The sequence below is a fragment of the Salinivibrio sp. ML198 genome (assembly GCF_001996015.1).
Lineage (GTDB): Bacteria > Pseudomonadota > Gammaproteobacteria > Enterobacterales > Vibrionaceae > Salinivibrio > Salinivibrio siamensis.
This window is the reverse complement of record NZ_MUEZ01000014.1, coordinates 57672-110834: the sequence shown is the minus strand read 5'-3', so window position 1 is coordinate 110834 and position 53163 is coordinate 57672. Positions and strand designations below refer to the sequence as shown.

General features: G+C 50.5%; 51 protein-coding genes. 32 read left to right on the top strand and 19 right to left on the bottom strand.

Annotated features, from left to right (window positions below):
• Positions 1-1105 (bottom strand): adenosylmethionine--8-amino-7-oxononanoate transaminase (bioA, locus tag BZG25_RS11345; protein WP_108744026.1); only part of this gene is annotated, 1105 nt, incomplete at its 3' end.
• A 102-nt stretch (positions 1106-1207) separates the two neighbouring features.
• Here bioA and bioB point away from each other — a divergent pair.
• The 4 genes from bioB to bioD are packed head-to-tail and all read left to right on the top strand — an operon-like array spanning position 1208 to position 4939.
• The gene (gene bioB, locus BZG25_RS11340) at positions 1208-2260 is read left to right on the top strand and encodes a biotin synthase BioB (RefSeq protein WP_077639099.1); all 1053 of its coding nucleotides are present in this window, start codon (positions 1208-1210) and stop codon (positions 2258-2260) included.
• Positions 2261-2266: 6 nt separating this feature from the next.
• Positions 2267-3481 carry an 8-amino-7-oxononanoate synthase gene (locus BZG25_RS11335; RefSeq protein WP_077639098.1) on the top strand — a complete coding sequence of 405 codons (1215 nt, stop codon included), beginning with the start codon at positions 2267-2269 and terminating at the stop codon, positions 3479-3481.
• The gene (gene bioC, locus BZG25_RS11330) at positions 3478-4272 is read left to right on the top strand and encodes a malonyl-ACP O-methyltransferase BioC (protein WP_241828708.1); all 795 of its coding nucleotides are present in this window, start codon (positions 3478-3480) and stop codon (positions 4270-4272) included. Before BZG25_RS11335 ends, bioC begins: the two co-directional genes overlap by 4 nt.
• A complete protein-coding gene (gene bioD / locus BZG25_RS11325; protein ID WP_077579065.1) occupies positions 4265-4939 on the top strand; it encodes a dethiobiotin synthase in 675 nt (224 codons plus the stop codon). The genes bioC and bioD overlap by 8 nt, the downstream gene beginning before the upstream one ends.
• 83 nt (positions 4940-5022) lie before the next feature.
• Here bioD and BZG25_RS16070 read toward each other — a convergent pair whose 3' ends face one another.
• Positions 5023-5196: a hypothetical protein gene (locus BZG25_RS16070; RefSeq protein WP_046073094.1), complete on the bottom strand. Its 174-nt coding sequence runs from the start codon at positions 5194-5196 to the stop codon at positions 5023-5025.
• A 498-nt stretch (positions 5197-5694) separates the two neighbouring features.
• On the opposite strand from BZG25_RS16070, the gene htpX reads away from it, so the two are divergent.
• On the top strand, positions 5695-6573 hold the full coding sequence (gene htpX, locus BZG25_RS11320) for a protease HtpX (protein WP_046073095.1): 879 nt from the start codon (positions 5695-5697) through the stop codon (positions 6571-6573).
• 28 nt (positions 6574-6601) lie between these two features.
• Here the strand turns inward: htpX and BZG25_RS11315 are convergent, their stop codons facing one another.
• Positions 6602-7525, bottom strand: coding sequence for a DMT family transporter (locus BZG25_RS11315; RefSeq protein WP_077639096.1), 924 nt, complete (start codon positions 7523-7525; stop codon positions 6602-6604).
• Positions 7526-7672: 147 nt separating this feature from the next.
• Here BZG25_RS11315 and BZG25_RS11310 point away from each other — a divergent pair, with 147 nt between their 5' ends.
• The gene (locus tag BZG25_RS11310; protein ID WP_074212533.1) at positions 7673-8122 is read left to right on the top strand and encodes an Lrp/AsnC family transcriptional regulator; all 450 of its coding nucleotides are present in this window, start codon (positions 7673-7675) and stop codon (positions 8120-8122) included.
• A gap of 41 nt (positions 8123-8163) precedes the next feature.
• Here BZG25_RS11310 and trxC read toward each other — a convergent pair whose 3' ends face one another.
• Together trxC and BZG25_RS11300 are read right to left on the bottom strand one after the other, a co-directional pair.
• Positions 8164-8595 carry a thioredoxin TrxC gene (gene trxC / locus BZG25_RS11305; RefSeq protein WP_077607121.1) on the bottom strand — a complete coding sequence of 144 codons (432 nt, stop codon included), beginning with the start codon at positions 8593-8595 and terminating at the stop codon, positions 8164-8166.
• Positions 8596-8734: 139 nt separating this feature from the next.
• Positions 8735-9871 carry a M14-type cytosolic carboxypeptidase gene (locus BZG25_RS11300; protein ID WP_077639095.1) on the bottom strand — a complete coding sequence of 379 codons (1137 nt, stop codon included), beginning with the start codon at positions 9869-9871 and terminating at the stop codon, positions 8735-8737.
• A gap of 296 nt (positions 9872-10167) precedes the next feature.
• Here BZG25_RS11300 and BZG25_RS11295 point away from each other — a divergent pair, with 296 nt between their 5' ends.
• The 4 genes from BZG25_RS11295 to pgsA all read left to right on the top strand — a co-directional run bounded on the left by BZG25_RS11295 (position 10168) and on the right by pgsA (position 15018).
• On the top strand, positions 10168-11619 hold the full coding sequence (locus tag BZG25_RS11295; protein WP_077607120.1) for an NAD-dependent succinate-semialdehyde dehydrogenase: 1452 nt from the start codon (positions 10168-10170) through the stop codon (positions 11617-11619).
• A 282-nt stretch (positions 11620-11901) separates the two neighbouring features.
• Positions 11902-12546: a UvrY/SirA/GacA family response regulator transcription factor gene (gene uvrY / locus BZG25_RS11290; RefSeq protein ID WP_046073101.1), complete on the top strand. Its 645-nt coding sequence runs from the start codon at positions 11902-11904 to the stop codon at positions 12544-12546.
• A 29-nt stretch (positions 12547-12575) separates the two neighbouring features.
• A complete protein-coding gene (gene uvrC, locus BZG25_RS11285; RefSeq protein ID WP_077639094.1) occupies positions 12576-14408 on the top strand; it encodes an excinuclease ABC subunit UvrC in 1833 nt (610 codons plus the stop codon).
• 49 nt (positions 14409-14457) lie between these two features.
• Positions 14458-15018, top strand: a complete 561-nt coding sequence (gene pgsA / locus BZG25_RS11280; protein WP_046073102.1) for a CDP-diacylglycerol--glycerol-3-phosphate 3-phosphatidyltransferase — start codon at positions 14458-14460, stop codon at positions 15016-15018.
• A gap of 146 nt (positions 15019-15164) precedes the next feature.
• Here pgsA and BZG25_RS11275 read toward each other — a convergent pair whose 3' ends face one another.
• From BZG25_RS11275 to BZG25_RS11265, 3 genes are all read right to left on the bottom strand, one after another.
• A complete protein-coding gene (locus BZG25_RS11275) occupies positions 15165-16532 on the bottom strand; it encodes an ATP-binding protein (RefSeq protein WP_046073103.1) in 1368 nt (455 codons plus the stop codon).
• 3 nt (positions 16533-16535) lie between these two features.
• A complete protein-coding gene (locus BZG25_RS11270; protein ID WP_046073104.1) occupies positions 16536-17210 on the bottom strand; it encodes a response regulator in 675 nt (224 codons plus the stop codon).
• A 101-nt stretch (positions 17211-17311) separates the two neighbouring features.
• Positions 17312-18991, bottom strand: coding sequence for an aspartate:alanine antiporter (locus tag BZG25_RS11265; RefSeq protein ID WP_077639093.1), 1680 nt, complete (start codon positions 18989-18991; stop codon positions 17312-17314).
• A gap of 864 nt (positions 18992-19855) precedes the next feature.
• On the opposite strand from BZG25_RS11265, the gene BZG25_RS11260 reads away from it, so the two are divergent.
• Complete coding sequence (locus BZG25_RS11260) at positions 19856-22030, top strand: AAA family ATPase (protein WP_077639092.1); 2175 nt, start codon at positions 19856-19858, stop codon at positions 22028-22030.
• Positions 22031-22245: 215 nt separating this feature from the next.
• A complete protein-coding gene (locus BZG25_RS11255; protein WP_077639091.1) occupies positions 22246-22650 on the top strand; it encodes a hypothetical protein in 405 nt (134 codons plus the stop codon).
• 421 nt (positions 22651-23071) lie between these two features.
• On the opposite strand, the gene BZG25_RS11250 is transcribed toward BZG25_RS11255, so the two are convergent.
• Positions 23072-23662, bottom strand: coding sequence for a hypothetical protein (locus BZG25_RS11250; protein WP_077639090.1), 591 nt, complete (start codon positions 23660-23662; stop codon positions 23072-23074).
• Positions 23663-24038: 376 nt separating this feature from the next.
• On the opposite strand from BZG25_RS11250, the gene BZG25_RS11245 reads away from it, so the two are divergent.
• The 6 genes from BZG25_RS11245 (at position 24039) to BZG25_RS11220 (ending at position 27391) form a co-directional block, all read left to right on the top strand.
• Positions 24039-24503, top strand: coding sequence for a GNAT family N-acetyltransferase (locus BZG25_RS11245; protein WP_077639089.1), 465 nt, complete (start codon positions 24039-24041; stop codon positions 24501-24503).
• A 27-nt stretch (positions 24504-24530) separates the two neighbouring features.
• Complete coding sequence (locus BZG25_RS11240; protein WP_077639088.1) at positions 24531-25172, top strand: LysE family translocator; 642 nt, start codon at positions 24531-24533, stop codon at positions 25170-25172.
• Between the two features lie 60 nt (positions 25173-25232).
• Positions 25233-26048: an arylamine N-acetyltransferase gene (locus BZG25_RS11235; RefSeq protein WP_077639087.1), complete on the top strand. Its 816-nt coding sequence runs from the start codon at positions 25233-25235 to the stop codon at positions 26046-26048.
• 87 nt (positions 26049-26135) lie between these two features.
• Positions 26136-26378 carry a type II toxin-antitoxin system Phd/YefM family antitoxin gene (locus BZG25_RS11230; protein WP_021022842.1) on the top strand — a complete coding sequence of 81 codons (243 nt, stop codon included), beginning with the start codon at positions 26136-26138 and terminating at the stop codon, positions 26376-26378.
• The gene (locus BZG25_RS11225) at positions 26375-26638 is read left to right on the top strand and encodes a Txe/YoeB family addiction module toxin (RefSeq protein WP_077607072.1); all 264 of its coding nucleotides are present in this window, start codon (positions 26375-26377) and stop codon (positions 26636-26638) included. The genes BZG25_RS11230 and BZG25_RS11225 overlap by 4 nt, the downstream gene beginning before the upstream one ends.
• A 225-nt stretch (positions 26639-26863) precedes the next feature.
• Positions 26864-27391, top strand: coding sequence for a hypothetical protein (locus BZG25_RS11220; protein ID WP_077639086.1), 528 nt, complete (start codon positions 26864-26866; stop codon positions 27389-27391).
• A 141-nt stretch (positions 27392-27532) separates the two neighbouring features.
• On the opposite strand, the gene BZG25_RS11215 is transcribed toward BZG25_RS11220, so the two are convergent.
• The gene (locus BZG25_RS11215; protein ID WP_077639085.1) at positions 27533-28345 is read right to left on the bottom strand and encodes a sulfite exporter TauE/SafE family protein; all 813 of its coding nucleotides are present in this window, start codon (positions 28343-28345) and stop codon (positions 27533-27535) included.
• A 253-nt stretch (positions 28346-28598) separates the two neighbouring features.
• On the opposite strand from BZG25_RS11215, the gene BZG25_RS11210 reads away from it, so the two are divergent.
• Both BZG25_RS11210 and BZG25_RS11205 read left to right on the top strand, forming a co-directional pair.
• Complete coding sequence (locus BZG25_RS11210) at positions 28599-29261, top strand: AraC family transcriptional regulator (RefSeq protein WP_241828706.1); 663 nt, start codon at positions 28599-28601, stop codon at positions 29259-29261.
• Positions 29258-30280, top strand: a complete 1023-nt coding sequence (locus tag BZG25_RS11205) for a hypothetical protein (protein ID WP_077639083.1) — start codon at positions 29258-29260, stop codon at positions 30278-30280. The genes BZG25_RS11210 and BZG25_RS11205 overlap by 4 nt, the downstream gene beginning before the upstream one ends.
• An 88-nt stretch (positions 30281-30368) precedes the next feature.
• Here the strand turns inward: BZG25_RS11205 and BZG25_RS11200 are convergent, their stop codons facing one another.
• Entirely contained in the window at positions 30369-30635 is a 267-nt protein-coding gene (locus BZG25_RS11200; RefSeq protein WP_077458277.1) for a GrxA family glutaredoxin, read from the bottom strand.
• A gap of 247 nt (positions 30636-30882) precedes the next feature.
• Between BZG25_RS11200 and nfsA the strand changes: the two genes are divergently transcribed.
• Together nfsA and BZG25_RS11190 are read left to right on the top strand one after the other, a co-directional pair.
• Positions 30883-31605 carry an oxygen-insensitive NADPH nitroreductase gene (nfsA, locus tag BZG25_RS11195; protein WP_077639082.1) on the top strand — a complete coding sequence of 241 codons (723 nt, stop codon included), beginning with the start codon at positions 30883-30885 and terminating at the stop codon, positions 31603-31605.
• 253 nt (positions 31606-31858) lie between these two features.
• A complete protein-coding gene (locus tag BZG25_RS11190; RefSeq protein WP_046073118.1) occupies positions 31859-32446 on the top strand; it encodes an acetate uptake transporter in 588 nt (195 codons plus the stop codon).
• 94 nt (positions 32447-32540) lie between these two features.
• Here the strand turns inward: BZG25_RS11190 and BZG25_RS11185 are convergent, their stop codons facing one another.
• The 4 genes from BZG25_RS11185 to pabB all read right to left on the bottom strand — a co-directional run bounded on the left by BZG25_RS11185 (position 32541) and on the right by pabB (position 37811).
• Positions 32541-33902, bottom strand: coding sequence for an L-serine ammonia-lyase (locus BZG25_RS11185; RefSeq protein WP_046073119.1), 1362 nt, complete (start codon positions 33900-33902; stop codon positions 32541-32543).
• A gap of 244 nt (positions 33903-34146) precedes the next feature.
• Positions 34147-35415 carry a serine/threonine transporter gene (locus BZG25_RS11180; protein ID WP_046073120.1) on the bottom strand — a complete coding sequence of 423 codons (1269 nt, stop codon included), beginning with the start codon at positions 35413-35415 and terminating at the stop codon, positions 34147-34149.
• A gap of 237 nt (positions 35416-35652) precedes the next feature.
• The gene (locus tag BZG25_RS11175) at positions 35653-36417 is read right to left on the bottom strand and encodes a CoA pyrophosphatase (RefSeq protein ID WP_077639081.1); all 765 of its coding nucleotides are present in this window, start codon (positions 36415-36417) and stop codon (positions 35653-35655) included.
• Positions 36414-37811, bottom strand: a complete 1398-nt coding sequence (pabB, locus tag BZG25_RS11170; protein WP_077639102.1) for an aminodeoxychorismate synthase component I — start codon at positions 37809-37811, stop codon at positions 36414-36416. Before pabB ends, BZG25_RS11175 begins: the two co-directional genes overlap by 4 nt.
• 256 nt (positions 37812-38067) lie before the next feature.
• Between pabB and BZG25_RS11165 the strand changes: the two genes are divergently transcribed.
• Positions 38068-39585 carry a fumarate hydratase gene (locus BZG25_RS11165; protein ID WP_046073795.1) on the top strand — a complete coding sequence of 506 codons (1518 nt, stop codon included), beginning with the start codon at positions 38068-38070 and terminating at the stop codon, positions 39583-39585.
• Between the two features lie 156 nt (positions 39586-39741).
• Here the strand turns inward: BZG25_RS11165 and BZG25_RS11160 are convergent, their stop codons facing one another.
• Positions 39742-41373, bottom strand: a complete 1632-nt coding sequence (locus tag BZG25_RS11160) for an ABC transporter ATP-binding protein (RefSeq protein WP_077639080.1) — start codon at positions 41371-41373, stop codon at positions 39742-39744.
• Positions 41374-41913: 540 nt separating this feature from the next.
• Positions 41914-43269 (bottom strand): dihydroorotase, encoded by a 1356-nt coding sequence (locus BZG25_RS11155; protein WP_046073122.1) that lies wholly within the window; start codon positions 43267-43269, stop codon positions 41914-41916.
• Between the two features lie 203 nt (positions 43270-43472).
• Between BZG25_RS11155 and hinT the strand changes: the two genes are divergently transcribed.
• The 9 genes from hinT to BZG25_RS11110 all read left to right on the top strand — a co-directional run bounded on the left by hinT (position 43473) and on the right by BZG25_RS11110 (position 51715).
• A complete protein-coding gene (gene hinT, locus BZG25_RS11150) occupies positions 43473-43823 on the top strand; it encodes a purine nucleoside phosphoramidase (protein WP_046073123.1) in 351 nt (116 codons plus the stop codon).
• A 28-nt stretch (positions 43824-43851) separates the two neighbouring features.
• Positions 43852-44229 carry a YcfL family protein gene (locus BZG25_RS11145; RefSeq protein ID WP_077639079.1) on the top strand — a complete coding sequence of 126 codons (378 nt, stop codon included), beginning with the start codon at positions 43852-43854 and terminating at the stop codon, positions 44227-44229.
• Between the two features lie 59 nt (positions 44230-44288).
• Positions 44289-44924 carry a hypothetical protein gene (locus tag BZG25_RS11140; protein ID WP_077639078.1) on the top strand — a complete coding sequence of 212 codons (636 nt, stop codon included), beginning with the start codon at positions 44289-44291 and terminating at the stop codon, positions 44922-44924.
• Positions 44917-45780: a phosphotransferase gene (locus BZG25_RS11135; RefSeq protein WP_158010258.1), complete on the top strand. Its 864-nt coding sequence runs from the start codon at positions 44917-44919 to the stop codon at positions 45778-45780. Before BZG25_RS11140 ends, BZG25_RS11135 begins: the two co-directional genes overlap by 8 nt.
• Complete coding sequence (locus BZG25_RS11130) at positions 45781-46644, top strand: DUF6279 family lipoprotein (RefSeq protein ID WP_131826113.1); 864 nt, start codon at positions 45781-45783, stop codon at positions 46642-46644.
• Positions 46645-46825: 181 nt separating this feature from the next.
• The gene (gene ycfP / locus BZG25_RS11125) at positions 46826-47368 is read left to right on the top strand and encodes an alpha/beta hydrolase YcfP (RefSeq protein WP_046073128.1); all 543 of its coding nucleotides are present in this window, start codon (positions 46826-46828) and stop codon (positions 47366-47368) included.
• Positions 47369-47631: 263 nt separating this feature from the next.
• On the top strand, positions 47632-48921 hold the full coding sequence (locus BZG25_RS11120) for an NAD(P)/FAD-dependent oxidoreductase (protein ID WP_077639075.1): 1290 nt from the start codon (positions 47632-47634) through the stop codon (positions 48919-48921).
• Between the two features lie 179 nt (positions 48922-49100).
• Entirely contained in the window at positions 49101-50090 is a 990-nt protein-coding gene (locus tag BZG25_RS11115) for a cytochrome-c peroxidase (RefSeq protein WP_369795683.1), read from the top strand.
• Positions 50091-50326: 236 nt separating this feature from the next.
• Positions 50327-51715: a DEAD/DEAH box helicase gene (locus BZG25_RS11110; protein WP_077639074.1), complete on the top strand. Its 1389-nt coding sequence runs from the start codon at positions 50327-50329 to the stop codon at positions 51713-51715.
• 58 nt (positions 51716-51773) lie between these two features.
• Here the strand turns inward: BZG25_RS11110 and BZG25_RS11105 are convergent, their stop codons facing one another.
• Positions 51774-52103 carry a hypothetical protein gene (locus BZG25_RS11105; RefSeq protein WP_077577736.1) on the bottom strand — a complete coding sequence of 110 codons (330 nt, stop codon included), beginning with the start codon at positions 52101-52103 and terminating at the stop codon, positions 51774-51776.
• Between the two features lie 2 nt (positions 52104-52105).
• Complete coding sequence (locus BZG25_RS11100; RefSeq protein WP_131826112.1) at positions 52106-53047, bottom strand: hypothetical protein; 942 nt, start codon at positions 53045-53047, stop codon at positions 52106-52108.
• Between the last annotated feature and the right edge of the window lie 116 nt (positions 53048-53163).

Genomic DNA, 53163 nt, shown 5'->3' with positions numbered 1-53163 from the left:
GCTCTATCACGCCAATTGCGCCAAGCACACGCACGTCCGCCACACACTCGAGGGCGCGAGCAGGCGCTAAGCCGGTTTTTAGCTGCTTCTCGATGTGCGTGACGGTCTGCGGGCAGTCACTTTCCAGCAAGGTATCAATGCTGGCGCAGGCCACGGCGCAGGCGAGTGGATTGCCCATAAAAGTGGGGCCGTGCATAAAACAGCCTGCATCACCGCTACAGACCGTATCGGCCACATGGCGGGTGGTTAGCGTGGCAGCCAAGGTCATGTAGCCACCGGTCAGTGCTTTACCGACGCAGAGTATATCTGGGCTGATCCCCGCGTGGTCGCAGGCAAATAGTTTTCCTGTTCGGCCAAAGCCAGTCGCGATTTCATCCACAATCAGCAGCACATCAAATTCATCGCACAGAGCGCGCACTTGACGCAGGTATTCAGGGTGATAAAAACGCATACCGCCTGCGCCTTGCACGATGGGCTCTAAGATCACGGCGGCCAGTTGGCCGTGATGGGCGGTGAGTGCTTCGCGCATAGGCTGTATGTCGTCAGGGTTCCACTCACCGTCAAAGCGGCTTTGTGGGGAAGGCACAAAATGATGCTGAGGCAGAAACCCTTTGTAGAGTTTGTGCATCGAATTATCAGGGTCCGTCACCGACATGGCGGCGAACGTGTCGCCATGATAGCCATGACGCAAGGTCAAAAACTGTGCGCGTGACTCGCCGCGTCCCTGCCAATATTGCATCGCCATTTTAAGCGCCACTTCTACTGATACAGAGCCTGAATCGGCCAAAAACACTTGCGTGAGCGGGGCGGGAGAATGCGCGACCAAGCGCTCACAAAGCGATACCGCAGGCTGGTGGGTAAGACCGCCAAACATCACATGCGACATTTTATCGATTTGCTGATGTGCCGCGGCGTTCAAAGCAGGGTGGTTGTAGCCGTGAATCGCTGCCCACCACGATGACATACCATCAATCAGAACAGTGCCATCTTCAAGGTGTAGCTCGGCGCCGCTTGCGTGTGAGACGGGCAAGCAAGGCAAAGGGTCGAGCGTTGAGGTGTAGGGATGCCAGATATGCTCGCGGTCAAAATGGGTGTTTATGCTCATAAATAAATCAGATGTAAACCAGTATTATCTTGACGTGTTGACAGGTTAACGTCTGTGGGTAGACTAGCCAAGCATTAAAACGACAACAACGGGGAAAACCGCGTGGAAATAAGACACAACTGGACCGCACAGGAAGTGCAAGCATTGTTCGATAAACCCTTTATGGATTTGCTGTTTGAAGCGCAGCAAGTGCATCGTGAATATCATCCTGCTAACCAAGTGCAAGTCAGCACGCTGTTATCGATCAAAACCGGCGCGTGTCCAGAAGATTGCAAGTATTGTCCGCAAAGTGCGCGGTACCGCACCGATGTTGAGAAAGAGCGGTTAATGGAAGTGGAACGCGTGCTCGAAGCGGCAGAAAAAGCCAAAGCTTCAGGCGCGACGCGCTTTTGCATGGGGGCCGCCTGGAAAAACCCCAAGCAACGCGATATGCCGTATTTGCTCGATATGATCCAAGGCGTCAAAGGATTAGGGTTAGAAACCTGTATGACTCTGGGCATGTTGGATGCGGAGCAAGCCAAGACCTTATCCGAGGCGGGTTTGGACTACTACAACCACAATCTCGATACCTCACCTGAGTTTTACGGCAACATTATTACCACGCGGACGTATCAAGAACGCCTCGATACCTTATCCAACGTGCGAGACGCGGGAATGAAGGTGTGTTCCGGCGGCATTATTGGGCTGGGCGAAAGTGCTCGCGATCGCGCGGGTTTGCTGGTTGAACTCGCCAACATGCCGGCTCACCCAGAAAGCGTGCCGATCAACATGCTGGTCAAAGTAAAGGGCACACCGCTTGAGAACGTCGATGACGTCGACCCGTTCGATTTTGTCCGCATTATTGCGGTGGCGCGGATCATGATGCCCAAATCGGCAGTGCGGCTGTCTGCAGGCCGCGAAGACATGAACGAGCAAATGCAAACCTTGTGCTTTATGGCTGGCGCGAACTCGATCTTCTACGGCTGCAAGCTGTTGACTACACCAAACCCGGATGAAGACGCGGATATGCAGCTATTTAAAAAGCTGGGTATTAATCGCGAAGCGGTCAGCCAAAAACCCGATCAAGTCACTGAGCACGACTTACTTGAGCAAGTGGCCGAGCGAGTGGCAGCGCGCCCGCAAGAGGGCGATTTGTTCTACGACGCCAGTGTCTAAGTCCCCATGACTGATACAACATCAGCGCTGATCCGTCGTTACCAAGGCGAGCTGGCCGCACGCCAGCAACAAGGCTTATGGCGGCAAAGTGGTGACAATACCGTCGCCGAGTCATGGCGCAACTTTGCGGGGAATGATTACTTGGGCCTTGCGCAAGACCCGCGACTGGTGAAAAGGGCGCAGCAGCACCTTGAACGCTGGGGGGTGGGGGCAACGGCCTCGCCGGTGGTATCCGGTTTTACCGCGGCGCATCAATCCCTTTGTGACCAGCTGTGTGACTGGCTGGGTTACCCGCAAGCGATACTGTTTAACAGTGGTTTTGCCGCCAACCAAGCCTTGCTCTTTACGCTGTTAGGTAAAGACGATGTCTTGTTTCAAGACAAACTCAACCATGCCTCCTTGATTGAGGCTGGCGTATTGAGCCCTGCCACACAGCGCCGTTTTCGTCATAACGACATGGCACACCTTCGCCAACTACTCGCGAAACAAACCCAGCCGTCCGCATCGCTGATTGTCTCAGAAGGGGTATTCAGCATGGATGGCGATGTATCGCCAACCGAAAGCCTTGCCGCGATTGCCAACCAATCGGGGGCGCTCTGGGCACTGGATGATGCGCATGGGATTGGTGTGTTGGGGCTAGAAGGCGAGGGCAGTATCAGTCGTGGCGCACGGCCGGATATATTAGTCGTGACGTTTGGAAAAGCCTTGGGCGTCGCGGGGGCCGCAGTGCTGGCCTCTCCCACCATCATTGACTATTTGCGTCAGTTCGCGCGCCATTATGTGTACTCGACGGCCATGCCACCTGCGCAAGCGGCACTCATCGAGGATGCGATTAGGTTGGCACGAACAGAGCACTGGCGGCGAGAAACACTCAGCGCTCATGCCGAACAGTTAATGCAAGGGCTCCACGACTGGTTAGAGACGACGTCTGCTTTCGAACCGCACGCTTTAAATACGCAGCCCTTCCCGCAACTGCTCGCGACGCCTAGCCCGATCAAGCCGCTGATTATCGGCGATTTGGCATCGTTACAGCAGGTAAATCAGGCTTTGATGAAGGCTCATATTCGGGTGGGGGCGATTCGGCCACCGACTGTCCCCCCTAACACTGCACGTCTGCGGATCAGCTTGTCGGCACAGCATCAAAAGACAGATATCACCGCACTGATTGAGGCGCTGAAGCCGGTATTAGCGAGCGACAACACATGCGAGGTGACAGAATGACCGTCGCCGATAAACAAGCGATTGCCAGAGCGTTTGGCCGAGCCGCGCCCCATTATGATGACAGTGCCACGCTGCAACGCCGTGTCGGCCATCGGTTGATGGCATTGGCTGAGTCAGAGCAAAAGTCTGTTCGTCTCGGTACCGTCTTAGATGTCGGCTGTGGCACCGGCTATTTCACTCAGCAGTGGATGACTCACGCTAAGACAGTGATTGGACTGGATCTCAGCGCCCCCATGCTTGCGACGGCAAAAGCGCGCTGCGGCAATGCCATGCTAGGCGTCCAAGCTGATGCGGAGCATTTGCCACTGGCCGACAACAGTGTCGATCTGGCATTTAGCTCGTTAGCGCTGCAATGGTGTGACGATTTGCATGTGCCATTGGCGGAGCTGAGTCGGGTCGTCAAACCCGGCGGGAAAATTCTTGTCTCGACACTGCTCACCGGATCACTGTGTGAACTCGACAGCGCGTGGCAACAAGCATGCGGCACATCACGGGTGAACCGCTTTATCACGTTGTCTGGATTACAGCAGGCGACCCAACGCGCCGGGCTTAGGCACGCAACCGTGTTGCAAGAAAGCGAACAGCTCACCTTTGCCAATGCCCATGCGGTGATGAAAAGCTTAAAAGGCATTGGCGCCACTTATCGCCCCCAAGGGGCGGGGCAGCAAGGGCTGGCGACAAGAGCGCAGTTTAGCGCGGTAGAAAAGGCGTATCAGCGTTTTGCACTTGCCGCCAACAACTTACCGGCGACCTATCAAATTGGCTACATAGTGATTAACCACCATGCATGACAGTTATTTTATTACCGGCACCGACACCGAAGTGGGGAAAACCTATACCACGGCGGCGCTGTTGCACGCTTTTATCAAACAAGGTTATCAAGCGGTGGGCTATAAACCTGTCGCTGCTGGTGCCGATTTAGCGCCTGAACATCAACTAAATAGTGACGCTGTCACTTTGCAGCACGCCAGTGCGATCGCATTGCCGTATGCCGCTATCAACCCAGTGTTGTTAGAAACGCCGTGCTCGCCGCACTGGGCGGCGGTGTTAGCCAACAAGCCAATCGATACCCAGATGCTGAGCGATGGGCTCGCGCATTTAAAACAGCAGGCCAGTCCGGTATTGGTAGAGGGCGCCGGCGGTTGGCAAGTGCCACTCAGTGAGACTGAAACGCTGGCCGATTGGGTGGTTGCCCACCAACTGCCAGTGATCATGGTGGTGGGGATTAAACTTGGCTGTTTAAACCATGCTTTACTCACCGCAGAGGCCATTCGCGCACGCGGGCTTAGGTTAGCCGGATGGGTGGCAAACGCCGTTGATCCCAAGGCGCAGCACAGTGACGAAATGGTGCGTTATCTTGATGCGCATTTAGATGCGCCTTGTCTGGGGCGCTTGCCGTTTGCTGCCGATGCCTCGCCAGCACAATGCGCGAGCCACTTAGATATTAAGCCGTTGTAAACATATTGCGAGAATGTAGCGATCAAAAAAGCCAGCGCTGTGCTGGCTTTTTGTCTATTCAGGTAGTCAATGCGGGTAGACAATTACTTCTGGTCGTCTCGAACACCCATTAGGCTTTGCTGAACCTCGGCCATTTGGCGCGCCGCTGTCGCGTCATCCGACGCTAACCCAAGCTCTGAGCAGGCTTCATCGAAGCTCATGCCGAGATGACAGGTTAAGATGTCGATAGCGACTCGGTAGTTTTCTTGCTCTGCCATGGTCTCACTCCATTGATAACGCGTTGCGTTGTTAAGGTTAGGTTGTCCACACTGGGTGGTTATAAACTTAATGGTTGATATGACCGCCGACTGCCCATTACTTTGTTGTCTTACGCAGTGCATCAGCGTCATAGTTTTAAACAGCTGCGCATAAATTAGCCTGAGTAAACCGCGATGACAACTCGACCAAAGTCTATATTGGGTTGTTTTTGTCTTTTTTATTGGGCTTTTCTGCCTCGGTGCTTGTTAAATGTTTGAATGGATTGTTAAAAATTAAGAGTTGCGCGATATCACAATTTGTTTAGATCAGATCGAAATAACGTGCCACACTAACTGGTCGGTGCAGAGAGCTGGATGGTACGGGCGCCACAAGCGACGACTGGGATTTATTCGTAACAAATTGCATCAAAGGATTGTTTTTATCATTAATGCCCATACTATTTTTATCATTACAACAAATAAGCGCTAAACACTGGGTTTAAGCGACGGAGACACACCATGAAACGCTTAGGATTATTTCTCGCTACCAACCTTGCGGTACTGGTCGTATTTAGCATTGTGCTGAATATCATTTATGCCGTGACAGGCATGCAACCGGGGAGCTTATCTGGGTTGCTGGTACTGGCAGCGGTATTTGGTTTTGGCGGCTCGTTTATATCGTTGCTGATGTCAAAATCAATGGCATTGCGCTCGGTGGGGGCGCAAGTGATTGAGCATCCACGCAATGAAACCGAGCACTGGCTAATGAATACTGTCAGTCAACAGGCGCAGCGCGCTGGCATTGGTATGCCAACCGTGGCGGTATATAACTCGCCTGACATCAACGCCTTTGCGACGGGGGCGAAACGCAACGACTCTGTGGTGGCGGTATCAAGCGGCCTGCTGCAAAACATGACCCGTGATGAGGCCGAAGCCGTGCTGGCGCACGAAATCAGCCACATTGCCAATGGCGACATGGTCACCATGACCTTGATGCAAGGAGTGGTGAACACCTTCGTGATCTTTATTGCCCGCGTTATCGCCGGTGCAGTGAGCGGCATGAACAGTGATGAAGAAGGTGAAGGCGGCGGCAACTGGATGATGTATTTCCTCGTCTCGTCAGTGCTAGAAATCGTGTTTGGTATTCTGGCTAGCATTCTCACCATGTGGTTTAGCCGTCATCGCGAGTTCCGCGCGGATGCAGGCTCGGCGCAGCTGGTGGGCAAACAGAAAATGATTGCTGCGCTGGAGCGTTTGAAAGTCAGCCACGAGCCGAAACTAGAAGGCTCAATGATGGCATTTGGCATCAACGGTAAGAAAACGCTGAGTGAGCTATTTATGACCCACCCACCGCTAGAAAAACGTATCGATGCCTTGCGTCGTGGCGACTATCTATAATCGGATAGCGTTTACGCCGAGTCATCGATTAAGCGGCCTGCGGGCCGCTTTTTGTTTGTGTGCGACGCCACTTTATCCCCTCACTGGCGAGCACCGCACCCAATACAATCAACGCCATCGCTACCACGGTAAGCGCACTGACGGTTTCTGAGAAGACGGGGATCGCGATCAGCGCAGCCACCACAGGCGTGAATGCGCCTATTGCGGCACTCATTTCTGCGCCCAAACGGCGAATCGCAAACGCATAGCTGTAATTGGCAATGATCCCCACGCCCAAGCCTTGCGCCAGTACATGGTAGCCCAGCTCACCGAAAGGCGCTTGAAGCAGATTAAATGAGATAAGCCCGCTCATCGCGCCTACGGGCAGCAGCAAGACGGCTGACATCGCTAATACCGCTCCGGCTTCTGCGGCATTTAAGCCCGTGACACGCACGCCAATGGTAAACCACGCCCAACTGATGCTGGCTGCGAGCAAAATCAAATGGCCTTGGGTGACGCTCCACGGTGAGAAGAACAGCGAATGCCACAAAAATGCGCCAATGCCGATCACGATCAATCCAATCCCTAATCGTCGTCCCACCGAGAGCGACTCGCCATAAACGCTCCAAGCAATGGCGGAGACAAACAGTGGCAAGATCCCAGGAATTAACGAGGCGCCATCGGCGACAGGGGCAAACTGCATACCTGTGGCAGCGAGCAGATAAAACGGTAAACCCGCCCCGAAGGCAATCGCAAACAGATAACGTTTGGGCACGGAGACAATATGACGGACCCGATGACGGCTCAGCCAACCAAATAGCAGCGCCGCAGGCAAAAAGCGCAGTAGGGCAATATCGCCACTGGTTAACACCGACTGGCTGGCCTGACGCAAGGAGATAAACAGGCTCGCCCAAATGGTCACGGTGACAAGCATGGCGGCGAGGCCTAATAAACGTTGAGAGGTGGCAGGCATGGTTGATCACTTCCTTGATAATGGATGCAGTTAGTGTGGCAGCGTCAAGGGAGGGATTGGTGGCAAATTAATGGGTAGTTTCATCCTCTATTGGTGGTTATCATCGGCTATTAGTGAATAATTGATGAAAATTACCAAGGAGAGGGTTTGGACAGTAAAGACAAAGCCATTCTGGCGCTGTTACAAGACGATGCGCGCCGCACCACGGCGGAAATCGCTGATGCCGTTGGGTTGTCGTTTTCGCCTTGTGCAAGACGAATTAAAAAGCTGGAAGCCGATGGGGTGATAGCGTCCTATCAGGTTACGCTCGATCGCCAGCGAATTGGGCTTAACATGACCTTTTTTGTCAACGTGAGTTTGAGCAATCACCGAGAAGAGGCGATTGTTACCTTCGAGCACGCATTGGTGGAAATGGATGAAGTTATCAACGGTCACGTGATCTCAGGTACTTATGACTATTTACTGGAAGTAGTGACGCGAGATTTACCGCACTATGAAGCCTTTATGCGCCAGCTACAAACCTTGGCGATGGTCAAAGACATCAATACCAATGTGGCGATCCGCGCGGTAAAACAAGGCGCGGCGCTGAAGGTGTAGCGCCGCGCTATTATTGTGAAATAGTGGTTAGCGAATAGCGATTAGCTAAGGTGCTGGCTCAGCCAGTCGCTAAAGGCATTTTGTGGCAGGGCACCGTTGAGTACGTCAACGCGCTCGCCATTTTTAAATACCATTAGCGTCGGAATGCTACGAATACGATATTGCGCCGCCAATGCTTGCTGCGCTTCGGTATCGATTTTAACAAAACGTGCGCGGCCTTCTTCTTGCTCGGCCACTGCCGCAAAGGCAGGCGCGAAGCTTTGGCATGGGCCACACCATGGGGCCCAAAAATCGACCACAACAGGCACATCGCTATTTAGCAATGCGTTAAAGTTTTCGCTGGTGCCCTCAATCGGTTTACCGTCCAGCACATCAGACTGACACTTGCCGCATTTGGGCGCGTCATTCACCCGCTCGCTTGGAATACGGTTCATGGCTTGGCAGTGAGGGCAGCGTGAGGTCAAGGTTGTCATTGGGTTTCCTCGTTGAATTATTTGTGTCTAATATAAGCGGGTGACGTCGCTCGCCCAAGTTGAATTTATCAATCACTCAAATAGAAAAAGCCGATGACACGGCACCGGCTTTCATGAGGTGTTATTGATTCAGTGCGCGCTAGAGTGCATCCACCACATTGAGGATGGCACTGAGCATATCGCGACCGAAGGCTTGGCTGCGCGCAGGTGACCAACCAAAATCCGGGTCCGGTTGGTCGTTATGATCTTTAAATGGCATTTCAACTGTGTACGACAAGCATTTAAAGCGCTCACCAATCCAGTTTGAGCCCACGGTCAGATTGGCCTTGCCAGGTGCGTCTTTGTCATAGCCGTGCTCGTCTTGGAACTCTGGCGTCACGGTGAGCAGGGCACGCTTAAACCTGTCCTCTAAATCCGCCATACGCGCATCGTAAGAAGGGATCCCCTCGCAACCGGCAACAAAGTTATATGGGATGGCCTCATCACCGTGGATATCGAGGCACATTTTCACCCCTGTTTGCTCCATACGCGCACGAACATGATACACCTCGGGGCTGCGCTCAAGCGTAGGGGCTTGCCATTCTCGGTTCAAGTTGGCGCCCACCGCATTGGTACGCAAGTGGCCGCGCACGCTGCCGTCGGGGTTCATATTGGGCACCACGTAAACGTCGGCCTTTTCCAACAGCGCACGGGCAGTGGTGTCGGTGTCGTCAAGCAATCGGTCGAGCAGCCCCTCGATAAACCATTCCGCCATGGTTTCGCCGGGGTGTTGGCGAGCAATCAGCCAAATCGGTGTTTTCGGTTGGGCGGATTCCCCTAAATCAGCGCGAATTTTCAATAGGCTAATATCGCGCCCATCCAAGGTCTGGCCGAGGGTTTCTAGCTGACATTGTGGATAGGTCTGCGCTTGGTGAATTAAATCCAGGTGGCGCTCATAGCTATACGGCGCGAAGTAGGCGAAATACATCGAGCCATGTTGCGGCGTTACGTTAATGGTCAGTGTATCGCCGTCAAATTCGGTGGGGACGCGGAACCAGGTATCGCGATCGTAAGAGGCGACCGCCTGATAATCTTTCCAGCCTTCAGGGTAGGCTGAGCCTGCCAGTTGCTGAATATGCAGTGTGTGAGCCTGATTCACTTGCGCCTCTAAGCGAAAGTGGAACCACTGATAAAACTCAGACTGATTGTCGTGGTGAATGGCAAGTTGAATGTTGTTGATGTCGTCATCGTTAACAACGCGAATATTCCCGCTGTCGAACTGGCTAAAAATACGCATAGAGCATCCTTTATCGGTTTGAGAGGCCAGCTGTGTTTGCACCTGAAGGTAAGCCTTATGTTGTAAAACCGAGCGTGACTGTCTGATTAGCAACGAACCGAGTCACTCATTGTCTTCACTGACGAGCTCGCCACTGACTATCTAATCACGTAGGCAAGATGGCTTTACTGGCTTATTATTAACAGTATTGCGCCTTATCTTGTCGTACTGTGTCTTAGCTGGCAAGGTGCCCTTATCACGCTATGACCATCTTTTTCCTCAAAGATTATCTTTTCCTCAACCAATAAGGAGCCACTATGCATTTGCAGGATCCTGAGCTTTTAAAAACACAGGCACTGATCAATGGGAAGTGGGTCGATGCCGACAGCCAACAAACCCGCGCGGTGACCAATCCTGCGAACGGAGAGCACTTGGCGACGGTACCTAATATGGGGGCGGAGGAAACTAGCCGCGCTATTGATGCCGCGGATGCTGCGCTACCCGAATGGCGAGATTTAACCGCCAAAGCGCGGGCTGACGTGCTTTATCGCTGGTACGAGCTGATGCTCGAGCACAAAGATGATTTAGCCGCAATCATGACGGCTGAGCAAGGCAAGCCGCTAAAAGAAGCCGCGGGCGAGATCCAATACGCCGCGTCGTTTTTACAGTGGTTTGCAGAAGAAGCGAAGCGAGTGTATGGCGCGACCATTCCCGCGGAGCAAGCGGATAAGCGTATTTCAGTGATCAAGCAGCCGATTGGCGTGACCGCGGCGATTACCCCGTGGAACTTTCCAGCGGCGATGATTACCCGTAAAGCGGCCGCAGCATTGGCGGCGGGTTGTACCATGGTGGTGAAGCCTGCCAGTGACACGCCGCTATCGGCACTGGCCCTCGGTGAGCTCGCGTTGCGAGCCGGGCTGCCAGCTGGAGTGATCAGTGTGGTGACCGGGGCGTCGGGCCCCATCGGTGATACCTTATGTGCTGACAGACGTGTCCGTAAGCTCTCGTTTACCGGCTCGACCGAAATCGGCGCACAGTTGATGGAGAAATGCGCCCCAACCATTAAAAAGCTCTCGCTGGAGCTGGGCGGCAATGCGCCTTTCATTGTGTTTAATGACGCCGATATTGACGCCGCGGTTGAAGGGGCCATTGCGGCGAAGTTTCGTAACGCAGGGCAAACCTGTGTCTGTGTGAACCGCATCTACGTGCAATCGGGCGTGTATGAAGCCTTTGCAGAAAAGTTTATCCAGGCGGTGAGTCAATTGCAGGTGGGTAAAGGCACCGACGACGGCGTGGACATCGGCCCACTCATCAATAAGGGAGCAATGGACAAAGTGAATGCCCACCTGGACGATGCCAAGCAAAAAGGCGCGGCGATTGAGCTGGGTGGCGCGTGCCCTGAGCTGGGAGAAAACTACACCCAACCGGCGGTGATTAAATACGCGACCCCAGCGATGCGGATAGCCAAAGAAGAGACCTTCGGCCCCGTGGCACCGCTGTTTTCTTTTGAAGAAGAAGCGGACGCCATCGCCATGGCCAATGACACCGAATTTGGGTTAGCGTCTTACTTTTATGCCAAAGACATTAGCCGGGTGCACCGTGTGGCCGAAGCACTGGAATACGGCATGGTAGGGATCAACACTGGCTTGATTTCGACCGCGGTCGCGCCCTTTGGTGGGGTGAAGCAATCGGGCCTTGGCCGTGAGGGCTCACACTGGGGACTCGATGAATACCTAGAAATGAAGTACTTGTGTTTGGGTCTGTCGTAATCTAAACGGTTTAAGCCGCTAAGTGTTAAAAATTACTGACACGTAAAGCGGGTTTTACGCTGTTTATTGCAGTCAACTTGCCTCGAACGTCACCAAATTGGTGATAATTCAGTCAGGTTGACTGTTTTTTGGCGGCTTAGTGTATGAATATTTGCATTTGCCCACATCCGCTCTGTTGTTGGCTTTTCATCCGTGGTAAAACTCAAGTACTATGCGTAAGAGAAGTCCAACCGTTGCCTTGTGGCAGCATGTTGGCGAACCAAACCAAGTGGAGATACAAGATTGATCAATGTGTTCCTTGTAGATGATCACGAGCTGGTTCGCACAGGGATTCGACGTCTTTTAGAAGACGTTCGTGGCATAAAAGTGGTAGGGGAAGCCGACAGCGGTGAAGCTGCACTCAAGTGGTGCCGGCAAAATCACGCCGATATTGTCCTAATGGACATGAATATGCCAGGCATCGGTGGGTTGGAAGCGACACGCAAGTTGCTTCGTTACTCGCCGGACGCCAAGATTATCGTGCTCACGATCCATACAGAAAACCCGTTCCCCACCAAGGTCATGCAAGCGGGAGCCGCGGGGTACCTGACCAAAGGCGCCGGTGCCGATGAAGTGGTGAACGCGATCCGCATGGTCAACAGTGGCCAACGTTATATCTCACCGGACATTGCCCAGCAAATGGCGCTTAGTCAGTTCTCTGCCTCTTCAGATAATCCTTTCAAAGAGCTGTCAGAGCGTGAATTGCAGATCATGCTAATGATCACCAAAGGGCAAAAAGTCACCGACATATCCGAGCAGCTTAGCCTGAGCCCGAAAACGGTGAACAGCTACCGTTATCGCTTATTCAGCAAGTTGGGCATTAATGGTGATGTGGAATTGACCCACCTTGCCATCAGGCACGGCATGTTAGATACCGAAACCTTGTAACGCGAAGTAATGTAGTACGAGACCGCGCAGTGCCGAACACCTTCGATGCCAAAAGTTTTCTGAAAACCGTTCCTCACCAGCCCGGCGTTTATCGCATGATGAACGCCGCGGGTGACATTATCTATGTGGGTAAGGCCAAAGATCTCAGCAAACGCCTAGCCAGTTACTTTCGGGTCCAGGTTTCCAGTGAGAAAACCAAAGCCTTGGTGCGTAACATCGCCGATGTAGAGGTGACGGTGACCCACACCGAAACCGAAGCACTGATCCTTGAGCACAACCTGATCAAGCAGCATCGCCCCAAATACAATGTATTGCTGAGAGACGATAAATCTTATCCCTATATCTACCTCAGTGCTCACGAGCATCCGCGGCTCGCGATCCACCGCGGCGCGAAAAAGAAAAAGGGCGAATACTTTGGTCCCTTTCCTGATGCCAATGCAGTGCGCAAAAGCCTGCACCTATTGCAGAAAATATTCCCGGTTCGCCAGTGTGAAGACTCGGTGTATGCCAACCGCAGCCGGCCTTGCTTGATGTATCAAATTGGTCGCTGCTCCGGCCCTTGTGTGCCAGGGCTGATTAGTGATGATGACTACGCCGAGCAAGTCAATTTTGCCCGTATGTTTTTACAAGGCAAAGACCGCGAAGTGATCGACAGCTTGGTCGCCAAAATGGAAACCGCCAGCCAACAGCTGCAATTTGAAAAAGCGGCGGAATATCGTGACCAAATCCAAGCGTTGCGCCGCGTACAAGAGCAGCAGTTTGTCTCGCAAGACAGCGATGATGATATCGACGTTATCGGCTTTGCATTAGAAAACGGGGTGGCGTGCATTCATGTGCTCTTCCTGCGCCAAGGCAAAGTGCTGGGCAGTCGAAGCCACTTTCCTAAGATGCCGGCAGAAACCGACCCTGGTGAAGTGGTCTCAAGTTTTGTCAGCCAGTTTTACCTGGCGCAAGCGGAAGGGCGCACCATTCCCAGCCATATTCTGATTTCTGACGATATCGGTGATGATCTGGGTTGGCTATCGAATACCTTGAGTGAAATAGCCGGTCGCAATGTGCGCCTACAAAGTCGTCCGCGCGGGGCTAGAGCCCGCTTTTTGAAGCTGGCCAACACCAATGCCCGCACTGCTTTGACCAGCAAGATCAACCATCGGATGACCATCCAGAATCGTTATCAAGCGCTGCAAGAAACCCTGGGCTTAGAGCCGGTTAAGCGGATGGAGTGCTTTGATATCAGCCACACCATGGGCGAGAAAACGGTCGCCTCCTGTGTGGTGTTCAACCAAGATGGGCCGCTGAAAAAAGAGTATCGCCGTTACAACATTGAAGGGATCACCGGCGGCGATGATTATGCCGCGATGGCACAGGTACTGACGCGCCGTTATAGTAAGCAAGTCGAGCCAGAAAAAATCCCCGATATCATCGTGATTGATGGGGGTAAGGGCCAGCTTAGCCGTGCTTGGGAGGTGCTCGAGCCGCTGATTGCTGATTGGCCGGTTAACCCGCTCATTTTAGGGGTGGCCAAAGGTACCAGCCGTAAGCCAGGGCTTGAAACATTGATTAAGGTCTCGGGCGAGGAGTTTTCGCTGCCCGCCGACTCACCGGCCTTGCACCTTATCCAACATATTCGAGATGAAAGCCACGATCATGCCATTGCCGGACACCGCGCGGCACGGGGCAAAGCGCGCAAGCAAAGTGTGCTCACCCAAATTGATGGCGTAGGCCCTAAACGTCGCCAGGCCTTGCTGAAATACTTGGGCGGTATTCAAGAGCTGAAAAACGCCAGTGTTGAAGAAATCGCCAAGGTGCCCGGGATCAGCGCCACATTGGCAGAGAAAATTCATTCCTCATTGCAAGGTTAGTGGCAATGGGGCACCATAACCCAGTTAATCCTAAAATAAAAAGCTGAGCATGCGTCTAAATATACCTACCATTTTGACCTTTTTGCGCATTGCGCTTATTCCGGTCTTTGTTGTTGCCTACTATCTACCTTATGCTTGGGCGCCATTTGCGGCAGCATTGATTTTTGTGATTGCTGGCGCCACCGATTGGCTGGATGGCTATTTAGCGCGTCGCTTAAAGCAATCGACCCGTTTTGGTGCCTTTCTCGATCCCGTCGCCGACAAAGTGATGGTGGCGATTGCCATGGTGCTGATTGTTGAGCACTACGCCTCTATTTGGATCACGATTCCGGCGGCAACCATGATTGCGCGTGAGGTGATTATTTCAGCCCTGCGCGAGTGGATGGCAGAAATCGGCAAACGTGCCAGCGTCGCGGTCTCATGGGTGGGGAAATTTAAAACCGGCTCGCAAATGTTTGCATTGACCATGCTGCTTTGGCATGGCGCGCCTTGGATTGAATGGTTAGGTTACATTGCGCTGTACGCCGCGGCAGGTCTGACCTATTGGTCGATGTATCAGTACATGATGGCGGCCAAAGACGACTTGCTCGCCGACCCGGAAGAAGAATAAACCGGGCACTGAGCAAACGCATTCACGCCTGTTACCTACTCATAAAAACGCAGCCACAATTTGGGCTGCGTTTTTTGGTTGCTGCTGGTGGCAGTGCGAAAGCACCGGCTTGTTTGTTGGCGTCGCGCTTAAGCTGACCGTCTGGCTTAGCGCTTAGGAATGGTCAGCACAAAGGCCGCCCCTTGCAGCGGGGAGTCGCTGGCGTGGATGTTGCCATCGTAACTGGCAATGATTTCATCGCACACCGCTAACCCGATGCCAGTGCCAGGGTTGAGCTGATCGGCACGCACCCCACGCTGGAATATGCTTTCCCGATATTGCTCTGGCACCCCGGGGCCATCGTCTTCAATCGCCAATTGCCACACTTCGCCGTGATCGTCGAGCCGGATTTGCACCGTTTCAAGGCAAAAGCGATAGGCGTTTTCCAGCAAGTTACCGAGTAACTCCATCAAATCACTGCGGTGCACCGGTAAAGAGGCACTTTCATCAAACGCTCGCACCACTTTCACGGGTTTATCGCGATAGGCTTTATCTAGCATGCCGGTCAGGCTATCAATCGGTGCGGTCAGTGGGCTATCTTCGCGTTTCAGCCCACATTGCCCCACCAATGCGCGTTTGAGCTGATATTGCACCATGTCATCCATCTGGCTGACCTGCTCCAAAATCCGCTTATTCAGCTGCTCGCGCGACAGATGATTATCATCGAGCAGGGCATTGGTGGCGGATAAACGCGTTTTTAAGCTGTGCGCCAAATCATCCATGGCGTGGCGATAACGGGATTTTTGCTTTTCCCGCTGGGTGATCATCCGGTTAAGCGCTTGGGTGACATCTTGCAGCTCGTCAGGGTAATCGTTATCCAGTGTTTGCTGGCGTGATTCAGTAATCGCGATCAGCTCTCTGGCCAAGCGGCGCAGTGGGGAAAAGCTCCAATGACACGCGGCAACCACGAGTGCCGACGCCGAGACAAACAGCAGACTGATGTAAAACCAGGTCTCTGCCTCTAAATCGGCTAACTGTTGTTTTTGTTTGTCGACGTTGCGCAGCACAAACAGCCGGTTTTCGCTATCACCGGGTTGTTTTTCTGATGAAAGCCGTTGCGCTACCACGTTAAAGCCAGCAATGGAAAGGTACTGCGGCTTTTTCGCTTCGTTAGGAATATGTGTGCAGATATCGTCGATATTAAACGCTTGCACATCGCGTGAGGTCCATAGCGTGTGGTTATCGGGCGTACATAGCACCGACATATAATCGCTGCTGGACGGGTCAAGCGATTGAATCCAAGCCGTCAGCTGGTCAGCGCGGATCAGCCCGTCTTTACTGAGCTGCGCCATCACCATCGGAATTTGTGAGGCCAGATCGCGCGAGTAAGCCGCCATTGAATTTTGCTGATACAGCTTATTAATCAAGGCCGCGAGCGCAATCGAGAAAAGGAGAATAATGCCAATGGAGGTGGCGAGTACGCGGGTGCGCAGTCGGGGGCGACATTGGCAAAGGGTAAGTTGGCCTAGTTTCATGGTTTACTCAGCTTGGATCTCGAACAGGTAGCCTTGGCCACGCACGGTCGAGATGGGGTTGTCGTGTCCGGTTTGGATCAGCTTTTTACGTAGACGACTGATCATCACCTCAATGGTGTTAGGGTCGCCATCTTGGTCATGATACAGCACATCGAGCAAGCGTTGCTTCGAGATCACTTCGCGACTGTGACGAATCAGGTACTCAAATAAATCATACTCAAAGGCGGTGAGCTCTAGCGCTTGCCCGTTGACGGTGACCGATTTCGCCAACAAATCTAACTCGATATCGCCAGCGGTGATAGTGGGCTTCACAAAACCGGCACTGCGACGCACCAAGGCGTTTAGTCGCGCCACCAGTTCCGGCTTTTGAAATGGCTTTACCAGGTAGTCATCGGCACCGGCATCTAAGCCCGTGACTTTATCTTGCCAGTTGGCGCGCGCGGTGAGCACCAAAATCGGCAGGCGCAGCCCTTTGGCGCGAATATCACGAATCAGGCTAATGCCATCTTGATCGGGTAAACCAAGGTCAACAATGGCAATATCATTGGGGTACTGGTCAGCGTAATAAAGCCCTTCGCTGGCGGTGCTGGCACAGCGAACATGGTGGCCGAGTTCACTGAGTTCGGTGTTCAGGTGATGACTTAAAATCGAGTCATCTTCAATAATAAGAACCTGCATAAAAGCCCCTGTAAAACAAAAAAGCGCCCGAGGTGGACGCCTTTATTATAGGTTTAATAAACTGAATTTTGGCTGACTCAGCGACCGTCTACAGCGTGACGTTACACCAAAATAATCATCAAGGTGCCGGCCAAGGTCAAAATAACGTTGGCAATCGCGTAAGTGCCCGCGTAGCCCAAAGCCGGAATAGTACTGCGGGCATGCTCATTGATCATATCCATCGCCGGCGCACAGGTTCTTGCCCCGATGATCGCGCCAAACAAGAGCGCGCGGTTCATCTTCAGCACATACGCGCCAATCAAATAGGCGACAATCACTGGGATAACACTGATCACAATGCTGGCCAGGATCACCGAAAAGCCCATGTCCGCGATGTAATCAAACAGCCGACTACCGGCGCTCAGTCCAATGCCAGCCATAAAGGTCATCAGGCCGAGATCTTTCACCATATTTAGCGCCCCTTGGGGCACATAGCCAAAGGTGGGGTGGTTGGCACGTAAAAAGCCGAGGCTGATCCCCGCCAACAGCAAGCCAGCGGCATTACCCAGGCCAAAGGTCACTTGGCCGAAGGTGAGGGTGATCATCCCTAAGCCCAGCCCCAAAATAAAGAAGCAGCAAAAGGCGAGCAAATCCGACATCTGGCTATGAATCGAAATAAAGCCGATGCGGTCGGCCAAGCCTTTTACGCGGCTTTTCTCACCACTGATTTGTAGCACATCGCCTTTGTTAAGAATAATCCCTTGGTCCATCGGCATCTCAACCTGAGCGCGCACTACTCGGTTTAAAAAGCAGCCGTATTCAGACAGGTTTAAGTCCGACAGCTTTTTCTGCGCCACGCTGTCGTTTTTCACCACGATTTCTTCCTCGACAATGCGCAAGTCGAGCAGATCGCGGTCAAACACTTCTTTACCGTTACGAAAGCTGGGGTCTAGCCGCGCATGGCTGTCGGGATAACCCACTAAAGCAATCTCGTCGCCTTGCTGCAAAATGGCGTCCCCATCGGGGTTGGCAAGAATACCGTTACGGCGAATACGCTCGATATAACAGCCGGTTTGGCGATAAATACCCAGCTCACGCAGATTGCGGCCATCAATCCAATCGATCAACTCAGGGCCGACCCGATAGGCACGAATAATGGGTAAATAGACCTTACGCTGTGATTCACTGCCCAAGCCGCGCTCAATCGCAATCTGTTGGGCGGAGTGCTCAAGGTTATGGCGTTGCAACTTTGGCATCAATTTCGCCAGCACAATCAAACTCACCAAGCCGGTGAGGTAAGCCATGGCATAGCCGACACTGAGGTTATCAATCATCATCCCCAGCTGTTCGCCTTCCGCGCCGGTTAAGCCGGAGTTAAGCGCATCTTTCGCGCCCACCAAAACCGGGGTAGCGGTGAGCGCGCCGGCCATCATGCCGGTGGCAATGCTGATATCCAACCCCAAATAGTTTTGGAAGAACAGGGTTAAGCCAATGGCACTGAGTAACACCGCCAAGGCAAGCAACAGGTATGATTTTCCGTCACGGAAAAAGACGCCAAAAAAGTTAGGCCCCGCCTCAATTCCCACGCAGTAGATAAACAGCATAAAGCCGATGCTGAGGGTTTCGGGCGAGAAGGTGAACCCCGCGTTGCCAAAAATGATCGCGGTGAATAACACGCCGATGGATCCGCCGAGTTGCACACTACCAATTTTGATCTTTCCGACTGCGAGGCCGAGGGCGAGAACCACAAAAAGGAGTAAAATATCGTTTTGGAGCAGGAGGTTATTGACGTCTATATTCACAGCACAAATGTCCGACAGAGCGTGCAGGGGGTTAATGTGGTGAAAATTATACCAACCTTAATCACACTTTGTTGTACAAATTTAGTGAAATAAAGATTAATTTTGCGTAAAAAAACACCAGTTGCACGTTTTTTGGAAGCATCCACAAAAAATGGCAGCCCCGACTGGCTTTTTAGACGCACCAACACGCCCGCAAGATCTCGGCCAAATCCTCGAAGCAATCTCACAGAATTAGCGCTAGCTAACATTTTGGACATTAGGGAATGAAAACGTTATCACGCCTCTGTTAGGCTAATCCTTACTACAAAAAGGGAAATGGCCTATCGGGTGCCCAAAACCGGTGGGCGGTAGCGTGGGGATGGTGTGAATGTGTTACCAGAGTTCGGCGACATGTGCGGTTTCGTAGGAAAGAGGTTGATCTCTACAGAGATAAACATTCCTAATAACAGTAAGTTAAAAGAGAAAAGACGCGTATAACGGTTTGGTGAAGTGAATGTGCGCGCTAATAACGTTACACAATAAGTAATATTCAAATACTTTGATAGTACACGGAAAAAGGATTTGGACACATAGGTTTACCCTCTCCTGTATGTTCAGTTCAAAAAACGAGGGATCTATTACGGAGATATAAAATGTCAAATCCAAGCGCACCTTATTACCACAAATCAAGTAGTGATACTTACCACTGGGAAAAGAGTTGTTCCAAGAATGCCCACCCAGCTACTGGATGGGAAAAAACGAATACCAAGCCTAATAAAGAGCAATGTAACGAATGTAAGGCAAAGTAATCGTATAACAAGCAAAGGCAGCGGGCGGCTACGCCGCTCGCTGCTTTGAGCGTTATGTGCTTTTAGAGGATGAAGGATGATATCTAAAATTGGAATGCAGGAGGTTGCGAGTTACCAAAACCTTGTAACGTTAGAAACAGATAAGAAAGTAAATATTGTTTATGGACTGAATGGTACCGGTAAAAGCACTTTATCAAACTATTTGTATGATCGATCCGGTGCCGGCTATGAAAATTGTACTATTGATATCGGCAGTAATGAAACTGTTCTGGTTTACAATCAGCAATTTATACAAGATCACTTTTTTGAAGCTGACAATCTTAAAGGTATATTTAGTCTCTCTAAAGAAAATAAGGATATAGAAGAAAAAATTAGAATTGCTGAAGCTGAACTCTCAACTCTTGAAGCCTCGGTAGAAGCTGAACAAAGAAATATTGAAGAAGAGCGGCGTAAACTTTCCAGCTTGAAGGAGTCAGCTCATGATAAAATATTTGAAATAAAAAGAAAACATACTGGTGGCGACCGAGTTTTAGAATATTGTCTAGATGGATTGAAAAGAAAAGAACCTCTTTTTAATCACGTTTCAAGTATATCTAAACCTGAAGATAAGCCAGCTAAAGACATACAACAGATTAAAGATGAAGTTGACGCTCTAAACGGTGATACCGCTAAAAAACATGATCCTCTACCTATGTTTTATTTTTCAGAGAACACGATTGAGGATAGTGATCTGTTTCATCAAATTATTGTAGGTAGTACAGATAGCCCTGTTTCATCACTGATTGCTGAGCTTAAGAATTCTGATTGGGTTCGAGATGGGCTTGAATACATTCCAGAAAATATTGACGACGAACCTACAAGTTGTCCTTTTTGCCAAGAGAGGACAATTACTAAACTCCTAGCTAGTCAAATTGAAAATTATTTCGACCAATCATATTACGACTCGGTGAACATGATCTCTAATTTTTTAGAACGATATGTTAATGCGGCTGATGAGTTGCTTCCCTTAGAATCCTATAAAATCGATTCGTTTGTAGATAGGCACCTATCGGAATTGACTGATAAGTATAGAATATTAGAAAAGTCTTTAAGAGACAATGTTGCTGCAATTAGAGAGAAAGATAAAACTCCAAGTATTCATATTTCCTTGGTGAAGACAGCAGACTATATAAAGGAGTTTAATGAGGTTGTTGGTTTAATAAACAATGATATTTCTAACCACAATAATCGGCTAGAGAACATTGATAATGAAATGGCAAGCCTTAAGAACGAATTCTGGGCGTTAATGCGTTGGGAGTATGATCAAACGATTGCGCCTTACTTCGTAAGTGAAGCCTCTTCGAAAAAAGTAATTTATGATGCGTCTGAAAGAAAGCTAAATGCATCGAAAAACGCACAAACAAAGAGAGATGAAATAGCGGATCTTCAAAAATCAACTGTAAGTATAGAGGAAGCAGTTTCAAATATTAATAACGGCTTGATAAATCTAGGTATAACAGACTTTTCGATAGAAAGGTACAGTGATGATCTTTATAGAATAGTTCGCGCTGGTGATTCAGAAGCAATATTCTCCTCATTAAGTGAAGGAGAGAAAATGATTATTAGTTTCCTATATTTTTGCGAACTATGTAGAGGGAAGCGTAGTGCTACAGAAACACCAAAGAAGAAGATTGCCGTTATAGATGACCCTGTCTCCAGCTTGTCGCATATATATGTATACAACGTTGGTCAACTACTAAAAACTGATTTTTTCTCATCTTCTCTTTTTGAGCAAGTGATTGTTCTAACCCATAGCTTATATTTTTTCTATGAGCTCGCAGACTCTAACCACAAACGTAGAAAAGAAAATCAGAAATTATTTCGTCTATCAAAAAATGATGAGGGAACGAATATTAACCCCATGAAATATGAGGAAATTCAAAATGACTATCAATCATATTGGGCTATTGTAAACGATAAGAACCAACCACCGGCTCTCATTGCAAACTGTATGAGAAATATAATTGAGTATTTTTTTAACTTTGTCCAAAAGGCAGATTTAAGCAACGTGGTACAAAAGCCTGAGCTTCAAGACAATAAGTTTCAATCATTTTGCCGCTATATCAATAGAGAGTCTCACTCCCTTGGACAAAATATATTCGATTTCAAAGAATTTAACTACGATGATTTTAGAGAAGGACTTAGGCTTGTATTTGAGGTTACAGGGTATCCAGAACATTATGAAAAAATGACAAAGAGTGTTGCAGCGTGATAGAGGTGCATATAACAAAGCCAGGCAATTGGACAATCAAGTCTGTTTTCTCGTTCCCACGCAGGAGCTTAGGAACGAGTTAAAAAGATGTGTCCGTTAAAGCGGATAAACGTCACCCGTTACACTCGGCGATTTTGATATCGAGTTCGGTGTGCTTTGCTGGTTCAGAGTGGAGAATAGTATTGTAGGCGTTAGCTTTTTGAGAGGGAAGTTTAGTGATAGATGTAGTAACAAGTGTTTCCTTGTGGGAATTGATAAAGCATGCCAAATCATGGGTATCTAACCTCAGGAGAGCGAAAGAATCTCGAAAGAAAGAGTCTATTTTTGCCTTGAGAAAAGTTGTTCTATCCAGTAGAAAGACAGCGGTATATATTCGCAAACTTAACCAAAGTAAAACAAGAAACATTGACGAGGAAGGTGAGATTTCCTTTCTATGGACTGAGCTAGGCTTTGAATTGGAAGACTTAAAACTGAATAAGCTTGCAGAGCGTTGTTATCTAAAAGGTAAGTACTGGGAAGACCCTGATAAAGGGAAAGGTGTCTTATTAGAAAAAGGTGACATATCACTTGAAAAGATCGAAGAGATGGCATCAACCTTAATAAAAGAAGTACAAAGTTAACAAGATAATTGGGGGCCAGCTCTAAACAAAAACCTTTTAGTGGTCGGTTGGTAATGGGAGCAACAAGATGAGCATGACGATTATCGGTGTTGATTTCACCACTCAAGCTATCCAAGTTTGCGTTTATCGCCAAAATAAGGTGCAATCGAATTAAGAAATGACACCTCAGTAGTTTAGTGAGTTCTTAGTTCAGTTGTCCCCGACTCGGTTTGTGTTTGAGTCTTGTAGTGACGCAAATTATTGGGCACAACAGTGCCGAGCACTGGGCCATGAAGCGAAATTGTTGTCAACGCGCTTGGTCATGGCAGTGAGGCAGAACCAAAAAACAGATAAGAATGATACTCTGGCGATTGTTCAAGCAAGATGCTTGATCAAAAGCAAGCGTTAGCCATGGTAAAGGTATCCAGCCCAATAGGCTATGCTATTTCTTCCAAAACTCCTCAAGGCTCTTGATTTCTTTATTGATTCTGACGAATGTTTTTTCATAATCACCATTAAAGAAGAACTCTTTTCCTGTTGTAAGATCTAAGACTGAATACTCGAACTCGTGCCCACCGATCGCTTCTTCAGTCAAGGAGCAAATAATGTTTGCACGTTCTTGAGTCATTTTTTCGGATCCATTGAAGTGAAGCTTGACTAATCTGGGTTTTCCATTTAGTACGACGTGCAACTCTGGATTACAGTTAATACTAGTTTGTGAGTATGTATAGTAATCTCTTGGTGGTGTATATGCGGTTATTCTTTTCCCAGATTGCCAGTCTCTAAAGTTATTAGCTATCAACTCAAAGTTGACTTTTTTTCTTGAGTCTTTTTGTTTGCGACATACTTCGTAAAGATATGAAATATGTCTTTTCTTAGTAAATAAGTGCTTAATGGCTGTGCGAAGTTGTAAATAGTAATCTTTATAATGGGCATACGGCCCACGTTTCGATAGGTTTCTAATTTTTGTTTGTTTTGGCTTTCCAGACGCTACTACAATCGTTGAAAATTCAGACACACCTAGTTCCGGCATACCTTTCCCTCATTTCTTAGAGTAAAATCACGTTAATATATTAATGCAATCAAATGCAATGTGTCACGAGTCAAGTTTTTTGTTTCATTGCTTTCATTTAAATACTTGAACTTTATCGGTAGTGTGTTGGTTATCTTCAACACAGTGATTTTTGATAAGATAATTCGGCTCCCGCTAGAACTGACCGAATTTACCAGTCAGTCATCGACCATCTCATGAGATCAGTAGACCAGCTGTCCAAAACGAGCTAAAAGGCAGCGTAGCATTCACCAAATCTAACACTGGACTTGCTCCGAGTGAACAAACAAGAATATAAACTCTTTACCTTCTCGATTTAATAAAAAGTCACTTAGCTCACACAAAACAAGGAAGCGTTTTGATCACCATTGGAAAAGCCAACTCAAACGACGCACAAGCTATTTTTGATTTAAGAAACCGAGCTATTTTAGCGAAGTGTTCGGCACACTATACGGAAGAGCAGCTTTCACTTTGGACGCAGGGTAGCGTATCTGAGCGTTTTATTGCCGACGTGCTCGATACGTTTTACGTTTCTGAAATAGACGGGCAGGTTATCGGTAGCGGAAAGCTCAACACACAAACTGGTGTAGTCGATGCCATCTTCGTAGAGCCAGATTACAGTGGCAGGGGCGCGGCGAAAAAGATGCTCCAGTTTTTAGAGCACCTAGCGAAAGAGCAGAGCTTGCGATTACTAACGCTCGAATCCACGCTCAATGCAGCGCCTTTTTATCGCGCATGCGGCTTTGTGGGCGATGAGGTATCAACGTATCACTCCCCAAAAGGGATCCGTTTAGATTGCGTGCCGATGGAAAAACCACTCTAAACACAACATCGATAACAAGGAGCAAGGATGACTGACGTTTTATCACTGGTTTCAATCGGGTTCGCATTTTTTGTTGTTGCGGTCTCTCCGGGGCCGGCGAATATCTCCAATGCAACTATCGCCATGAGTAAGGGCCGAAAAGTTAGCCTTGTTTACGGCGCAGGGTTATCCATTGGGCTGCTGTTTTGGGGCATTGTTGCCGCCAGTGGCTTGGGGGTGGTGCTGCAAGGGTCGGTATATTTACTCATGCTGCTAAAAATCGTGGGTGGCGTTTATCTTCTATGGCTGGCTTACCTTTCTTTTAAATCATCCTTTAACGCCTCCGCGACGGTCTCCACAAACGATAACCAAGAAGTGGGATACCGAAAATGGTTTGTTCGTGGCGTGGTTTTAAATTCCTCTAATCCTAAAACCGTGGTGGCTTGGATGGCGGCTTTGTCGGTTGGGATGGGTTCAAGCAGTGATGGGCTATTTCTTGTCGCGGCGGTGCTGACTTGTATGCTGGTCGGCTTTTTGGTGAATGGGATGTACTCCCTGTTGTTTTCAATCAACGGCGTGATGAACGTCTACCAAAAAGTGGCGCATTGGGTTGAGCGAGTAGTGTCTGGGATCTTTGCACTGGCAGGTTTAGGGTTGCTGCGCTCTGCTTTTAGCCGCAATCCTGCGTGAGTCTTTACCTCAACCCTACTTGAGGGGTTAATCTGGTGCCATTCACATAAGGAGTCGACGATGACATCAGCCCCCATGATTGAAGAGTATTTACATCGCCTCGCGTTGAGTGAGGCGAAGGGCGTGGCACTGGTCACTGAGCTTATTGAAAAGCACTTGGCGCGGTATGCGTTTTCTAGCCTTAATGCCTTGGCGGGGCAGCCGCTTTCTTTGCAGACGGATGCTTTGTTTGAGCGATTGGTGGTGAACCAACAAGGCGGCTATTGCTTTGAGCACAATAAAATTGCCTACCTTGCCCTGAAACATTTGGGGTTTGAGGTGCGCAGTGTGCTGGCGCGGGTGATGCTCAATGGTAAACCTACCAACCCACGCACTCACCGTATGAATGTGCTTGAGCTCGATGGCGAGACCTATCTGGTAGACCTTGGTTTTGGCAATAAAACCCCGCGCGGGTTACTCAATATCAACCAGCGCACCTGCACCATCGGGCACGATACCTATCAAATCACGCGCAATGGCGATGTGGTGACCGTGGTATTACACGAGCCCGAGCAACCGCCATTAACGCTGTACGAGGTTGAGCTTTATGACGTAGTAGAAGCCGACTTTGAAGTGGCGCATTTCTATTCTCATCAACACCCCGAAGCCATTTTCGTCAATAACCTCGTGGTGTCGTTGATCACCGCTTCACACCGCTATTTGATTCGTAATCAGCAGTTTTTGGTGTGGAATGCGGCAGGGGAAATTGTCACCGATAAAAGCATCGATAGCATAGAGGCATTAACTCAGTTGGTTCACGAGGTGTTTTTATTGCAACCGCCGAAAGCGGTGTTGGAAACCGCATTTGCACAGGTAGCGGCCAACGCGGCGGCTTGAGTGAGCGGATATTAACGAATACGTTCGTCTTGACGTACGTACTCGATGTCGTACAATTGTTTAAAAAATAATCACCGGAGAGGCGCTATGACGGGGATCACTGCCACTGAAGCGCGTAGCAAATTGTATCGGCTCATTGATGAAACCGCCGAATCGCATCAGCCCATTGTTATTGCGGGGAAGCGTAACAAAGCAGTGCTGATTTCTGAAGAAGATTGGTCAGCCATTCAGGAAACACTTTATTTGCTTTCTGTACCAGGGATGCGTGAGTCAATTCGCGAAGGCATCGCCACGCCGACGGATGAATGCGATGAGGAATTGGACTGGTGACATGGAAGTTGGTTTACACCAAACAAGCCCAGAAAGACGCAAAAAAGCTGGCCGCCAGTGGCCTCAAACCAAAAGCGCAAGAACTGTTAGCACTGATTGAAGATGACCCCTACCGTAAACCTCCTCCGTTTGAAAAGCTTGTCGGTGATCTCACTGGTGCCTATTCACGCCGTATTAATATTCAACATCGCTTGGTCTATCAAGTCCTCGAGGATGAACAAGTGGTGAAAGTGCTCAGGCTCTGGAGCCATTATGAATAGGGGCACTGTCTGCGATTGCTAATGCCTTGCTCCCGAGGCTAGAAGAATAAAGCCAGCACACAGCTGGCTTTTTTGTTGGGTTAGCTATTCGCACATCCAAGTCGATAAGGTAACAATATAGCTACTAGCTAACTTTCTGTGTATGGTTTTGTGTACATTCATCCTCGTGATGCGTACTATTCTAAGCTTTCGCTTTTTAGTCAAAAATCTTGTTGGAATTTTTAAATGGATAGCAGAAGTGAGTTTTATCTTTCGTGCGCGAGTTGTGGTGATGCCATCCACTTGACTCATGACCACTTATCGACATTGAAAAATGGTAGTGCTATTGCGTGTGAGTGCGGGGTGCTTTTACATGCTGATGATGAAAAATTTGATCAAGCAAAAGCAGTCATAAACGAGCGACAAAAAGCCAAATACCTCATTTTGTCTGGGGCAGCTATGGCGGCGTTATTAGCATTTGTATATCGAGCACCTGCGCTGTGGATATTGATAACATTGGGAGCAGGGTTTTTAGTTCGAAATCTGGGGCATGGTGAGGTCTTTGAAATAAAAACTCAGCTCGCGCCACTGAATGCGGCACCTAGTGTAACGTTTTCGACCTTTGAGGAATTTAAAGCAAGTCACCCAAAACTAAAATATGGCTTTAATAAAGCGTTTAATAAATGTTGTATTTGTGAAAGCTTTACCAAGCAAACAATCAACGAGCTTCCTGTTTGTGGCGTTTGTAGTAGTACCGTCCACGCTCGCTCGTAGCGATTAAAAGTATTCGTTTTTCAAAACACCTCCGGCATCTCTCCAGAGGTGTGATACTAATAACTAAAGTTTGTTGGATAGTCGCTATTGGGGTTACACCTCTGCCAGTAGTCCTGTTGGTGAGGTTGTCTATACCTTAAACTAGCCGCCCTGCAAAACATGCATGAGCATTTTGATGCTGAGCAAGAGGGATAGCACGCCCAGTGTCTTTTTCAGTTTGTCGGCGGGCAAACGTGCGGCACAGGCCACACCCAGTGGTGCTGAGAAGTAACTGGCGAGCGAGAACAGCACCACCGCGGGCAGATAGATATAGCCAAATGTGAGTTGCTCCGGTGTGGTGTTTTCCCAGCCGTTGAGCAAATACCCCAAGGTGCCTGTGATGGCGAGTGGAAACCCAATCGCTGCCGAGGTGCCAACTGCGTTTTTTACTGCTAAGTTTTGGCCGATTAAATAGGGAACAATCATGCCGGCGCCGCTGACTGAGACGAGGGCAGAAATGGTGCCAATCAGTGTGCCAACCGCGACATTGCCTGCCGGTTTGTGTGGCGTTAAGTTGGCTTGTGGGCGTTTGGGTTGGAACATTTTGTAAGCCACATAAAGCATAAACAGACTAAAAAAGAGAGCGAGCGCCACACCATTGACGGCCGCGGCTAGGGTGGTGGCGATAAAGGTGCCGGCCATTACACCGAGTGCCATGTTAAAGGCAAGCGATGTATTGACGTGGCCTTTGGTATAGTGGGCACGCATACTACTGAAGGTGGTGAACACCATCGCGGCCATTGAGCTCCCGAGCGCCATATGGACGACATGTTGGTCGCCAATTCCTTGCGCGGCAAACAACAAGGTAAAGGCTGGCACCGTTAGTCCACCTCCTCCCACTCCCACTAAACCGGCAATAAAGCCGACCCCTATTCCTAATAACGCGTAATAAATGGCGAATGTTACGTCGATCATCGACAGTTCCTTTCTTTTGCTAACCACCAGGCTTCACTGTAGGGTGTTATTGTATTGGCATGTTAATGCGCCATGGCCTAATAATAATGAAATCTGGCCAAGTGGGGAGGGCAGCATGGGCGTTTGGGAGACAAGTGAAAGAGCGTCAGGCGCGGCGCTGATCACCTGTTCGTGGTCACGTGAGGCTGATAATGGTAAAAGAGACACAAAGCGGTATCACTGGCACACGCACCATAGAGGGCAGCTTTTATGTGTGCAATCGGGACTGGTGCAGATAAAAACGGCCGAGGGCACATGGGTGTTGCCGCCGTCACGCGCTGGCTGGATCCCACCCAACGCGAAACACAGCGTGCTTTTTTGTAATGCGGTGAGCGGCTATTCGGTGTTACTTTTACCTGCCTTATGTCAGTCGTTGCCGAATCGACCCCAAGTGGTCGGGTTGAATCAAATGCTGGAGTCGATGGTGGCGCGAAGTGCTGGATGGGATCAAACGCAGCTCACTGCGGAGAATCGACGCATTGCCGATGTGATAATCGATGAAATCCGCACCGCAGAGGCTGAAGCGCTTTATTTGCCGATGCCAACTGATCCGCGATTAGTGCGTGTTGCCGAGGCGATTTTACGTCAGCCCGATAGCAAAAATACCGCGGAGCAGTGGGCCAAAGTGGGAGCATTATCAGCCCGAACACTGCGGCGTTTAATGCCGGCCGAAACGGGCCTGACTTTTGTGCAATGGCGAAACCAAGCGCAGTTGAATCACGCATTAGCACTATTGGCGCAAGGTGAACGGGTAGGCGATGTGGCCTTTGCGTTAGGCTACGCAACCCCAAGTAATTTTATCGCCATGTTTAAAAAGGCAATGGGACATCCCCCTGCCTATTATTTTTCTGGCTCACAGCGTAAGGACGTGCGATGAACATAAAACGATGGTTGACGGTAATGGTTTGGCTGGCATTGTCCTTCACTGTGAGTGCCAAGGAATTTGCAGCCAGTGGTTTGGCTTCACAGACGGTGTTTAACCCCGAGCGTGAATCGACGATCGAGGTCGATGTTTGGTATCCCACCACATTGGATTCAAGCCATTTTGAGTTTGGCAAAAACAAAGTATTTGTAGGGACGAAAACCAACCTAAATGCGCCAGTTGCGTCGGGCAAACACCCTGTTGTGCTGTTGGCACATGGGGGCATGCGTGCATCGCCTGTCCACGCGGGGTGGGTGGCGTCTGGTTTGGCCAAAGCAGGATTTATCGTGGTGGTGCCACAGCAAGTTGGGTTTTCTGCCGCGAATGTTACGTCGGCACCAAGCGAGTTGTGGTTACGGCCGAGCGATCTATCAATCAGTTTGACGCATCTCATAGATACCGCGCCGTTTAAGCAGGCTATCGATATTGACCATGTGTATGGGGTTGGGTTTTTCTTGGGCGGCACGTCCATGTTGTCACTGGCGGGGGCGAGGTTTGATCCGGCGCTTTACAAGCAATCTTGCGTACAGGAAGGGGTGAATGTTGATTGCCAATGGCTACAGAAAAACAAGGTGGATTTGAGCAAGGTGTCTGAGCCAATGCTTAGCCGCACCAACCAAGATGATCGTGTCAAAGCCATTGTGGCGATTAATCCTGAATTAACCAAAACATTGGATGCACAGAGCCTTGATGACATCAAGGTGCCTGTGAAGGTGATGGATATTCGCGGCCGCCAGGCTACGCTGCCGGAATTGGGGGTGGCTGAGTCTCTTGCCGCGATTCCAAATATGACGCTAATGAAAACGCCTCATACCACTATTTTTAGTGCGTTTAGTCGGTGTACGGCAAAAGGAGCGCAGATATTAGCATTGGAAGGCGAAGGGCATCTTTGCCAAACCTCAGGGCAGCAATCCCGAGAAGAGGCGCATAGATTGATTATTGAGGCGGTCACCCAGTTTATTGGTAAGCATTAAAGCCCCTTGCTTCTGTGCGAGTGGTTACAATGCGCTTAAATTAAAAAAGCCAGCGTGAGGCTGGCTTTTTAGCAAGATTATCGTCGCCTTATTCTTGATACAGGCCGAGGTTTTCTTTGGCGTAGGCTTCAAATTCGGTAAAGCCGCCAACGTGCGCTTGATCAACAAAGATTTGTGGCACGGTTTCAACTGGCTTACCGACGGTTTTTTCTAGGTCGGCTTTGCTAATACCTTCTGCGTGGATATCCACATAGCGGTAGTTGAAATCTTCACGGCTTGTTTTCAATTCTTCAGCCAAATCTTTTGCGCGAACACAGAATGGGCAGCCAGGGCGGCCAAAAATTACGACGAACATAGTCATCTCCTTTAGCGTTAATGGCATTACTATGCCTGATAGGCGGACGTTAGAAAAGATGAATTTCCCTTTCGCACCAATAGGAAAAACCGATGATAAGCGTCTAGACGCGGCTACGCGTGCGATCACGTGCCTGTGAGTTTGGCGGGGAATCAAGCGTCAGAGCAGGGTGATTGCTTCCATGTGTATAAAGGTGTAAAACCATCAAGTCCCGCTTTTACGGCTCAACGTCAAATAAGGAAGCACAATGAATCCAACGATTGAGACACTTCTTTCTCACCGCTCTATTCGTAAATTTACTCAAGACGCGATTTCTTCCGAGCAATTAACCCAGATTATCGATGCGGCGCGCGCGGTATCCAGCTCAAGTTTCTTGCAGTGCACCAGCATTATCCGTGTCACGGACAAAGAAAAACGACGCTTGCTGGCGGAATACGCGGGCAACCAAGCGTATGTAGCCGACTGTGCCGAGTTTTTAGTGTGGTGTGCGGACTTTCATCGCCATGAGCAAATTAACCCTAACGCCAAGTTAGGCTTTACCGAACAGACGCTTATCGGTGCGATTGATGGTGCCATTATGGCGCAAAATGCCATGGTCGCTGCTGAATCCATGGGCCTAGGCGGCGTGTATATTGGCGGCTTACGCAATCAGCCGGAAAAGGTGGCTGAACTACTCGCGATGCCCAATCATGTGATGCCTTTGTTTGGTATGTGCTTGGGTGTACCGGCGCAAGACCCAGAAACCAAGCCTAAGTTGCCTGCACAGCTATTGGTCCACGAAAACAGCTATCAAGCCATTGATGAAGCGGCGCTAAGCGACTATGACAACCAAGTGCGCGAGTATTATCAAACCCGCACGGGGGGCAATAAAGACATGAGCTGGAGCGAACAGATCTCCGCCACGCTAGAAAAAGAAGCGCGTCCGTTTATGAAAGACTTTCTGCACAGCAAAGGGTTTAGCACCCGTTAGAGAGTATCTAAATGCGATGGATAAAAAAGCAGCGTTTTGCTGCTTTTTTACTATTTATCGCCTCAGTTTGTCCAGTTTGCTATCTGATTTGAATGATTTATTGTCTTATCCTGCCGCTAAGCGCTAAAACCTATTTACATCTGTCCTGTAAACCGTAATATTGCCGCGTTTTTGCGCGTGATAATCACTTTTATCTGACACTATCCGCGCTCATTTTCAACATTAAATTGTTTTTATACGAAGTAGGGCTCTAATGGAAAACAAACTGGCTAATCCTGCCCCTTTGGGGTTGATGGGTTTCGGCATGACCACGGTATTATTGAACATTCACAATGCGGGCTTTTTCCCCATTGATAGTATGATTTTGGCGATGGGTATTTTTTATGGTGGCTTGGCGCAAGTGATTGTCGGCATCATGGAATTCAAAAAGGGCAATACCTTTGGTACCACGGCATTCACTTCTTATGGCCTGTTCTGGCTGACCTTGGTAGGGCTAATCGTCATGCCAGAAATGGGGATTGCTCAACCGAGCCCAGCCGGCTTTATGGGTTGGTACTTGGTGATGTGGGGCGTATTTACCGGCTTTATGTACATCGGTTCACGCCGTTACTGCCTGGCGAAGCAGTTTGTCTTTGCTAGCTTGACCGTACTATTTTTCTTGCTGGCGGCACGCGATTTTACCGGCAGTGCACTGATTGGCACCATTGCAGGCTTTGAGGGCATTGTGTGCGGCTTGAGTGCGATTTATTTCGCGATGGCGCAGGTGCTTAACGAAGAATACGGCCGTACTGTGTTGCCTGTTGGCGAGCAAAAAGCAACGCTAGCGCCACAAACCGCGTAAACGCCTGATAGATTAGATTGTTCAGATCTAAAAAAGCTCGGCCATGTGAGTGGCCGAGCTTTTTTTATGCGCGATTAAGCCTGACAGTAAAGGATTAACACATCACTTTAACGGCCAATCCACCTTGTGAGGTTTCGCGGTATTTGGCGTTCATGTCTTTACCGGTTTCCATCATGGTTTCAATCACTTTATCCAGTGATACACGCGGCTCTGACGAACGCTGAAGAGCCATGCGTGAGGCATTAATGGATTTCACCGCGGCAATGCCGTTGCGCTCAATGCAAGGCACTTGTACTTGCCCGGCAACCGGGTCACAAGTGAGGCCTAAGTTGTGTTCCATGGCGATTTCGGCTGCCATACAAACTTGGTGTGGGCTACCACCCATCAGCTCAGCCAGGCCAGCGGCGGCCATGGAGCAGGCAACGCCGACTTCACCTTGGCAACCCACCTCTGCCCCAGAGATGGAGGCGTTTTGCTTGTACAAACCACCAATCGCGCCGGAGGCGGCAAAAAACCGGGTGTAGATTGACTTATCAACCGGCTCGATAAATTTGTCGTAGTAGGCCAGCACCGCAGGAATAATGCCACATGCGCCATTGGTGGGCGCGGTCACCACGCGGCCACCGGCAGCGTTTTCTTCGTTAACGGCAAAGGCAAACATGTTCACCCAATCGACCACGGCCATGGGATCAATGTTATATTTTTCGCTGGTTTTTAGTTGATGACGTAAGGCGGCAGCACGGCGCGGCACACGCAGCGGGCCAGGTAACACGCCTTCGTTTTCCATCCCGCGCGCCATACACGCCTGCATGGTTTTCCAAATGTCAGCGAAGTAGGTATCAATCTCGTCCTGGCTGTGCATGCTGCGCATGTTGGCCATCACCAAGCCGCTGATCGAAAAACCGGTTTCTTGGGTGAGTGCCAGTAGGCCGTCAGCGCTATTGAAGTCGTAAGGGACTTGCACCGCTTGCATGGCAGGCTGACCAAATTCGGCTTCTTCAACAATAAAGCCACCGCCAATCGAGTAATAGGTTTTACTCAGTACACACTCATCGCCTTGCCAGGCATGGATTTGCATGCCGTTCTCGTGCAGTGAGAGGTTAGAGGTATGAAAGTTCATCCCTCCATCACGCGGGAAGGCGACGGCGTGTTGTTGCTCACCCAGTGGCAATTGCTCTGTCTCTTCTACCCGCTTAATAAAGCTGGGAATCGAATCGATATCAACGGTTTCAGGGCTGTTGCCTGCTAAGCCCATAATCGTGGCGATGTCGGTGTGATGGCCTTTACCGGTGAGTGACAATGAGCCGTATACGTCAACCGTGACGCGATCGACGTCGGTTAAACGCTGACTGGCGGTGAGCTCATCAACAAAGCACTTGCCCGCTTTCATTGGGCCAACCGTATGAGAACTGGATGGGCCAACGCCAATCTTAAAAATGTCAAAAACACTGATCATGTGTCTACCTCAGTCAATGCCCTAAGGGCAATGGATTTAGTGTTTACGCCATCCGTCCATGGTATTGACTGTGATGGCAAGCGCACGCTCGCCATAATGAAAAGGAGCAGCCTTCACTGCTCCTTGTTATCCGCAAACATCGATGGATGCGGCTGGGCATAGAGCCCAACGCAGCAGTCCTATAGCGCCTGCTGCGCGCGCTGTGTTCGATTAAGCAAAACGGCTGATTCAGAATCGTTAGTGATTAAGAGATCATGCTGTACGTAATCGCGGAAATTGCCACCAGCCCCATAATCAGAACAAAGGCGTTGCTGATTGTACCTGAATATTTCTGCATTGCTGGCACGTTTTTCACGGCATACATTGGCATAATAAACAGGATGGTGGCAATGATTGGGCCGCCAAGTGATTCAATCATCCCCAAAATGCTTGGATTTAGGGTGGCGACTAACCAAATGGTCAGGATCATGAATACCACCGTGAACACGTCGATTTTTTTGCGATCAACGGGTTTCCCCATGCTGCGCAGCGCTTTGGTGGCAATTCCGTTCAGGCCTTCACGTGCGCCTAGGTAGTGACCAAAGAACGAGGACACAATCGCGACAAAGGCCACCAATGGACCCAAGAAGGAAATGAACGGGCTTTCATGCTTGTTGGCCAAATAAGAAAGGATTGCGATGTTTTCCGCTTTTGCCGCTGCCAGATCTGCTGGCGTGAGGGACAGCACGCAAGAGAAGACAAACAGCATCACGAAACCGACCAACATGGCGGCCGAGCGCATCAAGATTTGACCAGACTTGTATTCCGCTTCGTCGCCATGGTCACGACGCTGTGCCAATGAGAAAGACGAAATGGCCGGGCTGTGGTTAAACGCAAAAACCAGTACCGGGATCGAAATCCAAAGGGTAATGGCAAAGTCACCGGCAGATGGCACTTGCGATAGCGCCGCGGTGTTCCACTCTGGGATCAGGTAGATGGACATAAAGACCAAAATACCAACCAGCGGATAGACCAAAAACTGAGTGACACGCAGCATCATTTTTTCGCCCAGTAGCATCACCGACATCATGCCGAGAATAAGCGCTAGCGAGAGGATCGCACGTGGTGGCGACGCCATGCCAAGCTGGTTGACCAAGAAGGAGTCGACGGTGTTGGTGATCCCGACGCCGTAGATCAACACAATCGGATAGATTGCAAAGAAGTACAGCAAGGTGATCAGTTTGCCCGCGCCAACACCAAAGTGCTCTTCAACCACTTCGGTAATGTCGCTGCCTGCATTTTTAGAAGATAAAACAAAACGAGAGAGGCCGCGGTGGGCAAAGAAGGTCATTGGGCCAACAAGCAAGGTCATGACCACGAGAGGCCAAAAGCCGCTCATGCCTGCGTTGATCGGAAGGAAAAGAATACCCGCGCCAACCGCGGTGCCAAAAAGGGAAAGCGCCCAGGTTGTATCTTGTTTGGTCCAGCGCGGGCGCGACGTTGCACTGGTACCAGTCGTCGAGGTTGTTTGCATAACAATACTACTCACATTGTAGGGAACAGGAATCAGGGAAGGCGAATTCTGGCGATTTCCACAGAGAAAACCAAGAGCTAGATCGCTATATGAAAAGCAGTGCTCAGACTATTGCACCAAAATGTGATGACTATCAATAACGGAGAGCGGATTGCGCTTCTATATAGGCATGAATGTATAGATATTTGTTGGGTAAATATGCATCAAAGTGCGTCTAAATCCCTATTGACTACATGGTTATGAGTGGGTTGATGGGTGGTTACCCGAGGGTGAAAACAATGTTAGCTGGCTGATTAATGCGCGAAGTAATTGCGCAGTGGCACCCCAAACCAGTCGGTCTTGGTGATAAAACGCACACACAGGGTGCCACTGGCCATACAGTAGGAAAGACTGTTCGCGAATATGCCCGGGACGGCAAAGGGTATCTAACGGTACTTCAAAGCAGGCAGCGACTTCATTGTCATCAAGATAAGGTTGGTAATCCGGTGCTACCCACGCGAGGACGGGATGAATGTAGTAGCCGGTGACGGTGGGAAGCGGGCACAGGTGGCCAATAATCGCGTCAGGGGCAACGCGAATCCCGGTTTCTTCCCACATTTCCCGCGTGGCGGTGTCGGTATTATCTTTATCGGATGGCTCTCGCTTGCCGCCAGGGAAACTGACTTGGCCAGGATGATGTTTTAGGTGACTCGCGCGCTGGGTTAGCACCAGTTGAATCCCGTTTTCGCGTGGCACTAAGCCAATCAATACCGCGGCAGGTTGAAAATCGGCGCCTCCCAATATCCTGGGTGAGAGGCGAACGCGGTTTAAAATGCGACTGTCGTGGCGCGCCAGCGGGGTTAACGAAAAAGCCCGGGTGACATCCGCGGGCGATAAGGGGTGGCCTGGCGCGTCACAGATGGGTTGAGGATGAGTCGAGGACGCAGACCAAGAGGCGGCTTTCGCGCGTAACGTACAGCGGATAGGCGTGAAATAAGCATGCTCTTCGGCGATTAGCGTCATCGTGACTCCGTTAAATCAGTTATAGGGGCAGCCAAGCTGTCATCGTCTGCCAGCACGGGGAGAATGTGGCTGACTTTGTCGAGCGTCTCTTGGTACTCGGCATCTGCCTTGCTATCAGCAACCAAGCCACCGCCGGCCCACACGTGCAGTTGATCTTGATGACCGACCAAGGTGCGAATGGTAATACTTGAATCCATGCGACCACAGCGGCTGAGGTAGGCAAAACTGCCGCAATAAATATGGCGACGGTGTGGCTCAAGTTCTTCAATAATTTCCATTGCGCGTACTTTGGGTGCCCCGGTAATCGAGCCACCGGGAAACGCCGCGCGAAGCAGATCGAGGCCAGTTTTTTCTTCGGGGAGCCTACCTGTGACCGTACTCACCATATGGTGCACGGCAGGAAAACTCTCTATATCAAAGAGTTTAGGCACAGAAACCGAACCTGGCGAGGCAACTCGGCCAATATCGTTCCTGAGCAAATCGACAATCATCAAGTTTTCAGCACGATCTTTTTCCGCCGATTTCAGTGCCTGAGCGCTGTCTGCATCTTGTTGCGGATCGGTATAGCGAGGGCGCGTGCCCTTGATAGGTTTGGTTTCAATCTGTTGGTTGTGTAGCGAGAGAAAGCGCTCGGGCGAGACCGATAAGATGGCGCTGTCTGCCAAGCGGATAAAGCCAGAGAAGGGGGCACCATTGCGGGTGGCCAGTTTACGATAGGCGTGCCATTCATCCCCTTGATAGTGGGCGGAAAAGCGTTGAGCTAAGTTGATTTGGTAGCAATCACCGGCATGTAAATAGGCTTGCACTTGGGCAAATTTTTGCTGGTATTGCGCCTCGGTCATGTTCGCGCGCCAGCGTTCGGTGAGTGCAAACGATGGACGGGACGGTGCAGCTTGATGAGTGAGCCATTGCCAGCGCTGATCGCTGTCAGGGGCAATCACCACCGCTTGATGCTGGTGATGATCAATCACCACTGCCCAGTCGTAGAGGCCAACCGCCATGTCAGGGACATTGAGCTCGTCTTTAGCCCGCGTGGGTAGGGTTTCAACACAGCGCCCTAAGTCATAACCAAAATATCCAAGGGCACCGCCGGCAAACGGCCAGGGGGCGATTTCAGAAACCGCCGGTAACAGCTGTGCTTGTAATTGTGCGACCCAGTGAAAGGGATCGTGATCGTCAGTGGTGGTGTGCCCATCGGGATAACGCGTGGTCACTTGGTTGTGGCGCGCGGTCACCGTGGCGATGGGATCGGCGACCAGGATATCGAAGCGACTATCCGGATGCGTCCGTGTGGCCGAGTGGAGCAACATCGCCCAGGGCTGATGAGCTATCTTATCAAACAGGGTCAACGCAAGATCCGGGGCGTAGTCGATTGGCGTGGTAGTGAGCTTCATGGCGTTTTGTGGTTGCATTCTTCTTTTTGTGATCACGGTTAAGACGCCGTGTGGCGCGCAGATAGCGCTAAGCGTATCATAGCTAGGCCTTTTCCGGCACGAGCAACAATAAAAGACGAGGCGAGGTTGCTGTCAACCATCGACTTCTCTCATCACAGAGCAGTAAAACTGCCTAGCCAAACGATAATAACGAGGGGAAGGCCTCCCCAACACTGGATACCCGCTTTGGGTCCTGCAAATGACACCAGAGGCAATGATGACCACTATTAAACAGCAAGACGTGATCGAAAGTGTTGCAGATGCCCTGCAATATATCTCTTACTACCACCCTCTTGATTTTGTTCAAGCCCTTGAAAAAGCCTACAACAAGGAGCAAAGCCAAGCGGCGAAAGATGCCATCGCACAGATTTTGATTAACTCGCGAATGTCGGCCGAGGGCAAGCGCCCGATTTGCCAAGACACGGGTATTGTCACCTGTTTTGTCAAAGTAGGGATGGCCGTGCAGTGGGACCGCCACGATATGACGGTGCAGCAAATGGTGGATGAAGGGGTGCGACGTGCGTACACCAATCCTGACAACCCGTTGCGTGCCTCTGTGGTGGCTGATCCGGCAGGTAAACGCCAAAACACCCGTGATAACAGCCCTGCGGTGGTGCACATTGACATGGTGCCAGGCGACACCGTGGATATTCAAATCGCCGCGAAGGGCGGAGGCTCTGAAAACAAAACCAAAATGGTGATGCTCAACCCATCGGATGATGTTGCCGAGTGGGTAGAAAAAACGTTGCCTGCAATGGGCGCGGGTTGGTGTCCACCGGGCATGCTGGGTATCGGCATTGGCGGCACGGCAGAAAAAGCCGCGGTGTTAGCCAAAGAGTCACTGATGGAGCACATTGACATTCAAGCGCTTATCGAACGTGGTCCAAGCAATGCCGATGAAGCGCTGCGCCTCGATATTTTCAATCGTGTGAACAAGCTGGGCATCGGAGCCCAAGGGCTGGGCGGTTTAACCACGGTGGTGGATGTAAAAGTGAAAACGGCTCCGACCCATGCGGCGTCTAAACCTGTGTGCTTAATCCCGAACTGTGCTGCCACACGTCATGTTCACTTTACACTTGATGGTACCGGGCCTGCCGAGTTGGCACCACCAAAATTGGAAGAGTGGCCGCAAGTCACTTGGGAAGTCGGCGAGAATGTACGTCGTGTCAACCTGGATACGGTCACCAAAGAAGACGTGCAAAGCTGGCAAACCGGTGAAACCGTGCTTTTATCAGGCAAGATTCTGACTGGACGCGACGCCGCACACAAACGCTTGCAAGAAATGCTGCGCAATGGCGAAGGCCTTCCCGAAGGCGTCGACTTTAACGGTCGCTTTATCTATTACGTGGGTCCTGTTGATGCGGTAGGCGATGAAGTGGTTGGCCCTGCAGGCCCTACCACGTCGACCCGTATGGATAAGTTTACCGATATGATGCTCGCCGAAACCGGCTTGATGGGCATGATTGGTAAAGCCGAGCGTGGCCCGGCGGCGGTCGAGTCAATCAAAAACCACAAAGCCGTGTACTTGATGGCGGTTGGCGGCGCGGCCTATTTGGTTTCAAAAGCGATTAAGCACGCACGTGTGGTGGCGTTTGAAGATTTGGGGATGGAAGCCATCTACGAATTTGATGTCGAAGACATGCCGGTCACGGTGGCCGTCGACGCGCAAGGACAAAATGCGCATCAGATTGGCCCAGACACCTGGAAGGTGAAGATAGCCGAAATGGATGACTAATCCGTTAATGGTGCCTGTTTGGCTTAACGCCTGCTTGCGTTAACAAGAAGGCGTTGAGTCGGGCAGCGTATAAGTGGATAGAAACCATAAAAAAATGCGCCAAATTGGCGCATTTTTTGTTTAACGATGTTGCCCGTTTGGGCATCACTGCGTGGGCTAGGCCACTTCCTCTTCTGCAAGGTCGAACGAGGCAGCAATCAGGTTACGCGTGTACTCGTTTTGTGGGTGATGGAAGATTTCCTCTGGGGTACCGGCTTCCATGACTTTCCCTTTTTGCATCACCATCACGCGATCGGATAGGGCACGAACCACACTCAAATCGTGGCTGATAAACAGATAACCGATGTTATGGCGTTTTTGGATATCTTTCAGCAAGTCGATGACCGTCAGCTGCACGGAGCGGTCCAGTGCCGAAGTTGGCTCATCCAGCAAGATAAACGCAGGGTTCAAAATCAACGCACGTGCTATCGCGATACGCTGACGCTGACCGCCGGAGAACTCGTGCGGATAACGGTTGATCGCTGAGGTATCTAGACGTACCTCATACAGTGCATCTTTCACCCGCTCGAGACGTTCTTTTTTGCTCAACTCGGGGAAATGCGTGCGCAAGCCTTCGGCAACAATTTCACCGACTGTCATGCGTGGCGACAAAGAGCCAAATGGGTCTTGGAACACCATCTGCATATCGCGGCAAAGCGCTTTGTTCTCGCTGTTTTTGATCCCGTGAATATCTTGGCCTTTAAAGCAAACGCGACCTTCAGCGACGGGTAACAGGCGCATAATGGCGCGGCCTAGGGTCGATTTCCCTGAGCCAGACTCACCGACAATGCCCAATGTCTCACCACGGCGCAGTGATAAGCTGATATCGCTGACCGCCTCGAAATAGCGTTTGTTGCCACCAAAGAAGTCTGCCCCCAAGAAGTACTTGATGGTGACGTTATCCACCGTCAGCAAGTTTTCTGCATCGTCCTGCGGGGCTTCTTTGCGGCCACGCGGCACGGCGTCGATCAGCATCTTGGTGTAATCTTTTTGTGGATTGTCGAACAGGGCTTGGGTGTCGTTGGTCTCGACCACTTCACCCTTGCACATGACCACCACACGATCGGCCAGGTGTTTCACCACGCCGAGGTCGTGCGAGATAAACATGATGGCCATGCCCATTTTTTGCTGGAGCTCACCAATCAGATTAAGCACTTCCGCTTGCACCGTGACGTCAAGGGCGGTGGTTGGCTCGTCGGCAATCAACAAATCCGGTTCGTTAACCAGTGCCATGGCAATCATGATGCGCTGAAGCTGACCGCCAGAAAACTCGTGCGGATACTTCTCTAGCGCGCTGGTAGGGTTAGGCAAGTGAACCAGGTTTAACAAGTCGATGATGCGCTGTTTTGCCTTCTCAGCTGTGGTGCGATGGTGACACTGAATCGCTTCGGTTAACTGCTCGCCAACACGCATGTAAGGGTTAAGCGAAGTCATCGGCTCTTGGAAGATCATGGCGACACGATCGCCGCGCATCTTCTGAATTTGCTTGGTGGATAGCGTCAAGACATTGGTGTCATTAAAGGTCACTTTAGAGGCCGGCTTAACTAATGCGTTATTGGGGAGCAGCCCCATCACGGCGCTACTAGAAACCGATTTTCCTGACCCTGATTCACCAACGATTGCCACGGTTTCACCGGGCATGATGTCAAAACTAACATTTTTAACGGCATCGACCATGCCGTCGTTGGTCGTAAATGACACACTCAGGTTTTCGACACTGAGAAGTGGCTTAGAAGCAGATGAAGACATCATCACCTCACTGGTTGATTATTCGACGTCACGAGTTCACCAATAGCCATAGACGCTGAATGCGCTCAGTATCGTTGGCACGGCAGATACTCGATGATTTGGATGGTCGCCTGCGATTTATGCGCAAACGCCCGTCATTCGTGTTGGGTTGGTCATTGTTGGCCGGAGCCACAATGCACGCCCTGATGCGGATATCAGCCAGCTGGAGCGTTTCATCAAAGGCCAAAACAGGCATGATGAACAGCTTGCGCCAGTGGAAGAGGTAGGATACGAGTGTCGCGATAACCGAAAGACGCTTAAGGTTACCTCTCCTTGCGAACACAGCTTTTCAACATCATCCGGTGTTGAAACCAAGCAGCGTGAATATCCATATATCACCCACACAATATACGATTCGGATATAAAAGCAAATCGTTATTGCGCGCAAGGTTTGTGATGCCAGAGTTTGACCTGTCAGACAAAAACACCCTTGTTGACGCGTTATACAGTGAAATATCTGTCTTGTGCGCGCGACACATAGTCGCGCGCCTATGCAATGACTTACTGACGGTCGAACTCAAGGCGCGTTGAATAGCGTTCGTCGCTGTGTTGACCGTGCTCAAAGGCAATTTGGCCATTGACGATAGTCATATCAATGCTAGAGCCGAAAGTGTGGCCGTCAAACGGTGACCATTGGCATTGGTAGAAGAGGTTATCTTGACCAACCGTCTGGGTTTGGTTGAGATCCACCAGCACTAAATCGGCCCAATACCCTTCACGGATAAAGCCGCGATCTTTCACCTGATAGCGAACTGCAGGGGCGTGTGCGACTTTTTGCACCACCAAAGGCAAATCGAAGATACCACGATGATAAAACTCTAAGGCCACTTGTAACGCATGTTGCACAAGTGGCAGGCCAGCCGGCGCGTTGAAGTAGCTGTTTTGCTTTTCTTCAAACGTATGGGGGGCATGATCGGTGGCAATCACATCAATCACGCCGTCTTTGACCGCTTGAATCAGTGCCTGCTGATGGTGAGCTTCTTTGATCGCTGGGTTACATTTGATCAACGTGCCTTTTGTCGCGTAATCATCTCGGTTGAAAAACAGGTGATGGACACAGGCTTCAGCAGTGATCTGCTTTTGCTGCAGGGCTTCGAGCGTTTTGGCTGGCTCAAACTGATACAGTTCATCTTCGGTGGTCAAGTGCAGCACATGCAAACGGGTGCCGTGCTTTTTAGCGAGGTTAACCGCCAGCTGGGATGATTTAAGGCACGCTTCTTTAGAGCGAATGTGCGCGTGGGCATCAATCGGCACATCTTCACCATATTTCTCGCGATAGATGCTCTCGAGTTCGCTGATCATGGGAGTGTCTTCGCAGTGGGTGGCGATGAGCGTGGGACAATCAGCGAAAATGGCGTTGAGTGTCTCTGGATCATTCACCAGCATATTGCCGGTGGAGGCGCCCATAAACACTTTTACCCCGCAGGCGCTATTTGGGTCTAAACGACGAATTTCGTCAATATTGTCGTTGGTCGCGCCGAGGTAAAATGCATAGTTAGCATGGCTGGATTGCGCGGCGCGTTGGTATTTTTCTTCCAGCGCGTCTAGTGTCGTGGTGGGTGGGTTGACGTTAGGCATTTCCATATAGGTGGTAATGCCTCCCGCGACCGCCGCTTTGGATTCGGTGGCGATGGTGCCTTTCTTTGGAAAACCGGGTTCACGAAAGTGCACTTGGTCGTCAATCATCCCAGGGAGAAGGTGCTTGCCAGTGGCATCAATCACGCGGCAATCGGCCGCGGCGGGCGCGCTGATATCTTGGGCGACTTGGCTGATTCGGCCATGCTCAATGAGGACGTCCGTTTCAACAACTTGTCCTTCGTTGACAACGGAGACATTCTTAAATAATAGGGTGGTCATGCTGTGATCCTTACATGTCAAGGCATTGCCGCTATGGTAACGCAATCGATTACTTGATTCAGCCCCTGATTGTTTAGGGAGATTAACCAAGTTTTAACCGGATGTTGACGCAATTGTTGTACATTAGCACCGTCAGCGTATTGCCCTTCAAGTAGGGCTGCCGCATACTTGGCGCGGTAAACAACAATAAAAGGGAGTGAACCATGGCGGAAGAAACAATTTTTAGCAAAATCATTCGTAAAGAAATCCCTGCGGATGTTTTGTATCAGGATGAACTCGTGACCGCCTTTCGCGATATCAACCCGCGTGCCCCTGTGCATATCTTAGTCGTGCCCAATAAGTTGATTCCGACCACTAACGATGTGGATACCGATGATGAGCTTGCGCTGGGACGTATGATTACGGTGGCGAAAAAATTAGCCGCTGACGAAGGGATTGCCGAAGACGGTTACCGCTTGATCATGAATTGTAATCAGCATGGTGGGCAAGAGGTTTACCACATTCACATGCATCTAGTGGGTGGCCGGGCGCTGGGGCCAATGGTGGTTGGCTAGTCGAGACAAGCGTTAAGAGGGTAAGAGTATGGGTAAATGGTTGTGTTTACTGGCAACCCTGAGCCTGTTGGCTGGATGTGCCACCGGCAAGCCATCTCTTTCGATCACGCCAGGACAATCTGTGGTTTATTCGGATAATACACTGGCGCAGGTACTCGACGTTAAACGGCGGGCGTGTGCCGGTGCGAAGACCATTCAACAAACCTGTTTAACGCTTATTAATCGTAGCCAGCACTCCCAGTGGATGCGTTACCGCTTTTATTGGTACGACAAACAAGGGCTGCAAGTGGAGGCCTCGCCGTCTGAGTGGCAGCGTATTTCGTTGCCCGCGAAGGCCTCTAAACGTATTAATACTCGGGTGCCGACCGCGAGCGCGACCCAGTACCGCATGGTGATTGTCCACTAGCGTGTCTCCTTACGTCGAGATCAACAGCCAGACTCATACTTATCCTTGAGGAAATAACAATGGCACTTGTCCGCTTTGCTTCTTTACCCATGCCGTCGGCGGGGCGACAGTATTCACTGCGACAGCCTTCACTGCGACAGCGTTCGCTGCGACAGCCTTCACTACTTACCACTCTGCTCATGGCGTTTTTCTTACTGACCGTGGTTGGCTGTGCGCCACGCACACAACCGGTTTATCAACCGGGTGCGCAGAGCCCATCGACAACGACTCCCTCTCGTCGGCCTCATCCGAGCTTGGATCAGGCAATGCACGCGGCAGTAAGTGGACTACTTGACAGCCAGCCGTTGCAATCGTCACCCGTCACCCTGGTGCAGCCCATTCAAAACCTGAGTAACCACTACTTTCCGACACAAACTTATTCCGAGCAGCTTAAAGCGGGGTTAGTCACTGCTGGCCGCATTACGCCAGTGCCTGAGGCGAGAGTGCAAGCGGTGCGTCAGTCACTTGGGCTTGCGCAAAATCAAGCATTGGTCGACCCGTCTACCATTGTTCAATATGGTCGAATGCTGGGGGCTGAGTACCAGCTGAGTGGCAAAATAACGGCGGGAAGCCCCTATCATCTGCGCCTGCAACTGATGGACTTACACTCTGGTGTGATTGCGTGGCAAGGGGTTGAGACGTTTGTCAGTGAATGATTGGTCTCCGGCACTCGACGCGCCAATTAACACGGCACTGAGCCGCTTTTACGCCAAGCCGACAGAGATAATCCACACTGAACCACTGGCCGCCGGTTTGACCAATCGTTGTTGGCGCGTTACCGATTCACAAGGTGGACAGAGTGTATGGCGTCCTAATAGCCAAGCCGTCAGGGCGTTTGATATCGATCGGGCGCGCGAAGCAAACGTACAATCCTTGGCCGCCAATCATGGGTTGGCACCTCAGCCGATTGCGCTGTTGGCCGAAGGCTTACTGGTGCCCTGGGTGCCAGGTCAGCCGCTTGATCAATGTAACGATGATCACGCAGCGATCTTAATCGACCTGTTGGTTCGTATACACCAATTACCGGTTGAAATTGAAACCGCCTCGGTTGATGCACAATGCCAGCATTACGAGCGGCAGCTATCAGCCGCGAACGTGCATCGTCTAGCGGATATTAAAGCCTGGGCAATCGCGCAGCGACCTGCCGAAGAGGGCGATATTCCGGTGCTGTGTCACATGGATCTGGGCGCTTACAACGTTGTGATGACGCCCCATCGTGGCGCTGTCGTGCTTGATTGGGAATATGCACGTACGGCCGATGCGCACCTTGATATTGCGCTGTTTTGTCGTGCCAATGCCCTACAGCCTGATGCGGTGATTGAAACCTATTGTGCGCAGCAACAGATAAAAGCGACGGAGGCGGTGCGCAGGCGCGTCTTGGCGTGGTTGCCGTTTGCCGACTATTTGGCGCTATGCTGGTATGAGGTAGGTGCGAACTTGTATCGGCTACCGGCCTATAAAGAGGCGGCTAATCAGCTTTTTGAACAGCTGGCGGCACAAAGGCGAGGCTAATTGAACACGGAGGAAGGGATGGTCAAACAAGGTTGTCGAACAGGGTGGTTAGTTGGCTGTTTGCTTTTGCTGGTAGGCTGTACCACAGAGCTGGCCTATAACACCTTGCCGTTTTGGATTCATTACTACATTGACGATATTGTCAATTTGCGCCCCGAACAGTCCCGCCAAGTCAAAGCCGACCTCGACAAGATTCAACAATGGCACCGCACACACGAATTACCGGCGATTGCTGAGCGCTTAGGACTGATCGCCACACAAAGTACCGAACGGCAAACCATGGCGCAATTACGCGCGCATCAAGACGCGGTGAAAGAGAGAATTCGCGCGACATTACAGGCTTTTGTGCCCGCCACCGCACGTTTACTTGATAGTTTTGACGATGAGCAAGCGCAAGCACTGACGCAGTGGATGGAAGAGGAAATTGAACAAGCCACTCAGCGCCGCGCCAAGCGTTCTGAGGACGAGCAATTTGCCTATCAGCGGGATGACTTAGAAGAAGATACCGAAGAGTGGGTGGGTGATACCGGCCGCCATCAGCAGCCGCTCTTCGCCGAAATGGCGCAATACCAACAAGCGGCGATGCCGACATTCCGTCAAGTACGTGAGCGGTTAGTCAGCCGCCTGTTCAACATTATCAATAACAGACAATCGATTGATACCGAAGCGGCGTTGTCGCAATGGGTGAATGATGTGGTGGCGTGGCGAGCCGGGCCAGATACGGAAACCGAAATGGCAATCTATCGTTCTCGGCGGCTGGATTGGCTGCTGCGCCTGGATCGCAGCCTGGATGACGAACAACGCAACCGCTTAGTGGAAAGTCTTAATGAGTGGCAAACGCGCCTTAGTGACATGAGCCGTTGAGCCTTGACTAGCGCAATGTCTGCTGGAGCGGGTCGCGTTATCTTATTATCGGGACGAGGTGTGACATCGTGGCGGGTCAAATACCCTGATTATTTCTAGGGTGATCTTGCTCATTTTTCTGTCCGGAGGGCTATGCTATTGATAAGGGTCACAGCTTTGCGACAACCAAGGATGGCTTTACATGATCATATATCTTCACGGTTTCGATGCCACGAGCCCAGGCAACCATGAAAAGGTGCTGCAGCTCCAATTTGTTGATGACGATGTGCGCACCATCAACTACAGCACCATGCACCCCAAGCACGATATGCAACACCTGCTGAAACAAGTTCAGACGCAAATTGAAGCAAGCAGTGATCCAGCCCCTTTGATTTGCGGCGTGGGGCTTGGTGCTTATTGGTCTGAGCGCATTGGCTTTCTGTGTGGCATTAAGCAGGTGATCATTAACCCCAACCTTCATCCTTATGAAAACATGCAGGGCAAAATCGACCGTCCGGAAGAGTATGAAGACATTGCCACGAAATGCGTTACCGATTTTCGCCAACGTAATCAGCAGCGCGCGTTGGTCATTTTGTCGCGAGAAGATGATGTGTTAGACAGTCAACGTAGCTACCATCTGCTGTCTCCGTTTTATCCCGTACGTTGGGATGAAAAACAAAGCCACAAATTTAAAAATCTCTCCGCCCACCTACAAGCCATTGCCGAGTTTAAACAATCGGCCTAATGCCATGCTCGTAACCACAGTGTTGCGAGCATTTGGTGTAATTTTCCTACATGTAATCCATTAATTAAGCGCAGACAAGGCTCGAAGTAATTGTCGTTTTACGGCAAAATAGAGCCTTGCGTTGACGAACAATCCAATAAAAAAGAACGCAGAATACGCAACAGATGTTGTTAGTTACTGACAAAATGCCAATGAGTGCCAGTTTTAGCCAGTCGCCGATGGGCGACTAGCGTGTATTTTTTTAGTTAGGTAAGGATGTAGAAGTGACCAAAATTATCGTTGTCGGTGGCGGTGCAGGCGGGCTTGAGCTTGCAACCAAGCTGGGCCGCACGTTAGGCCGCAAGCGCCGAGCAGAGATTACCTTGGTGGACAAAAATAGCAGCCACCTTTGGAAGCCGTTGTTACACGAAGTCGCGACAGGGTCGATGGACGAAGGCGTCGATGCGCTCAGTTACCGTGCGCATGCTAAAAACCATGGTTTTGACTTTCAAATGGGCACGCTGTGGGACATTGATCGTGACCAGAAAGTGATCACGCTAGCGCCCATGTATGATGAAAACAACGAACTGTTGATGCCTGAGCGTGAGTTGGATTACGACATCTTGGTGATGGCGATTGGCTCAACGTCGAATGATTTCAATACGCCAGGGGTACGGGAAAATTGCATTTTCCTCGACAACCCTAAGCAGGCGCATCGTTTCCGTCGTGAGATGAACAACGAATTCATGCGATTGCACGCCAAACACGGCCAAGGCAGTGTCGATATCGCCATTGTCGGGGCCGGTGCCACCGGGGTGGAGCTGTCTGCCGAACTACACAACGCGATTAAAGAACTGCGGAACTATGGCTTCCGTGATTTAGATAACTCGAAACTGAACGTGACCTTGGTTGAAGCCGGTGAGCGGATATTACCCGCATTGCCGCCACGCATTTCTAGTGCCGCACATCAAGAATTATTGAAGTTAGGTGTGAAGGTGAAAACCAATACCTTTGTCACCAAGGCCGATGAAGAAGGGCTAGAAACCAAAGAAGGCGAGCGCATTCATGCTGATATTATGGTGTGGGCCGCTGGCATTAAAGCGCCTGACTTTTTGAAAGAGATCGCCGGTTTAGAAACAAACCGTATCAATCAGTTAGAAGTGAAAAATACCCTGCAGACTACCCGTGATGACGATATCTTTGTGATCGGTGACTGCGCGGCGTGCACGCAAGAAGACGGCAGCAAAGTACCGCCGCGAGCACAATCTGCGCATCAGATGGCCAGTCGCTGTTTTAGTAACATTGTGGCGACGTTGAATGGGCGTGAACTGAAGCCGTATGTGTTTAAAGACCACGGTTCGTTAGTCTCACTCAGCCGCTTTTCTACCGTGGGTAGCTTGATGGGTAACCTGACCAAAGGCTCGATGATGATTGAGGGCCGGATTGCTCGCATGGTTTATATTTCTCTATACCGGATGCACCAAATTGCGTTGCACGGTTATGTCAAAACCGGTTTGATGATGCTGGTTGGGCGGATTAACCGCGTGTTGCGTCCGAGTCTAAAGTTGCACTAAACGTTGCGCCTGAATCAGGCACCGCGACATTAAACGATAAGACCGGGGCATGCCTCGGTCTTTATTGATCGTAGTCAATAAAGGTAGACATTATACTCGCACAAGTCTTGATGGGTGACTATTTTACATTAGTGGTGACTAAATAAAAAATATCATCAGGAGGAGCAATGCGTTCAATCATTAAGACGGTTATTGTCGCTACCGGACTTATAGCGAGTCAGGTTGCATCAGCATTACCCCGCAACGAACCCGTCTCGCCGATTACCCCGCCAGAAGAGATCCATATCGGAAAAGCCGAGCTTGGTAAGAAACTGTTTTTTGATCCACGGCTATCTAAGTCTGGCTTCATTTCGTGTAATTCCTGCCATAACCTCAGCATGGGTGGCAGTGATAACCTAAAAACGTCGATTGGTCATAATTGGCAACAAGGCCCGATTAATTCGCCTACCGTTTTGAACTCTAGCTTGTCTATTGCTCAATTTTGGGACGGTCGCGCGTCTGATTTGCAAGAGCAGGCCGGCGGGCCGATCGCGAATCCAGGAGAGATGGCGTCGAACCATGTACTCGCCATCGATGTTCTGCAGTCCATTCCGCAATATGTGCGTGAATTCAATCAAGTGTTTGGTGTCACGGAGATCACGATTGAGCACGTGACGGATGCTATTGCCGAGTTTGAGCGTACCTTGGTCACGCCCAACTCTCCTTTCGATCAGTGGTTAATGGGGGATGATTCTGCGATCAGTGATTATGAGTTGGCGGGTTATCGTCTGTTTGTCGAGTCAGGGTGCGTGGCATGCCATAACGGCAGTGCGTTAGGTGGTACCTCGTTCCAGAAAATGGGCTTGCTTGAACCTTATCAAACTGAGAATCCCGTCGAAGGGCGTATTGCGGTGACGGGTAAAGACGCGGATCGCTTTATGTTCAAGGTGCCGACGCTACGTAATGTGGAATTAACCTATCCGTATTTCCATGACGGTGAAGCGCAAACGTTAACAGAGGCGGTCGACATTATGGGACGTCTGCAATTAGGTCGTAAGTTTACCGATGATGAAAATGCGAAGATTGTGGCGTTCTTACTCACATTGACTGGCGATCAGCCGAGCTTTGACTTGCCGACACTTCCACCTTCCAACGCTGATACCCCAGTGCCTCAGCCGTTTGACGATTAAGTGATGTTGCCAGCTCGTGCCGGTTAGCACTGGAATGAGCTGGCATTTTGCATGATAGTGGTTGCCGCCTGACATGAAAGGCGTCACAATAGCCCCGCAATCAAGATTATTGATATCACTTCTAGAGCAACCCTCCTGACGCCGAGTTTTTCTCATACCACGATATTGATATTCATGACCCTAAGTGATGGGCCATGCGGCCTGTGACGACATTTTTAATTTATTGAGATCAATTGATGAGTTTCTCCTCTTTAGGACTATCTGCACCACTATTAAAAGCCGTAGAAGAGCAAGGCTATACCACACCCTCACCGATTCAGGAAAAAGCGATTCCAGCGGTGATTGAAGGGCAAGACGTGATGGCGGCCGCGCAAACCGGGACGGGCAAAACCGCAGGCTTTACTTTGCCTATTTTAGAGCGTTTACAAGCAGGTAAACGCGCGCGACCTAACCACGTTCGCACCCTGATTCTGACCCCAACCCGTGAGCTTGCCGCCCAAGTGCATAAAAATGTTGAGCAGTACAGCCAGCATACATCGCTGAGCTCTATGGTGGTATTTGGCGGGGTGAAGATAAACCCGCAGATGATGAAGCTTCGCAAAGGCGCTGATGTGCTGGTGGCGACGCCAGGGCGTTTATTGGATCTGTATCAGCAAAATGCGGTGCGTTTTTCTCAGCTGGAAGTGCTGGTGCTGGATGAAGCTGATCGCATGCTAGACATGGGGTTTATTCGTGATATTCGTAAGATCTTGGGACTGTTGCCAGCCAAGCGTCAAAACTTGCTGTTCTCTGCCACTTTCTCGGTTGACATCCGCCAGCTAGCGAAAGAGCTGGTGAATAATCCGGTTGAGATCTCGGTGAGCCCTGCGAACCAAACCGCGACAGGGGTGGAGCAGTGCATTTATCCGGTTGATAAAAAGAAAAAGCCCGCGATGCTGCTTTCTTTGATTGCTGACAATAACTGGCAACAGGTGCTGGTGTTTAGCAAAACCAAGCACGGCGCCAACCGCTTGTCGCGTTATCTGGATGAGTACGGCGTAAGTGCCGCCGCCATTCATGGTAACAAGAGCCAAGGCGCGCGCACCAAAGCACTTGAACAATTCAAAACCGGTGACGTGCGAGTGTTGGTGGCAACGGATATCGCAGCGCGTGGTATTGATATTGCCCAATTGCCACAAGTGGTGAACTTCGATTTACCTCATGTGGCGGAAGATTATGTTCACCGTATTGGTCGCACCGGTCGCGCGGGGGCGGTAGGCAATGCCGTGTCTTTGGTGTGCGCTGATGAAGCCAAAGATTTGTTTGCCATTGAACGCTTGATTAAACAGGTTCTCCCGCGCCATAGCTTGGCGGACTTTCCGGTGGCGAATCCAGTGCCAGAGTCTAAACTCGACACGCGTCCGATCAAGCCCAAGAAGCCGAAAAAGAATAAACCGCGTCAGGATGGTCAACGCTCTGGTGACAATGCACGTGGCCACAAGCCGGTAGGGAAAAATCGTCGCCATACCGACAAACCAAGCGGCGGTAAGCCAGGGGCGGGTAATACGTCGCGAGCGCGCGGTGAGGCCAATTCGGCTAACAAACCCCGTCGTGCGCGACCAACGGGTACGAAAAACAGCGCATAATGCGGTACCTGTTTGCGGAAGATTAATGAGAAAACCGGCTGTTGGCCGGTTTTTTGTTTTAGATTACCTTAGCCAACTGCGCCAATACCTTATCAATGGCGTTACCGATTTTTGCCACGTGCTCTATGGTCTCTTCTGCCTCATCAATCACCTTTTGTGCTTGGCGTGCATGGGTGATAAGGCGATCCAACTCGTGCGCATCCTGCTCAAACTGGTCGCTATGCAAGGCAATCATGCTGGTATGATAGTGATAAAGTTGCTCGCCTAGCTGTTCTCTTTTTCGTTGCAATGGTTCCAGTTGTGGCCCAATCAATGTTTGACTCAAAAACCGGTCGAGGCTGTCGTAATTCGATTTCAGTAGGTGATAGCTTGTTTCGTTGGGGCTCATGGTCACTCCTCTAGCTGCTGTTGAAAGTCGTTAAGCGCATCAAGGTGGTGCTTGGTGGTCTCAATCGCACGGCGGGCGCTTTGCACAGAGGCGGTATTATCTAGACGGAGTGAATCAATGATTGCGTTATGCATGGCCACATAGTCCGATAAGGTACGATCTAAGCGTGCAAAGTAGGCATTCAGTCCCAGTAGCTTTTGTTTGGTGTGATAAGCATGGCGGTAGGCTTTAAGCCGCTGATCATAAGACGTATGGAAGGTGATGCAGCGAGTCTCGCGACGTTGCTGGCAGCGATTCGGGTTGTTTAGCAGTTGCATACGAATCGATAGGGCTTGATCTAAAGCGACCCGGGTTGCCATTTGCCAATGGGGGAGGTCTTGACGAAGACGCGCAATAGTTTGCTGTATCACGGGTTGTCCTGCGTCCATTACGGCCAGCAATTGTCGATGACGCGTTGTATCGCTCATTGCGCGGCCGAGTGCATTGATACCGGTCGAGACAATCGCGATATCAGCGTCTTCCACCGACTTAATGTCGTGAACAAAAGGATTGTCGCGAAGAGAGCTCAGGGTGTCATGTAGTTGCTCAGATGCCTGGTCGATTCGCGCATTGTGATCCTCGGTGGCGAGTGCGGAGAGAAGCTGGCTGTAGCGGACGAGATCGGCGAGGGCTTGTTGTTGTCCGGTATCGGCAATTGGTGTGATCTTGAGTTTGGAAGCCGGAAGCCCATCGCGCACTGCACGCGATAGAACCGCGTCAACACGCGCCTGTTTCGCGCTAACGTAGACAGATTCAACGGTGTGATGCACCTTGATGGACTGTTGCGCATAGTCTTTGACCAGTTGCTGAGAGGGTTGGGACGTGCAGCCAGCTAAGGTAAGAAGCGCAACCAAAGTGACTGTATTGCGGTATTGAACGAGAGCAGGCGGGAAACACATATTCATAGGCCAATTCACCGATAAATGAGACTTAATCAATGAGTGTGGCTGCCGGGCGGCGATTATAAATAGCAATAAAGGCTTTTTAATTGAATGTGGCATCAATAGCCACAATTGATGAA

Coding starts and splice junctions, on each gene's coding strand:
- hinT (WP_046073123.1), top strand. CDS start 43,473: ATGGCGGAAGAAACAATTTTTAGCAAAATCATTCGTAAAGAAATCCCT.
- BZG25_RS11165 (WP_046073795.1), top strand. CDS start 38,068: ATGACCACTATTAAACAGCAAGACGTGATCGAAAGTGTTGCAGATGCC.
- BZG25_RS16070 (WP_046073094.1), bottom strand. CDS start 5,196: ATGGCAGAGCAAGAAAACTACCGAGTCGCTATCGACATCTTAACCTGT.
- BZG25_RS11300 (WP_077639095.1), bottom strand. CDS start 9,871: ATGCGTATTTTTAGCCAGTTCGACAGCGGGAATATTCGCGTTGTTAAC.
- BZG25_RS11335 (WP_077639098.1), top strand. CDS start 2,267: ATGACTGATACAACATCAGCGCTGATCCGTCGTTACCAAGGCGAGCTG.
- BZG25_RS11145 (WP_077639079.1), top strand. CDS start 43,852: ATGGGTAAATGGTTGTGTTTACTGGCAACCCTGAGCCTGTTGGCTGGA.
- BZG25_RS11185 (WP_046073119.1), bottom strand. CDS start 33,902: ATGATCAGTGTTTTTGACATTTTTAAGATTGGCGTTGGCCCATCCAGT.
- ycfP (WP_046073128.1), top strand. CDS start 46,826: ATGATCATATATCTTCACGGTTTCGATGCCACGAGCCCAGGCAACCAT.
- pabB (WP_077639102.1), bottom strand. CDS start 37,811: ATGAAGCTCACTACCACGCCAATCGACTACGCCCCGGATCTTGCGTTG.
- BZG25_RS11105 (WP_077577736.1), bottom strand. CDS start 52,103: ATGAGCCCCAACGAAACAAGCTATCACCTACTGAAATCGAATTACGAC.
- BZG25_RS11190 (WP_046073118.1), top strand. CDS start 31,859: ATGGAAAACAAACTGGCTAATCCTGCCCCTTTGGGGTTGATGGGTTTC.
- htpX (WP_046073095.1), top strand. CDS start 5,695: ATGAAACGCTTAGGATTATTTCTCGCTACCAACCTTGCGGTACTGGTC.
- BZG25_RS11155 (WP_046073122.1), bottom strand. CDS start 43,269: ATGACCACCCTATTATTTAAGAATGTCTCCGTTGTCAACGAAGGACAA.
- BZG25_RS11180 (WP_046073120.1), bottom strand. CDS start 35,415: ATGCAAACAACCTCGACGACTGGTACCAGTGCAACGTCGCGCCCGCGC.
- BZG25_RS11275 (WP_046073103.1), bottom strand. CDS start 16,532: ATGAAACTAGGCCAACTTACCCTTTGCCAATGTCGCCCCCGACTGCGC.
- BZG25_RS11235 (WP_077639087.1), top strand. CDS start 25,233: ATGACATCAGCCCCCATGATTGAAGAGTATTTACATCGCCTCGCGTTG.
- BZG25_RS11260 (WP_077639092.1), top strand. CDS start 19,856: ATGATATCTAAAATTGGAATGCAGGAGGTTGCGAGTTACCAAAACCTT.
- BZG25_RS11270 (WP_046073104.1), bottom strand. CDS start 17,210: ATGCAGGTTCTTATTATTGAAGATGACTCGATTTTAAGTCATCACCTG.
- BZG25_RS11140 (WP_077639078.1), top strand. CDS start 44,289: ATGGCACTTGTCCGCTTTGCTTCTTTACCCATGCCGTCGGCGGGGCGA.
- BZG25_RS11295 (WP_077607120.1), top strand. CDS start 10,168: ATGCATTTGCAGGATCCTGAGCTTTTAAAAACACAGGCACTGATCAAT.
- BZG25_RS11240 (WP_077639088.1), top strand. CDS start 24,531: ATGACTGACGTTTTATCACTGGTTTCAATCGGGTTCGCATTTTTTGTT.
- BZG25_RS11160 (WP_077639080.1), bottom strand. CDS start 41,373: ATGTCTTCATCTGCTTCTAAGCCACTTCTCAGTGTCGAAAACCTGAGT.
- trxC (WP_077607121.1), bottom strand. CDS start 8,595: ATGACAACCTTGACCTCACGCTGCCCTCACTGCCAAGCCATGAACCGT.
- pgsA (WP_046073102.1), top strand. CDS start 14,458: ATGCGTCTAAATATACCTACCATTTTGACCTTTTTGCGCATTGCGCTT.
- BZG25_RS11220 (WP_077639086.1), top strand. CDS start 26,864: ATGGATAGCAGAAGTGAGTTTTATCTTTCGTGCGCGAGTTGTGGTGAT.
- BZG25_RS11250 (WP_077639090.1), bottom strand. CDS start 23,662: ATGCCGGAACTAGGTGTGTCTGAATTTTCAACGATTGTAGTAGCGTCT.
- BZG25_RS11315 (WP_077639096.1), bottom strand. CDS start 7,525: ATGCCTGCCACCTCTCAACGTTTATTAGGCCTCGCCGCCATGCTTGTC.
- bioC (WP_241828708.1), top strand. CDS start 3,478: ATGACCGTCGCCGATAAACAAGCGATTGCCAGAGCGTTTGGCCGAGCC.
- BZG25_RS11175 (WP_077639081.1), bottom strand. CDS start 36,417: ATGACGCTAATCGCCGAAGAGCATGCTTATTTCACGCCTATCCGCTGT.
- nfsA (WP_077639082.1), top strand. CDS start 30,883: ATGAATCCAACGATTGAGACACTTCTTTCTCACCGCTCTATTCGTAAA.
- BZG25_RS11110 (WP_077639074.1), top strand. CDS start 50,327: ATGAGTTTCTCCTCTTTAGGACTATCTGCACCACTATTAAAAGCCGTA.
- BZG25_RS11100 (WP_131826112.1), bottom strand. CDS start 53,047: ATGAATATGTGTTTCCCGCCTGCTCTCGTTCAATACCGCAATACAGTC.
- BZG25_RS11230 (WP_021022842.1), top strand. CDS start 26,136: ATGACGGGGATCACTGCCACTGAAGCGCGTAGCAAATTGTATCGGCTC.
- BZG25_RS11200 (WP_077458277.1), bottom strand. CDS start 30,635: ATGTTCGTCGTAATTTTTGGCCGCCCTGGCTGCCCATTCTGTGTTCGC.
- BZG25_RS11205 (WP_077639083.1), top strand. CDS start 29,258: ATGAACATAAAACGATGGTTGACGGTAATGGTTTGGCTGGCATTGTCC.
- bioD (WP_077579065.1), top strand. CDS start 4,265: ATGCATGACAGTTATTTTATTACCGGCACCGACACCGAAGTGGGGAAA.
- BZG25_RS11215 (WP_077639085.1), bottom strand. CDS start 28,345: ATGATCGACGTAACATTCGCCATTTATTACGCGTTATTAGGAATAGGG.